Origin of the sequence: Pseudomonas xanthosomatis (genome assembly GCF_019139835.1) — a bacterium.
GTDB classification, from domain to species: Bacteria; Pseudomonadota; Gammaproteobacteria; order Pseudomonadales; family Pseudomonadaceae; genus Aquipseudomonas; species Aquipseudomonas fakonensis.
On record NZ_CP077075.1, the window covers coordinates 1,625,001 to 1,680,509 of the forward strand.

49 protein-coding genes, 4 tRNA genes, 2 rRNA genes and 1 pseudogene (1 of these 56 cut by a window edge) are annotated in these 55,509 nt (G+C 61.7%); 34 read left to right on the forward strand and 22 right to left on the reverse strand.

Annotated elements, in window-relative coordinates; genetic code table 11:
• From KSS93_RS07180 to KSS93_RS07200, 5 genes are all read left to right on the forward strand, one after another.
• Positions 1-1,742 (forward strand): 23S ribosomal RNA (locus KSS93_RS07180); it begins 1,151 nt to the left of the window's first position.
• 144 nt (positions 1,743-1,886) lie between these two features.
• Positions 1,887-2,002 (forward strand): 5S ribosomal RNA (rrf, locus tag KSS93_RS07185).
• Positions 2,003-2,220: 218 nt separating this feature from the next.
• Complete coding sequence (locus KSS93_RS07190; protein WP_217887710.1) at positions 2,221-2,880, forward strand: paraquat-inducible protein A; 660 nt, start codon at positions 2,221-2,223, stop codon at positions 2,878-2,880.
• On the forward strand, positions 2,867-3,490 hold the full coding sequence (locus KSS93_RS07195) for a paraquat-inducible protein A (protein ID WP_217887711.1): 624 nt from the start codon (positions 2,867-2,869) through the stop codon (positions 3,488-3,490). The genes KSS93_RS07190 and KSS93_RS07195 overlap by 14 nt, the downstream gene beginning before the upstream one ends.
• Complete coding sequence (locus tag KSS93_RS07200) at positions 3,483-5,786, forward strand: PqiB family protein (protein WP_217887712.1); 2,304 nt, start codon at positions 3,483-3,485, stop codon at positions 5,784-5,786. The genes KSS93_RS07195 and KSS93_RS07200 overlap by 8 nt, the downstream gene beginning before the upstream one ends.
• A gap of 158 nt (positions 5,787-5,944) precedes the next feature.
• Here KSS93_RS07200 and rpsT read toward each other — a convergent pair whose 3' ends face one another.
• Positions 5,945-6,223: a 30S ribosomal protein S20 gene (gene rpsT, locus KSS93_RS07205; protein WP_003247625.1), complete on the reverse strand. Its 279-nt coding sequence runs from the start codon at positions 6,221-6,223 to the stop codon at positions 5,945-5,947.
• A gap of 250 nt (positions 6,224-6,473) precedes the next feature.
• On the opposite strand from rpsT, the gene murJ reads away from it, so the two are divergent.
• From murJ to ispH, 6 genes are all read left to right on the forward strand, one after another.
• Positions 6,474-8,012: a murein biosynthesis integral membrane protein MurJ gene (gene murJ / locus KSS93_RS07210; protein WP_217887713.1), complete on the forward strand. Its 1,539-nt coding sequence runs from the start codon at positions 6,474-6,476 to the stop codon at positions 8,010-8,012.
• A 118-nt stretch (positions 8,013-8,130) separates the two neighbouring features.
• On the forward strand, positions 8,131-9,081 hold the full coding sequence (gene ribF, locus KSS93_RS07215; protein WP_217887714.1) for a bifunctional riboflavin kinase/FAD synthetase: 951 nt from the start codon (positions 8,131-8,133) through the stop codon (positions 9,079-9,081).
• Positions 9,078-11,909 carry an isoleucine--tRNA ligase gene (ileS, locus tag KSS93_RS07220; protein ID WP_217887715.1) on the forward strand — a complete coding sequence of 944 codons (2,832 nt, stop codon included), beginning with the start codon at positions 9,078-9,080 and terminating at the stop codon, positions 11,907-11,909. Before ribF ends, ileS begins: the two co-directional genes overlap by 4 nt.
• A complete protein-coding gene (gene lspA, locus KSS93_RS07225) occupies positions 11,902-12,414 on the forward strand; it encodes a signal peptidase II (RefSeq protein WP_217841763.1) in 513 nt (170 codons plus the stop codon). The genes ileS and lspA overlap by 8 nt, the downstream gene beginning before the upstream one ends.
• Entirely contained in the window at positions 12,407-12,844 is a 438-nt protein-coding gene (gene fkpB / locus KSS93_RS07230) for an FKBP-type peptidyl-prolyl cis-trans isomerase (RefSeq protein WP_217887716.1), read from the forward strand. Before lspA ends, fkpB begins: the two co-directional genes overlap by 8 nt.
• 14 nt (positions 12,845-12,858) lie before the next feature.
• Entirely contained in the window at positions 12,859-13,806 is a 948-nt protein-coding gene (gene ispH, locus KSS93_RS07235) for a 4-hydroxy-3-methylbut-2-enyl diphosphate reductase (protein WP_217887717.1), read from the forward strand.
• Here the strand turns inward: ispH and KSS93_RS07240 are convergent, their stop codons facing one another.
• The gene (locus tag KSS93_RS07240; protein ID WP_437182112.1) at positions 13,807-14,193 is read right to left on the reverse strand and encodes a GspH/FimT family protein; all 387 of its coding nucleotides are present in this window, start codon (positions 14,191-14,193) and stop codon (positions 13,807-13,809) included. It abuts the gene before it with no gap.
• A 201-nt stretch (positions 14,194-14,394) separates the two neighbouring features.
• On the opposite strand from KSS93_RS07240, the gene pilV reads away from it, so the two are divergent.
• Genes pilV through thiO form a run of 5 tightly spaced genes read left to right on the forward strand, consistent with a single transcriptional unit; the run spans position 14,395 to position 17,404 of the window.
• Entirely contained in the window at positions 14,395-14,742 is a 348-nt protein-coding gene (gene pilV, locus KSS93_RS26465; protein ID WP_225917306.1) for a type IV pilus modification protein PilV, read from the forward strand.
• Entirely contained in the window at positions 14,739-15,386 is a 648-nt protein-coding gene (locus KSS93_RS07250; protein WP_217887719.1) for a PilW family protein, read from the forward strand. Before pilV ends, KSS93_RS07250 begins: the two co-directional genes overlap by 4 nt.
• Positions 15,383-15,853 carry a hypothetical protein gene (locus KSS93_RS07255; protein ID WP_217887720.1) on the forward strand — a complete coding sequence of 157 codons (471 nt, stop codon included), beginning with the start codon at positions 15,383-15,385 and terminating at the stop codon, positions 15,851-15,853. Before KSS93_RS07250 ends, KSS93_RS07255 begins: the two co-directional genes overlap by 4 nt.
• Before the next feature lies 1 nt (position 15,854).
• Positions 15,855-16,253, forward strand: coding sequence for a type IV pilin protein (locus tag KSS93_RS07260; protein WP_217887721.1), 399 nt, complete (start codon positions 15,855-15,857; stop codon positions 16,251-16,253).
• 53 nt (positions 16,254-16,306) lie between these two features.
• Complete coding sequence (gene thiO / locus KSS93_RS07265; protein WP_217887722.1) at positions 16,307-17,404, forward strand: glycine oxidase ThiO; 1,098 nt, start codon at positions 16,307-16,309, stop codon at positions 17,402-17,404.
• Between the two features lie 208 nt (positions 17,405-17,612).
• Here the strand turns inward: thiO and KSS93_RS07270 are convergent, their stop codons facing one another.
• Together KSS93_RS07270 and KSS93_RS07275 are read right to left on the reverse strand one after the other, a co-directional pair.
• Positions 17,613-17,837 (reverse strand): PP0621 family protein, encoded by a 225-nt coding sequence (locus KSS93_RS07270; protein ID WP_217841771.1) that lies wholly within the window; start codon positions 17,835-17,837, stop codon positions 17,613-17,615.
• Between the two features lie 94 nt (positions 17,838-17,931).
• Positions 17,932-18,951 carry an outer membrane protein assembly factor BamD gene (locus tag KSS93_RS07275; protein ID WP_217841772.1) on the reverse strand — a complete coding sequence of 340 codons (1,020 nt, stop codon included), beginning with the start codon at positions 18,949-18,951 and terminating at the stop codon, positions 17,932-17,934.
• A 149-nt stretch (positions 18,952-19,100) separates the two neighbouring features.
• On the opposite strand from KSS93_RS07275, the gene rluD reads away from it, so the two are divergent.
• The 6 genes from rluD to KSS93_RS07305 all read left to right on the forward strand — a co-directional run bounded on the left by rluD (position 19,101) and on the right by KSS93_RS07305 (position 24,220).
• Positions 19,101-20,063: a 23S rRNA pseudouridine(1911/1915/1917) synthase RluD gene (gene rluD, locus KSS93_RS07280; protein ID WP_217841773.1), complete on the forward strand. Its 963-nt coding sequence runs from the start codon at positions 19,101-19,103 to the stop codon at positions 20,061-20,063.
• Complete coding sequence (gene pgeF / locus KSS93_RS07285) at positions 20,060-20,806, forward strand: peptidoglycan editing factor PgeF (RefSeq protein ID WP_217887723.1); 747 nt, start codon at positions 20,060-20,062, stop codon at positions 20,804-20,806. The genes rluD and pgeF overlap by 4 nt, the downstream gene beginning before the upstream one ends.
• Positions 20,807-21,026: 220 nt before the next feature.
• Positions 21,027-23,591 carry an ATP-dependent chaperone ClpB gene (gene clpB / locus KSS93_RS07290; RefSeq protein WP_217887724.1) on the forward strand — a complete coding sequence of 855 codons (2,565 nt, stop codon included), beginning with the start codon at positions 21,027-21,029 and terminating at the stop codon, positions 23,589-23,591.
• A gap of 390 nt (positions 23,592-23,981) precedes the next feature.
• A tRNA-Asn gene (locus KSS93_RS07295) sits at positions 23,982-24,057 on the forward strand.
• Positions 24,058-24,061: 4 nt separating this feature from the next.
• Positions 24,062-24,138 (forward strand) — tRNA-Pro (locus tag KSS93_RS07300).
• Positions 24,139-24,144: 6 nt separating this feature from the next.
• Positions 24,145-24,220, forward strand: a tRNA-Lys gene (locus KSS93_RS07305).
• 240 nt (positions 24,221-24,460) lie between these two features.
• Here KSS93_RS07305 and KSS93_RS07310 read toward each other — a convergent pair.
• The 3 genes from KSS93_RS07310 to KSS93_RS07320 all read right to left on the reverse strand — a co-directional run bounded on the left by KSS93_RS07310 (position 24,461) and on the right by KSS93_RS07320 (position 26,776).
• Positions 24,461-25,756, reverse strand: coding sequence for an NAD(P)/FAD-dependent oxidoreductase (locus KSS93_RS07310; protein ID WP_217887725.1), 1,296 nt, complete (start codon positions 25,754-25,756; stop codon positions 24,461-24,463).
• Positions 25,757-25,840: 84 nt separating this feature from the next.
• On the reverse strand, positions 25,841-26,014 hold the full coding sequence (locus KSS93_RS07315; RefSeq protein WP_217841777.1) for a DUF3094 family protein: 174 nt from the start codon (positions 26,012-26,014) through the stop codon (positions 25,841-25,843).
• A 132-nt stretch (positions 26,015-26,146) separates the two neighbouring features.
• Positions 26,147-26,776 (reverse strand): DUF1780 domain-containing protein, encoded by a 630-nt coding sequence (locus KSS93_RS07320; RefSeq protein WP_217841778.1) that lies wholly within the window; start codon positions 26,774-26,776, stop codon positions 26,147-26,149.
• A 118-nt stretch (positions 26,777-26,894) separates the two neighbouring features.
• Here KSS93_RS07320 and KSS93_RS07325 point away from each other — a divergent pair, with 118 nt between their 5' ends.
• On the forward strand, positions 26,895-27,578 hold the full coding sequence (locus KSS93_RS07325) for an energy-coupling factor ABC transporter permease (protein WP_217887726.1): 684 nt from the start codon (positions 26,895-26,897) through the stop codon (positions 27,576-27,578).
• Positions 27,579-27,832: 254 nt separating this feature from the next.
• Here KSS93_RS07325 and yacG read toward each other — a convergent pair whose 3' ends face one another.
• The 4 genes from yacG to KSS93_RS07345 are packed head-to-tail and all read right to left on the reverse strand — an operon-like array spanning position 27,833 to position 30,730.
• The gene (gene yacG / locus KSS93_RS07330) at positions 27,833-28,033 is read right to left on the reverse strand and encodes a DNA gyrase inhibitor YacG (RefSeq protein ID WP_217841780.1); all 201 of its coding nucleotides are present in this window, start codon (positions 28,031-28,033) and stop codon (positions 27,833-27,835) included.
• Positions 28,030-28,653, reverse strand: a complete 624-nt coding sequence (coaE, locus tag KSS93_RS07335; protein ID WP_217887727.1) for a dephospho-CoA kinase — start codon at positions 28,651-28,653, stop codon at positions 28,030-28,032. The genes yacG and coaE overlap by 4 nt, the downstream gene beginning before the upstream one ends.
• Positions 28,653-29,519, reverse strand: coding sequence for a prepilin peptidase (locus KSS93_RS07340; RefSeq protein WP_217887728.1), 867 nt, complete (start codon positions 29,517-29,519; stop codon positions 28,653-28,655). The genes coaE and KSS93_RS07340 overlap by 1 nt, the downstream gene beginning before the upstream one ends.
• A 2-nt stretch (positions 29,520-29,521) precedes the next feature.
• A complete protein-coding gene (locus KSS93_RS07345; RefSeq protein ID WP_217887729.1) occupies positions 29,522-30,730 on the reverse strand; it encodes a type II secretion system F family protein in 1,209 nt (402 codons plus the stop codon).
• A gap of 217 nt (positions 30,731-30,947) precedes the next feature.
• Here KSS93_RS07345 and KSS93_RS07350 point away from each other — a divergent pair, with 217 nt between their 5' ends.
• The 3 genes from KSS93_RS07350 (at position 30,948) to KSS93_RS07360 (ending at position 31,785) form a co-directional block, all read left to right on the forward strand.
• A complete protein-coding gene (locus KSS93_RS07350; protein ID WP_217887730.1) occupies positions 30,948-31,358 on the forward strand; it encodes a pilin in 411 nt (136 codons plus the stop codon).
• 58 nt (positions 31,359-31,416) lie between these two features.
• Positions 31,417-31,492: transfer RNA gene (locus KSS93_RS07355), tRNA-Thr, on the forward strand.
• Between the two features lie 128 nt (positions 31,493-31,620).
• A complete protein-coding gene (locus KSS93_RS07360; protein ID WP_217887731.1) occupies positions 31,621-31,785 on the forward strand; it encodes a hypothetical protein in 165 nt (54 codons plus the stop codon).
• Between the two features lie 63 nt (positions 31,786-31,848).
• Here KSS93_RS07360 and KSS93_RS07365 read toward each other — a convergent pair whose 3' ends face one another.
• From KSS93_RS07365 to KSS93_RS07395, 7 genes are all read right to left on the reverse strand, one after another.
• Positions 31,849-32,109, reverse strand: a complete 261-nt coding sequence (locus tag KSS93_RS07365) for a DUF6429 family protein (protein WP_217887732.1) — start codon at positions 32,107-32,109, stop codon at positions 31,849-31,851.
• A gap of 67 nt (positions 32,110-32,176) precedes the next feature.
• A complete protein-coding gene (tnpC, locus tag KSS93_RS07370; RefSeq protein ID WP_217887733.1) occupies positions 32,177-33,709 on the reverse strand; it encodes an IS66 family transposase in 1,533 nt (510 codons plus the stop codon).
• A 174-nt stretch (positions 33,710-33,883) separates the two neighbouring features.
• Entirely contained in the window at positions 33,884-34,087 is a 204-nt protein-coding gene (gene tnpB / locus KSS93_RS07375; protein ID WP_015372023.1) for an IS66 family insertion sequence element accessory protein TnpB, read from the reverse strand.
• A 281-nt stretch (positions 34,088-34,368) separates the two neighbouring features.
• Positions 34,369-35,541 (reverse strand): 5'-methylthioadenosine/S-adenosylhomocysteine nucleosidase family protein, encoded by a 1,173-nt coding sequence (locus KSS93_RS07380; protein ID WP_225917307.1) that lies wholly within the window; start codon positions 35,539-35,541, stop codon positions 34,369-34,371.
• 8 nt (positions 35,542-35,549) lie between these two features.
• A complete protein-coding gene (locus KSS93_RS07385) occupies positions 35,550-35,996 on the reverse strand; it encodes a response regulator (protein ID WP_225917309.1) in 447 nt (148 codons plus the stop codon).
• Positions 35,996-38,914 (reverse strand): hypothetical protein, encoded by a 2,919-nt coding sequence (locus tag KSS93_RS07390; protein ID WP_217887735.1) that lies wholly within the window; start codon positions 38,912-38,914, stop codon positions 35,996-35,998. The genes KSS93_RS07385 and KSS93_RS07390 overlap by 1 nt, the downstream gene beginning before the upstream one ends.
• Positions 38,907-39,215, reverse strand: a complete 309-nt coding sequence (locus KSS93_RS07395; RefSeq protein ID WP_217887736.1) for a hypothetical protein — start codon at positions 39,213-39,215, stop codon at positions 38,907-38,909. Before KSS93_RS07395 ends, KSS93_RS07390 begins: the two co-directional genes overlap by 8 nt.
• Positions 39,216-39,884: 669 nt before the next feature.
• Between KSS93_RS07395 and KSS93_RS07400 the strand changes: the two genes are divergently transcribed.
• Both KSS93_RS07400 and KSS93_RS07405 read left to right on the forward strand, forming a co-directional pair.
• Positions 39,885-40,589: an AbiV family abortive infection protein gene (locus tag KSS93_RS07400; protein ID WP_225917311.1), complete on the forward strand. Its 705-nt coding sequence runs from the start codon at positions 39,885-39,887 to the stop codon at positions 40,587-40,589.
• A gap of 1,107 nt (positions 40,590-41,696) precedes the next feature.
• On the forward strand, positions 41,697-41,912 hold the full coding sequence (locus KSS93_RS07405) for a hypothetical protein (protein WP_217887737.1): 216 nt from the start codon (positions 41,697-41,699) through the stop codon (positions 41,910-41,912).
• Between the two features lie 117 nt (positions 41,913-42,029).
• On the opposite strand, the gene KSS93_RS07410 is transcribed toward KSS93_RS07405, so the two are convergent.
• Positions 42,030-43,307 carry a peptidase MATCAP family protein gene (locus KSS93_RS07410; protein WP_217887738.1) on the reverse strand — a complete coding sequence of 426 codons (1,278 nt, stop codon included), beginning with the start codon at positions 43,305-43,307 and terminating at the stop codon, positions 42,030-42,032.
• A gap of 364 nt (positions 43,308-43,671) precedes the next feature.
• Between KSS93_RS07410 and KSS93_RS07415 the strand changes: the two genes are divergently transcribed.
• Together KSS93_RS07415 and KSS93_RS07420 are read left to right on the forward strand one after the other, a co-directional pair.
• The gene (locus KSS93_RS07415; protein ID WP_217887739.1) at positions 43,672-45,285 is read left to right on the forward strand and encodes a hypothetical protein; all 1,614 of its coding nucleotides are present in this window, start codon (positions 43,672-43,674) and stop codon (positions 45,283-45,285) included.
• Between the two features lie 14 nt (positions 45,286-45,299).
• Positions 45,300-48,794: a hypothetical protein gene (locus KSS93_RS07420; RefSeq protein ID WP_217887740.1), complete on the forward strand. Its 3,495-nt coding sequence runs from the start codon at positions 45,300-45,302 to the stop codon at positions 48,792-48,794.
• Here the strand turns inward: KSS93_RS07420 and KSS93_RS07425 are convergent.
• Together KSS93_RS07425 and KSS93_RS07430 are read right to left on the reverse strand one after the other, a co-directional pair.
• Entirely contained in the window at positions 48,791-49,558 is a 768-nt protein-coding gene (locus KSS93_RS07425) for a S8/S53 family peptidase (protein WP_217887741.1), read from the reverse strand. The two genes, KSS93_RS07420 and KSS93_RS07425, sit on opposite strands and share 4 nt — an antisense overlap.
• 52 nt (positions 49,559-49,610) lie before the next feature.
• Positions 49,611-51,098, reverse strand: coding sequence for a methylenetetrahydrofolate reductase C-terminal domain-containing protein (locus KSS93_RS07430; RefSeq protein ID WP_217887742.1), 1,488 nt, complete (start codon positions 51,096-51,098; stop codon positions 49,611-49,613).
• Positions 51,099-51,405: 307 nt separating this feature from the next.
• Between KSS93_RS07430 and KSS93_RS07435 the strand changes: the two are divergent.
• The 3 genes and pseudogenes from KSS93_RS07435 to KSS93_RS26775 form a co-directional block, all read left to right on the forward strand.
• Positions 51,406-52,401: pseudogene (locus tag KSS93_RS07435) on the forward strand (5-methyltetrahydropteroyltriglutamate--homocysteine S-methyltransferase); the annotation flags it as partial.
• A gap of 392 nt (positions 52,402-52,793) precedes the next feature.
• Complete coding sequence (locus KSS93_RS07440; protein WP_367616825.1) at positions 52,794-53,195, forward strand: histidine phosphatase family protein; 402 nt, start codon at positions 52,794-52,796, stop codon at positions 53,193-53,195.
• On the forward strand, positions 53,192-53,320 hold the full coding sequence (locus tag KSS93_RS26775) for a hypothetical protein (protein WP_367616826.1): 129 nt from the start codon (positions 53,192-53,194) through the stop codon (positions 53,318-53,320). Before KSS93_RS07440 ends, KSS93_RS26775 begins: the two co-directional genes overlap by 4 nt.
• Positions 53,321-53,685: 365 nt before the next feature.
• On the opposite strand, the gene KSS93_RS07445 is transcribed toward KSS93_RS26775, so the two are convergent.
• Entirely contained in the window at positions 53,686-54,642 is a 957-nt protein-coding gene (locus KSS93_RS07445; protein ID WP_217887743.1) for an arsenic resistance protein, read from the reverse strand.
• 76 nt (positions 54,643-54,718) lie between these two features.
• Between KSS93_RS07445 and KSS93_RS07450 the strand changes: the two genes are divergently transcribed.
• Entirely contained in the window at positions 54,719-55,426 is a 708-nt protein-coding gene (locus KSS93_RS07450) for an SDR family NAD(P)-dependent oxidoreductase (protein WP_217887744.1), read from the forward strand.
• Positions 55,427-55,509: the final 83 nt, after the last annotated feature.

The following is a 55,509-nucleotide window of genomic DNA, read 5'->3' on the forward strand; positions in this document are numbered from 1 at the left end:
TACGGGTATCACCTTTGGTGATGCGGTAGAGGAGCGTTCTGTAAGCCTGTGAAGGTGAGTTGAGAAGCTTGCTGGAGGTATCAGAAGTGCGAATGCTGACATGAGTAACGACAATGCGAGTGAAAAACTCGCACGCCGAAAGACCAAGGTTTCCTGCGCAACGTTAATCGACGCAGGGTTAGTCGGTCCCTAAGGCGAGGCTGAAAAGCGTAGTCGATGGAAAACAGGTTAATATTCCTGTACTTCTAGTTATTGCGATGGAGGGACGGAGAAGGCTAGGCCAGCTTGGCGTTGGTTGTCCAAGTTTAAGGTGGTAGGCTGAAATCTTAGGCAAATCCGGGATTTCAAGGCCGAGAGCTGATGACGAGTGCTCATTAGAGCGCGAAGTGGTTGATGCCATGCTTCCAAGAAAAGCTCCTAAGCTTCAGATAACTAGGAACCGTACCCCAAACCGACACAGGTGGTTAGGTAGAGAATACCAAGGCGCTTGAGAGAACTCGGGTGAAGGAACTAGGCAAAATGGCACCGTAACTTCGGGAGAAGGTGCGCCGGCGAGGGTTAAGGACTTGCTCCGTAAGCCCATGCCGGTCGAAGATACCAGGCCGCTGCGACTGTTTATTAAAAACACAGCACTCTGCAAACACGAAAGTGGACGTATAGGGTGTGACGCCTGCCCGGTGCCGGAAGGTTAATTGATGGGGTTAGCGCAAGCGAAGCTCTTGATCGAAGCCCCGGTAAACGGCGGCCGTAACTATAACGGTCCTAAGGTAGCGAAATTCCTTGTCGGGTAAGTTCCGACCTGCACGAATGGCGTAACGATGGCGGCGCTGTCTCCACCCGAGACTCAGTGAAATTGAAATCGCTGTGAAGATGCAGTGTATCCGCGGCTAGACGGAAAGACCCCGTGAACCTTTACTATAGCTTTGCACTGGACTTTGAGCTTGCTTGTGTAGGATAGGTGGGAGGCTTTGAAGTGGGGACGCCAGTTCTCATGGAGCCATCCTTGAAATACCACCCTGGCAACCTTGAGGTTCTAACTCAGGTCCGTTATCCGGATCGAGGACAGTGTATGGTGGGTAGTTTGACTGGGGCGGTCTCCTCCCAAAGAGTAACGGAGGAGTACGAAGGTGCGCTCAGACCGGTCGGAAATCGGTCGTAGAGTATAAAGGCAAAAGCGCGCTTGACTGCGAGACACACACGTCGAGCAGGTACGAAAGTAGGTCTTAGTGATCCGGTGGTTCTGTATGGAAGGGCCATCGCTCAACGGATAAAAGGTACTCCGGGGATAACAGGCTGATACCGCCCAAGAGTTCATATCGACGGCGGTGTTTGGCACCTCGATGTCGGCTCATCACATCCTGGGGCTGAAGCCGGTCCCAAGGGTATGGCTGTTCGCCATTTAAAGTGGTACGCGAGCTGGGTTTAGAACGTCGTGAGACAGTTCGGTCCCTATCTGCCGTGGACGTTTGAGATTTGAGAGGGGCTGCTCCTAGTACGAGAGGACCGGAGTGGACGAACCTCTGGTGTTCCGGTTGTCACGCCAGTGGCATTGCCGGGTAGCTATGTTCGGAAGAGATAACCGCTGAAAGCATCTAAGCGGGAAACTTGCCTCAAGATGAGATCTCACTGGGATCTTGAATCCCCTAAAGGGCCGTCGAAGACTACGACGTTGATAGGTTGGGTGTGTAAGCGCTGTGAGGCGTTGAGCTAACCAATACTAATTGCCCGTGAGGCTTGACCATATAACACCCAAGCAATTTGCGCGTAAGCCGAATTGTGGTGGTGAAGACGAAAGAACCGAAAGTTCACAACGTCAGCAAGAACCACAAATATCACATATCCGAATTCGCTGGGCTGTTCATCTGAACGGACTGGCTACCGAATTTCTTGACGACCATAGAGCATTGGAACCACCTGATCCCATCCCGAACTCAGCAGTGAAACGATGCATCGCCGATGGTAGTGTGGGGTTTCCCCATGTGAGAGTAGGTCATCGTCAAGATTCATTTCACAAAACCCCTATCTGCGCATGCAGGTAGGGGTTTTGTCTTTGTGCGGCGGAAAACCAGAGCCCTGCGTGGTAGTGGGTTTGCCCCGCGATGCGGCCCGCCCAGGCAATCACAGCCCAACCGGAGCCCCGTCGCCGGCAAGCCACACCACCTCCCACATTTCGAGCTGGAACACTAGAATAGAGCCCACGCTTTCTTTCAGAACTTTCCTATGCCCAACCCAGCCGACCCCGAAGCACTGGCACAGCTGCCGCTGGACGAACTCATTGCCTGCCATGAATGCGACCTGCTGATGCGCAAGGCCACCCTGCAAAACGACGAGAAGGCCCTGTGCCCGCGCTGCGGCTACGAGCTTTACGCCCACCGCCACAACCTCGTCAACCGCAGTCTGGCCCTGGTGCTGACCGCGCTGTTGCTTTACGTGCCAGCCAACTTCCTGCCGATCATGCGGTTGCACCTGCTCGGCCAGACCTCCGACGACACGGTCTGGAGCGGCGTGCTCGGCCTGTACGACTCCGAAATGCGCGGCATCGCCGTGGTGGTGTTCCTGTGCAGCATGGCCATCCCCCTGCTCAAGCTGCTCTGCCAGCTTGCCGTGCTGCTGAGCATCCGCCTGGACATCGGCCGCAGCTACGGCTTGCTGATCTATCGTATCTACCACCACCTGCGTGAGTGGGGCATGCTCGAGGTCTACTTCATGGGCGTGCTGGTGGCCATGGTCAAGCTGGTCGACCTGGCCGAGCTGAGCATTGGCCTAGGCCTGTTCTGCTTCATCAGCCTGTTGCTGGTCCAGGTTTGGCTGGAGGTGGTGATGTCGCCCCACCAGATCTGGGTGGCGTTGTCCGGGGAGGATATCCATGCGGGCGATTGATGCAGGCATTCTGGTCTGTGGCGAATGCCATGAACTCAACCGCCGTGAGCAAGACAGTGATTCGCAGACCTGCACCCGCTGTGGCGCTGTGGTTCACGAGCGCCGCCCCAACAGCATCGTGCGCACCTGGGCCTTGCTGCTCACGGCAATGGTCCTGTATATCCCGGCCAACGTCCTGCCGATCATGACGGTCAGCGCGCTGGGCCAGGGTAGCCCGGACACCATCATGTCGGGTGTCATCACCCTGATGAAGCACGGCATGCTGCCCATCGCCGCAGTGGTGTTCATCGCCAGTATCCTGGTGCCCACCTTCAAGCTGGTGGGTATCGGCCTGTTGCTCTACTCGGTGCAGCGCCGCCAGCCGCTGTCGGCTCGCCAACGCATCTGGATGTACCGCTTCATCGAGTTCATCGGGCGCTGGTCGATGCTCGACATCTTCGTCATTGCCATATTGGTGGCAGTGGTGAATTTCGGCCGTATCGCCAGTGTCGAAGCCAATCTGGGCGCCGTCGCCTTCGCCACCGTGGTGATCCTGACGATGCTCGCAGCCTTAACTTTCGATCCCCGACTGATCTGGGACAACACGGAGTCGGATGACGACCATGAGTGACCTGCCTACGGCTAAAACCCGCCCCGCTTCCAACTGGTCGGCCATCTGGATCCTGCCGCTGATCGCCTTGGCGATCGGTGGCTGGCTGGCGTGGCAGGCCTACCGTGATGCCGGTGTCGAGATCCAGGTGCGCTTCGAGACCGGTGAGGGCATCGTCGCCAACAAGACCGAGGTCATCTTCAAGGGCATGTCGGTAGGCAAGGTGACCGGCTTGGTGCTGGACAACAAGGGTGACACCCGCGGCGTCATTGCCACCATCGAGATGCGCAAGGAAGCCGAGCCGCACCTGACCAAGGGCACGCGTTTCTGGCTGGTCAAGCCCAGTGTCAGCCTGGCGGGTATCACCGGGCTCGAGACACTGGTGTCGGGCAACTACATTGCCGTGGACCCAGGGGAGGGCGAGCCCACCAAGCGCTTCACCGCGTTGAAGGAGGCCCCGCCGTTATCCGATACCGAGCCAGGCCTGCACTTGACCCTCAAGGCCGAGCGCCTGGGCTCGCTGAACCGCGATAGCCCGGTGTTCTACAAGCAGATCCAGGTCGGCCGGGTGAAAAGCTACCGCCTCTCCGATGACCAGAGCACCGTAGAGGTGAAGGTGTTCATCGCGCCGGCCTATGCAAGCCTTGTGCGCAAGCACACGCGTTTCTGGAATGCCAGCGGGGTGAGCATCGATGCCGACCTGTCCGGCGTCAAGGTGCGCACCGAATCGCTGTCGAGCATCGTCGCCGGCGGTATCGCTTTCGCCACCCCCGAAAACCGCAAGGACAGCCCGCCGACCGACCCGAGCCTGCCGTTCCGCCTGTACGAAGATTTCGACGCCGCCCAGGCCGGTATCCGCGTCAAGGTCAGGTTCAGCGACTTCGACGGCCTGCAGAAGGGGCGCACGCCGGTGCTCTATAAAGGTATCCAGGTCGGTACGCTCAAGGACCTCAAGGTCGAAGGCGACCTCTCCAGCGCAACCGGTGAACTGACCCTGGACCCGCTGGCCGAGGACTACCTGGTCGAAGGCACCCAGTTCTGGGTGGTCAAGCCGTCCATCTCGCTGGCCGGCATCACCGGCCTGGAGGCGCTGGTCAAGGGCAACTACATTGCCATCCGGCCGGGTGAGCGCAATGCCAAGCCACAACGTGAGTTCGAGGCACGAGCCAAGGCGCCGCCACTGGACCTCAAGGCGCCCGGCCTGCACATGGTACTGTTTGCCGACACCCTGGGTTCGCTCGAGGTCGGCAGCCCGGTCATGTACCGCCAGGTGCGTGTGGGCAGCGTGCAGAGCTACCAGTTCGCCCGCAACAGCAGCAAGCGCATCCTCATCGGCGTGCACATAGAGAAGGAATACGCCAACCTGGTCAACGGCTCGACGCGCTTCTGGAATGCCAGCGGTATCACCTTGAGTGGTGGGCTGTCGGGTATCCAGGTCAAGAGCGAGTCGCTGCAGACGCTGATGAACGGCGGCATCGCCTTCGATACCCCAAGGCCCGACGTGCCACTCAAGCGGCGCATTCCGCGCTTCCGCCTGCACGAAAGCCAGGAGGCCGCCAACCGCGCCGGCACTCTGGTGACCATCCGCGTCGACCGCGCCGACGGCCTCAAACCCGGCACGCCGATCCGTTTCCGTGGCCTGGATGTCGGCAGTGTCGAAAGCGTCGATCTGACCGCCGACCTGCAGGCCGTACTGCTCAAGGCCCGTATCAACCAGGCAGAAAGTCGTATCGCCCGCGCCGGCACGCAGTTCTGGGTGGTCAAGCCGGCGTTCGGCCTGGTGCGCACCGAAAACCTCGACACCCTGGTCGGCGGCCAGTACCTGGAGGTGCTGCCGGCACTCAAGGATAAGGGCCCGCAGCGCGATTTCATCGCCCTGGCCGATGCGCCGGAGGTTAAGGGCGAGGAGGTCGGCCTGCCACTGACCCTCAGCGCGCCGCGGCGCGGTTCGATCAAGCCGGGGGTACCAGTCACCTACCGTGAGGTGGCAGTGGGCAAAGTCACAGGTTTCGAGTTGGGGCAAACTGCCGACCGGGTACTTATCCACATTCTTATCGAGCCACGCTACGCAGGTTTGGTACGTGGCGGCAGCCGATTCTGGAACAGCAGCGGCTTCGGTTTCGATTGGGGCCTGTTCAAGGGCGCCACGGTGCGCACCGAGTCGCTGGAAACGCTGATCGACGGCGGTATCGCCTTCGCCACGCCCGATGGCGAGCAGATGGGCAACCCGGCGCGCCCGCAGCAGACCTTTGCCCTGTTCGACAAGCCCGAAGAAGCCTGGCTGCAGTGGGCGCCGAAGATCCAGATCGGCAAATGAGTTGAAGGTGTGGGGCGGGCCTGCGTGGGAGCGGGCTTGCCCCGCGATCTGTTCGGCCCTCATAACGGGGCAAGCCCGCTCCCGCGAACCTCAACAGACATTTCTGTCAGGCATAAAAAAACCGGCCCTAGGGCCGGTTTTTTCGACTAAAGCGTCGCTTAGGCAGCTGCAGCTTCTTTCAGCGCCTTGATGTGGCCATTCAGACGGCCTTTGTGGCGAGCAGCTTTGTTCTTGTGGATGATACCTTTGTCGGCCATACGGTCGATTACTGGTACAGCCAGAACGTAAGCGGCTTGCGCTTTTTCGGCGTCTTTTGCGTCGATGGCTTTGACTACATTCTTGATGTAGGTGCGGACCATGGAACGCAGGCTGGCGTTGTGGCTGCGACGCTTCTCAGCCTGTTTTGCACGTTTCTTGGCGGAAGGTGTGTTGGCCACCGTCGAGCTCCTCGAAAGACTTTAGGTAAATAGCAAACAAAATAGGCCGCGAATCATGCCGATGAGTCGAACGGATGTCAAGGCCACCTGCAGGGTTCCGCCGAGTGGTGGTGTCAAACAGCTGAAAGATTCCTTTCTGCCACGTGACCTGTAAACTCGGGAATTTTTGGCTCCCCTGCGAAGGCGCGGGAGTATCGCACATTCGGGCGCCGACTGGCAGCGCCCTCTGCCCCTGGCGTGAAACTTTTCGATGAACCTGCTCAAATCCCTGGCTGCAGTCAGCTCCATCACCATGGTTTCCCGGGTGCTCGGCTTCGTCCGCGACACCATCCTGGCCCGGGTTTTCGGCGCCGGCGTCGCCACCGACGCCTTCTTCATCGCCTTCAAACTGCCCAACCTGCTGCGTCGCATCTTCGCCGAAGGGGCCTTCTCCCAGGCCTTCGTGCCGATTCTCGCCGAGTACAAGACCCAGCAGGGCGAAGAGGCCACCCGCACCTTCATTGCCTACATCAGCGGCCTGCTGACCCTGGTGCTGGCCCTGGTGACGGTCATCGGCATACTCGCTGCGCCATGGGTGGTGTGGGCCACCGCGCCAGGTTTTGTCGACAGCGCCGAAAAATACGAGCTGACCACCTCGCTGCTGCGGGTGACCTTTCCATATATATTGCTGATCTCGCTGTCTTCGCTGGCCGGTGCCATCCTCAACACCTGGAACCGCTTCACCGTACCGGCCTTCACCCCCACGCTGCTCAACGTGGCGATGATCGCCTTCGCCGTGCTGCTGACCCCGTACTTCAACCCGCCGATCATGGCCTTGGGCTGGGGCGTGCTGGCCGGTGGCCTGGCGCAGTTGCTCTACCAACTGCCGGCACTGAAAAAGATCGGCATGCTGGTGCTGCCGCGCCTGAACCTGCACGACACCGGCGTGTGGCGCGTACTCAAACAGATGCTGCCGGCCATCCTCGGCGTGTCGGTGAGCCAGATCTCGCTGATCATCAACACCATCTTCGCCTCGTTCCTGGTGGCAGGCTCGGTATCCTGGATGTACTACGCCGACCGCCTGATGGAGCTGCCCTCCGGCGTGCTGGGCGTGGCACTGGGCACCATCCTGCTGCCGACCTTGGCCAAGACCTACGCCAACAAGGACCGCGAAGAGTATTCGCGCATCCTCGACTGGGGCCTGCGCCTGTGCTTCCTGCTGGTGCTGCCCTGCACCCTGGCCATGGCGATTCTGGCCGAGCCCCTGACCGTGGCGCTGTTCCAGTACGGCAAGTTCACCGCCCTCGACGCCGCCATGACCCAGCGCGCATTGATTGCCTATTCGGTGGGCCTGCTGGCGATCATTCTGGTCAAGGTGTTGGCCCCAGGCTTCTATGCCCAGCAGAACATCCGCACGCCGGTGAAGATCGCCGTGTTCACCCTGGTCTGCACGCAACTGCTCAACCTGGCCCTGATCGGCCCGCTGGCCCATGCCGGCCTGGCCCTGGCCATCAGCCTGGGCGCCTGCCTGAACGCCGGCCTTCTGTACTGGAAGCTGCGCAGCCAGCAGTTGTTCCAGCCGCAGCCAGGCTGGCTGTTGTTTCTGCTAAAACTGCTACTGGCCGTGGGCTTGATGTCCGGTGTGCTGCTGTTGGGCATGCATTACATGCCGGCCTGGGAGCAGGGCAACATGCTCGCGCGCTTCCTGCGCCTGGGCGCCTTGATCGGTGCCGGCGTGGTCACCTATTTCGGCTGCCTGTACCTGTGCGGTTTCCGCCCGCGGCATTTCGCCCGCAACGCGTTGCACTGAGGCCAGCCTTGGGCCAGGCGTCGGTTTTTCAGCTTCCACGCCCGCCGGTGGCTCTGCTGCCTGTCGCCAGCGCCCGGGTGTGGTTATAATCGGCCACTTTATGAGCAAGAAGCGCGTTATGCAGCTGGTTCGAGGTCTTCACAACCTGCGCCCCGAGCACCGGGGCTGTGTCGCCACCATTGGCAACTTCGACGGGGTCCACCGTGGCCACCAGGCGATACTCGCGCGCCTGCGTGAACGTGGCCAGGAACTCGGCCTGCCCACCTGCGTGGTGGTCTTCGAGCCACAGCCGCGCGAATACTTCGCCCCCGATACCGCCCCGGCCCGCCTGGCGCGCCTGCGCGACAAGGTCGAGCTGCTGGCTGGTGAGGGCATCGACCGGGTGCTGTGCCTGTCGTTCAACCAGCGCCTGAGCACCCTCAGCGCCGAACAGTTCGTCAAGGCGGTACTGGTCGACGGCCTGGGCGTACGCCACCTCGAAGTCGGCGACGACTTCCGCTTTGGCTGCGACCGCGCCGGCGACTTCGACTACCTGGTCCAAGCCGGCAAGCAGTTCGGCTTCAGCGTCGAGGCCGCCAACACGGTGATCCAGGACGGCCTGCGGGTCAGCAGCACCGAAGTGCGCAAGGCCTTGAGCGAAGGCAACTTCGAGCTCGCCGAACACCTGCTGGGCCGCCCGTACCGCATCAGCGGCCGCGTGCTGCACGGCCAGAAGCTGGCCCGCCAGCTCGGCACCCCTACCGCCAACATCCAGCTCAAGCGCCGCCGCGTGCCGCTGTCCGGGGTCTACCTGGCCAGCATCGAGATCGACGGCAAGCACTGGCCGGGTGTCGGCAATATCGGCGTGCGTCCCACCGTTGCCGGTGATGGCCGCCCGCACCTGGAGATTCACTTGCTGGACTTTGCCGGCGACCTTTACGGCCGGCGCCTCACGGTGGAGTTCCACCACAAGCTGCGTGAAGAGCAGCGATTCGCCTCCCTGGAGGCGCTGAAGTCGGCGATCGATGCGGATATCGCCGCCGCACGTGCACATTGGCACGCTCAACCGCTAACCAAGAGCCTGAAATGACCGACTACAAAGCCACGCTAAACCTTCCGGACACCGCCTTCCCCATGAAGGCCGGCCTGCCTCAGCGCGAACCGCAGATCCTGCAGCGCTGGGACAGCATTGGCCTGTACCAGAAGCTGCGCGAAATTGGCAAGGACCGTCCGAAGTTCGTCCTGCACGACGGCCCGCCCTATGCCAACGGCAAGATCCACATCGGTCATGCGCTGAACAAGATTCTCAAGGACATGATCGTCCGCTCGAAGACCCTGTCCGGCTTCGACGCGCCGTACGTCCCGGGCTGGGACTGCCACGGCCTGCCGATCGAGCACAAGGTCGAGGTCACCCACGGCAAGCACCTCACCGCCGACCGCACCCGCGAGCTGTGCCGCGAGTACGCCGCCGAGCAGATCGAAGGGCAGAAGACCGAGTTCATCCGCCTGGGTGTGCTGGGTGACTGGGCCAACCCGTACAAGACCATGGACTTCGCCAACGAGGCTGGTGAAATCCGAGCCCTGGCCGAAATGGTCAAGCAAGGCTTCGTGTTCAAGGGTCTCAAGCCTGTGAACTGGTGCTTCGATTGCGGCTCGGCCCTGGCCGAAGCCGAAGTCGAATACGCCGACAAGAAATCCCAGACCATCGACGTCGCCTTCCCGGTCGCCGATGAAGCCAAACTCGCAGCTGCCTTCGGCCTCACCGCACTGGCCAAGCCCGCCGCCATCGTGATCTGGACCACCACCCCGTGGACCATCCCGGCCAACCAGGCGCTGAACATCCACCCGGAGTTCACCTACGCCCTGGTCGACACCGGCGAGCGCCTGCTGGTGCTGGCCCAGGAGCTGGTCGAGTCGTGCCTGAAGCGCTACGCGCTGGAAGGCACCGTCATCGCCACCGCCCAGGGTTCGGCCCTGGAGCTGGTCAACTTCCGCCACCCGTTCTACGACCGCCTGTCGCCGGTGTACCTGGCCGACTACGTCGAGCTGGGCGCCGGTACCGGCGTGGTGCACTCGGCGCCTGCCTACGGTGAAGACGACTTCGTTACCTGCAAGCGCTACGGCATGGTCAACGACGACATCCTCACCCCGGTGCAGAGCAACGGCGTGTATGTCGAGTCGCTGCCGTTCTTCGGCGGCCAGTTCATCTGGAAGGCCAACCCGGCTATCGTCGACAAGCTCAGCGAAGTCGGCGCGCTGATGCACAGCGAAACCATCAGCCACAGCTACATGCACTGCTGGCGCCACAAGACCCCGCTGATCTACCGCGCCACCGCGCAGTGGTTCGTCGGCATGGACAAGCAGCCGAGCACCGGCGAGCCGCTGCGCGAGCGCGCGCTCAAAGCCATCGAAGACACCAAGTTCGTCCCGGCCTGGGGCCAGGCACGCCTGCACTCGATGATCGCCAACCGCCCGGACTGGTGCATTTCGCGTCAGCGCAACTGGGGCGTACCTATCCCGTTCTTCCTCGACAAGCAAACCGGCGAGCTGCACCCGCGCACCGTCGAGCTGATGGAAGAAGTGGCCAAGCGCGTCGAAAAAGAGGGCATCGAAGCCTGGTTCAAGCTCGACGCCGCCGAACTGCTGGGCGCTGAAGCCGGCCAGTACGACAAGATCAGCGACACCCTAGACGTGTGGTTCGACTCCGGCACTACCCACTGGCACGTGCTGCGCGGCTCCCACAACATCGGCCACGCCACCGGCCCGCGCGCCGACCTGTACCTGGAAGGTTCCGACCAGCACCGCGGCTGGTTCCACTCCTCGCTTCTGACCGGTTGCGCCATCGACGGCCACGCCCCGTACCGCGAGCTGCTCACCCACGGCTTCACCGTGGACGAGAACGGCCGCAAGATGTCCAAGTCGCTGGGTAACACCATCGAACCCGAGAAAGTGAACAACACCCTGGGCGCCGACATCCTGCGCCTGTGGGTCGCGGCCACCGACTACTCCGGCGAAATGGCGGTTTCCGAGCAGATCCTGCAGCGCAGCGCCGACGCCTACCGGCGTATCCGCAACACCGCGCGCTTCCTGCTCTCCAACCTGTCCGGCTTCGACCCGGCGCGCGACCTGCTGGCACCAGAAGACATGATCGCCCTGGACCGCTGGGCGGTAGACCGCGCCCTGCTGCTGCAGCGCGAGCTTGAAGAGCACTACGGCGAATACCGCTTCTGGAACGTCTACTCCAAGGTGCACAACTTCTGCGTGCAAGAGCTGGGCGGCTTCTACCTCGACATCATCAAGGACCGCCAGTACACCACCGGCGCCAACAGTGTCGCGCGTCGCTCCTGTCAGACCGCGCTGTACCACATCAGCGAGGCTCTGGTGCGCTGGGTCGCGCCAATCCTGGCGTTCACCGCCGATGAAATCTGGCAGTACCTGCCAGGCGAGCGCAACGAGTCGGTGATGCTCAACGGCTGGTACCAGGGCCTGAGCGAGCTGCCCGAAGGCACCGAGCTCGGCCGCGCCTACTGGGACCGCGTCATGGCCGTCAAGGCCGCGGTCAACAAGGAGCTGGAAAACCAGCGCAGCGCCAAGGTGATTGGCGGCAACCTGCAGGCCGAAGTCACCCTGTTCGCCGAGGACGGCCTGACCGCCGACCTGAACAAGCTCGGCGACGAGCTGCGCTTCGTGCTGATCACCTCGGCTGCAAGCGTGGTGCCGTTCGCCCAGGCGCCGGCCGATGCCGTTGCCACCGAAGTCGAAGGCCTGAAGCTGAAGATCGTCAAGTCCGGCCACGCCAAGTGCGGCCGTTGCTGGCACTTCCGCGCCGACGTCGGCAGCCACCCGGAGCACCCGGAAATCTGCAGCCGTTGCGTCGACAACCTGAGCGGCAGCGGCGAGGTGCGCCACTATGCCTAACGCAGCTGGGCGCTTCGGGCGCCTTGCCTGGCTCTGGCTGAGCCTGGTGGTGCTGGTCCTCGACCAGGCCACCAAGGTCTACTTCGAGGGCGCGCTGAGCCTGTACCAGCAGATCGTGGTCATCCCCGACTACTTCAGCTGGACCCTGGCCTACAACACCGGGGCCGCGTTCAGCTTCCTCGCCGAAAGCTCCGGCTGGCAGCGCTGGCTGTTCGCCCTGATCGCCATCGTGGTCAGTGCCGTGCTGGTGGTCTGGCTCAAGCGCCTGGGCCGCAACGAAACCTGGCTGGCCGTGGCGCTGGCCCTGGTGCTGGGCGGCGCGCTGGGCAACCTGTACGACCGTGTCGTGCTGGGCCACGTGGTCGACTTCATCCTGGTGCACTGGCAAAACCGCCATTATTTCCCGGCCTTCAACGTGGCCGACAGTGCCATCACCGTCGGTGCGGTGATGCTGGCGCTGGATATGTTCAAGAGCAAGAAGTCCGAGGAGCCTGTCCATGACTGAGACCCGTATCGGCCAGAACACCGAAGTCACCCTGCACTTCGCGCTGCACCTGGAAAACGGCGACACCGTCGACAGCACCTTCGACAAGGCCCCGGCCGTGTTCAAGGTTGGCGACGGCAACCTGCTGCCCGGCTTCGAGGCCGCGCTGTTCGGCTTCAAGGCCGGTGACAAGCGCACACTGAGCCTGGCCCCGGAAAGCGCCTTCGGCCAGCACAACCCGCAGAACGTGCAGGTAATGCCGCGCTCGCAGTTCGAAGGCATGGAGCTGTCCGACGGGCTGCTGGTGATTTTCAACGATGCCGCCAACACCGAACTGCCCGGTGTGGTCAAAGCCTTCGATGACCACCAGGTGACCATCGACTTCAACCATCCGCTGGCTGGCAAGACCTTGAGCTTCGAGGTGGAAATCCTCGACGTGAAGGCTGTGTGAGCCTGGAGCCGAGCATGCAAATCAAACTCGCCAACCCGCGCGGCTTCTGCGCCGGGGTCGACCGGGCGATCGAGATCGTCAACCGTGCGCTCGAGGTTTTCGGCCCGCCGATCTATGTGCGCCACGAAGTGGTGCACAACAAGTTCGTGGTTGAAGACCTGCGCAACCGCGGCGCGATCTTCGTCGAAGAGCTGGACCAGGTGCCGGATGACGTCATCGTCATCTTCAGTGCCCACGGTGTATCCCAAGCCGTGCGCCAGGAAGCCGCCGGCCGCGGCCTGAAGGTGTTCGACGCCACCTGCCCGCTGGTGACCAAGGTGCACATCGAGGTTGCCAAATACAGCCGCGACGGCCGTGAGACCATCCTCATCGGCCATGAAGGGCACCCGGAAGTCGAAGGCACCATGGGCCAGTACGACGCCAGCAACGGTGGCGCCATCTACCTCGTCGAAGACGAGGAAGACGTTGCCCAGTTGCAGGTGAGCGACCCGGACCACCTGGCTTTCGTCACCCAGACCACGCTGTCGATGGACGATACCAGCCGGGTCATCGATGCCCTGCGCGCACGTTTCCCCAACATCGGCGGCCCGCGCAAGGACGACATCTGCTACGCCACGCAAAACCGCCAGGATGCGGTCAAGCAACTGGCCGACGAGTGCGACGTGGTACTGGTGGTCGGCAGCCCCAACAGCTCCAACTCCAACCGCCTGCGTGAGCTGGCCGAGCGCATGAGCACCCCGGCTTACCTGATCGACGGCGCCGAAGACCTGCAACGCGCGTGGTTCGATGGCGTCCAGCGCATCGGCATCACCGCCGGCGCCTCGGCCCCCGAGGTGCTGGTGCGTGGCGTGATCGAGCAGCTCAAGGCCTGGGGCGCCACCGGCGCCGAAGAGCTGGACGGGCGTGAGGAGAACATCACCTTCTCCATGCCCAAAGAGCTGCGGGTACGCTCGCTGATCTGATCAGCCCCCTGCGCAACGGGCATCTTCCTCGTTGCGCAGGCTCACCCGCCCGCTCGGGCTCAGCACCACCTGCTGCAGGCTGAGCGGCGGTACGCGCTGGCAGATGAGCAGCGTGATGCCACCAAACCCCATCCCCAGCGGCGCCCCCCGTGCGCTGAACCTCACCACCCTGGTGCCACTGGCCACGATCCGCGTCGGCCTTGGCGGCTGATACTCCCCAAGCAACTGGCCGTTGTGCTCCAGCGTCGTTTGCCAACCCTTGCCCCAATCCCCCTGTAGCGGCTGCACCAACACCGCCCGGTGGCGCAGCGCCGCCTGGTTGCGCGCCTCGCGCAGGGTCTGGGCCAGCGCCCGGGTCACGGCTGCCTGGCGCAGGTCATCGCTCATCCTGCTGTAGGCCGTTAGCCCCAGTTGCGTCAGAAGGCCGGCTGCGGCCAGCGCGAACATCATTTGTATCAGTGTTACCCCTTGTTGCTTCACCGTGCATTCCTCCCTGGAAGTGCTTCGCTGAAGTGTCGCGGTCGGTGCGCGTGCCGGCCAGTCGGCCAGGTCGGTGAACGGCAGGGGAAATTTCCCAGGAGGGGAACGATGCAGGTAAAGGAAGGTGGTGTGGCGTTGCTGGAAGTACTGGTGGCAATGACGGTGCTGGGGTTGGGGTTGGTGACAGCGGCGGCGTTGCAGATGCGTGGCGTGCAGGGCTTTGACAGCGCCCGGCGCGAAGGCCAGGCGCTGCAACTGGCCCAAGGCATGTTGGAGCAGGTGAGGGCAGCCGGGCGCCTGTCGGAGGCCGACGAGGCGCGCTGGCGTGAGCAGGTGGTCACGGTCTTGGGCACATCGGCCAGCGTGCGTACCAGCCCCGAAGGGCAGACTCTGCAATTGGAATTGCATTGGCCCGAGGCCCAGCAGTTACGCCTGCAAGGCAAGGTGCTGCCATGAAGCGCCGGCAAACCGGGCTCGGCCTGATCGAAACCCTGTTGGCGCTGGCCCTGGCTGCGTTGCTGTTGACCGGTGCCAGCCGTTTGTTTTTGTCCGCGCATCAGGCCTGGACCCAGCAGGGGGCCGCCGCGCGCTTGCAGGATGACGCCCGTCTTGTGCTGCAGCGTATCGCCGAGGATGTGCGCATGGCCGGCATGTTCGGTTGTCTGCAGCTCCAGGGTGCAGACTTCGGCAGCCCCGATACCGCCCGGGCATTCGCCGAGCCAATCACCATCGGCCATGGCAGCCTGACACTGGTCGGCGCGGCGCTGCCGGGGTTGTCCGGCGCCCCGGACTGGACCGTACTCACCGATTGCCACAGTTGGGCCAAGGTGCAGCATGGCCAACATGTGTCGGGGGAGAACCTGCTCGCCCTGCCGGTACGCCGGCTCAGCTACCAACTGCGCGACGGCAGCCTGAGCCTGATCACCCGCAGCCAGAACGCCAGCCTGATCGACAACGTGAAGGCGTTGCAGGTGACCCGGGTCGAAGCCGAGGAGGGCGAGCGCCTTGATATACAGCTCACCCTGTACGACCCAAGGCATCAGCTCGAGCAACAGCACCGCATCAGCGTAGCGCTGCGCAACCTGGCGGCTGAGGCATGAGCCGCCAACGCGGGGTGGCCCTGCTGCTGGCCCTCGGCCTGAGCCTGCTGCTGGGCCTGCTGGCGGCCCAGGTGCTGCACGAGGCGCAGGCCCGGCAGCGGCAGGTGGGCGAGCAGTTGGCGGTTGCCCGGGCGTTCGAGCAGGCCGAGGCCGGGTTGCTCGAAGGTGCGGCCTTGTTGCCCGGCGCGCTGCCACCGCCGTGCGTCAGTTGCCTGCCACCGGCAATTCCACCCCAGGCGCCGGTGCAGCCCTGGCAGCAAACCCCCAGTGGGTTTGTCTTGCTGCAACACCTGGGCACCACTACCCGTGCCGCTGGCCTGCCGCCCGGTGAGCCTGTGACCTTGGTGCGGGTGACCGCCATCAGCAGCGAAGCACGCGCGCGCCAGGTGCTGGAGGCGGTATACGCGCTGGACGCCTCCGCCACCCTGCACCGGGTCAGCTGGCGCCAGCGTTTGCAGGAGGGCTGACATGCAGCAAGGGTTTAACCTGATTGAAACATTGATTGTCGTGGCGCTGATCGGCATGCTGGCAGCCATTGCCTACCCCAGTTACAGCGACGCCCTGCGGCGCGCCGCACGCAGCGAAGTGGTCGGCCTGCTGCACGATGCGGCCCTGCGCCTGGAGCGCCACCACGCCCGTGTCGGTAGCTATGCCGACGACGACTCGCTGGTGACACCCCTGCCCACGGGCAGCCGCCATTACCGCTTGCAGGCCCAACGCGATCAGCACAGCTTCACCCTGCTGGCTCAGCGCTTGCCGGGCACGTCCATGGCGCTTGACCCGTGCGGCGACTTCCAGCTCGACCAGGCTGGCGTGCGCGGCAACCTGGGCGCCAGCGAAAGCGCCACGCAGTGCTGGGGGAGCTGAAGATCAAGAGGTGCCGGTGCACCGTGGAATTACTTCAGGTGTTGGATCTAGCGATGAGCAAGCAAGTAGTGATTGTCGGCGGCGGAGTCATCGGCCTGCTGAGCGCCTTCAACCTGGCCGCCGAGGTCGACCAGGTGGTGGTCTGCGACCAGGGCGAAGTGGGGCGCGAATCGTCCTGGGCCGGCGGTGGTATCGTCTCGCCGCTGTACCCGTGGCGTTACAGCCCGGCCGTGACCGCCCTGGCGCACTGGTCCCAGGATTTCTACCCGCAGTTGGGCGAGCGCCTGTTCGCCAGCACCGGGCTGGACCCAGAGGTGCACACTACCGGGTTGTACTGGCTGGACCTGGACGATGAGGCCGAAGCTCTGGCCTGGGCCGCCCGCGAGCAGCGCCCGCTGAGCGCCGTGGATATCTCGGCCGCCTATGACGCGGTGCCGGTGCTTGGCCCAGGCTACCGGCATGCGGTGTACATGGCCGGGGTGGCCAATGTGCGCAACCCGCGCCTGGTCAAGTCGCTCAAGGCCGCGCTGCTGGCGCTGCCCAACGTTACCCTGCGCGAGCATTGCCAGATCAGTGGTTTCGTTCAGGAGGGCGGGCGCATTACCGGCGTGCAGACCGAAACCGGCTTATTGGCTGCCGACCAGGTGGTGCTCAGCGCCGGCGCCTGGAGTGGCGACCTGCTGCAGACCCTTGGCTTGCATGTGCCGGTGGAGCCGGTGAAGGGCCAGATGATCCTGTTCAAGTGTGCCGAGGACTTCTTGCCAAGCATGGTGCTGGCCAAGGGGCGCTATGCGATTCCACGGCGCGACGGGCATATTCTGGTGGGCAGCACGCTGGAGCACGCCGGCTACGACAAGACCCCGACCGAGGATGCGCTGGCCAGCCTCAAGGCCTCGGCCATCGAGCTGCTGCCGGCGCTGGCAGGCGCCGAAGTGGTGGGGCACTGGGCCGGTTTGCGCCCAGGTTCACCCGAAGGCATCCCGTATATCGGCGAAGTACCGGGCCACCCGGGCCTGTGGTTGAACTGCGGCCATTACCGCAACGGCCTGGTGCTGGCGCCGGCCTCGTGCCAGTTGCTCGCCGACCTGCTGCTGGCGCGCCCGCCGATCATCGACCCTGCGCCCTACGCCCCGGCCGGGCGGCTGGGCTGACCGGCCTCTTCGCCGGCAAGCCGGCTCCTACAGGTACAATGCAGGCCTGAAGGCCGTGCGATCTCTGTGGGAGCGGGTCTACCCGCGAACACCGGCAGAGCCGGTGCCATCCACCGCGGTGCCTGCTTCGCGGCTGAAGCCCCACATGTACGGTGCTTGCTACAGGTTGTGCGTGATCCTGTGGGAACAGGTGCGTCGATGGGCTGCCTCAGCGCCCCGGCCCCTGCTCCAGATGCTGCTGGCTGCAATACCACTCGCTGCCACGCTGCAACGCACGGTCATTGGGCAGGTGCACCCCGCAATGGGCGCAGCGCACCATGCGCAGCGGGTCTTCGAGCCGCGGCTCGGCAGGCGATTGCTGGCTGGTCTTGAACTTGCGCCACAGCCAGAAGGCGGCAGCGATCAGGGCGATCCAGAAGAGTAGGCGAACCATGGTGTCCAGCTTGTCGATAAAAGAAGCCGACAGTCTAGGACGCAGGCATAAAAAAAGGGAGGCCCGAGACCTCCCTTTCTCATGTACCGGCGTGTCAGTCGAACAGACCAAAGGTCATGTAGCTGAACCACGAACGGTCTTTCTCGGCTTCTTTCGGGCCTTCCGGCAGGATCGGGTCGCCGTTCTCGTCCTTGGGCAGCAGCTCCTGCGGCATCTCGGCGCGGGCGTCCTGGAACTGGCGCACCACGTCCTGGTTGGCGCGGGTTTCACCCGGCGGCAGCGGGGTGTCGGTTTCGATCAGGCCCAGGGTGGCCTTGGACAGCCACGAGCGGTTGCCGTTTTCGTCTTCCTTGGCGACGAACTGGCCGTCGACCAGGCTCGGATGGTCCGGGTAGTTGAGCTTGAGGGTCTCAAGGCTGGTGGCCGCCAGCTCGTCCAGGTGCATGCGCTGGTACGCCTCCACCATCACCGCCAGGCCGTCACCCACCGACGGGGTTTCCTGGAAGTTTTCCACCACGTAGCGGCCACGGTTGGCGGCAGCCACATAAGCCTCGCGGCTGAGGTAGTAGTTGGCCACGTGGATTTCGTAGGAGGCCAGCAGGTTGCGCAGGTAGATCATGCGCTGCTTGGCGTCCGGGGCGTAGCGGCTGTTGGGGAAGCGGCTGGTCAGCTGGGCGAACTCGTTGTACGAGTCGCGGGCGGCACCCGGGTCACGCTTGGTCATGTCCAGCGGCAGGAAGCGCGCCACCAGGCCACGGTCCTGGTCGAACGAGGTCAGGCCTTTCAGGTAGTAGGCGTAGTCGACGTTCGGGTGCTGCGGGTGCAGGCGGATGAAGCGTTCGGCGGCCGACTTGGCAGCTTCTGGCTCGGTGTTCTTGTAGTTGGCGTAAATCAGCTCGAGCTGGGCCTGGTCGGCGTAACGGCCGAACGGGTAGCGCGACTCCAGGGCCTTGAGCTTGTTCACGGCGCTGGTGTAGCTGTGGCTGTCCAGGTCGGCCTGCGCCTGCTGGTACAGCTCAGCCTCACTGAGGTTCTCGTCAATGACTTCCTTGTTCGAGGAACAGGCAGCGGTGAGCCCGAGGATGGCGATCAGCAGCAGGTGTTTCACTTGCATGGCGGCTTGCGTCCCTTTGACGGCCGCTGTCTTGGGCGGTGCCGTCCTGTTATGATGAGCGCCCCCGGCCAAACCGCGGGGCAAAAGAAGCCGTATTTAACCACAAGCGCGCAGCCGAAACCAAAGGCTGAACGCCCGTCGATTCGAGCATGTCCGAGATCATTCAACTTAGCGCAGAGGTCCCGTCCGAACTGGGCGGCCAACGCCTCGACCAAGTCGCCGCCCAACTGTTCGACGAGTACTCGCGTTCGCGCCTGTCCTCGTGGATCAAAGATGGCCGCCTGACCGTCGATGGCGCGGTACTGCGGCCGCGCGATATCGTCCACAGCGGCTCTGTTTTGGCCCTTGAAGCCGAGCAGGAAGCCCAGGGCGAATGGGTGGCTCAGGACATCGAGCTGGACATCGTCTACGAGGACGACCAGATCCTGGTGATCAACAAGCCTGCAGGGCTTGTGGTGCACCCGGCCGCCGGTCACCCCGACGGCACCCTGCTCAACGCCCTGCTGCACCACGTGCCGGACATCGTCAACGTGCCGCGCGCAGGCATTGTGCACCGCCTCGACAAGGACACCACCGGCCTGATGGTGGTGGCCAAGACCCTGCAGGCGCAGACCAACCTGGTCGACCAGCTGCAAAAACGTTCGGTCAGCCGCATCTATGAATGCATCGTGGTCGGTGTGGTGATCGCCGGCGGCAAGATCGACGCCCCGATCGGCCGCCACGGCGGTGAGCGCCAGCGCATGGCCGTTACCGACGGCGGCAAGCCTGCGGTCAGTCACTACCGCGTGCTCAAGCGCTTCCGTTCGCACACCCATGTGCGGGTCAAGCTGGAAACCGGCCGCACCCACCAGATCCGCGTGCACATGGCCCATGTCGGCTACCCGCTGGTCGGCGACCAAACCTACGGCACCCGCTTCCGCATCCCGCCGGCCGCCAGCGTGGCCATGGTCGAGGCGGTGAAAAACTTCCCGCGTCAGGCCCTGCACGCACGCTTCCTGGCACTGGACCACCCGACCACCGGCGAGCGCATGGAATGGAAATCCGAACTGCCGGATGACTTCCAGTGGCTGCTGTCGCTGCTCGACCAGGACCGCGAGAGCTTCATCGGATGAGTGAGCTGGCGCCGGCGCTGCTGTTCCCCGACTGGCCCGCCCCGGCCTCGGTCCGCGCCTGCGTCACCACCCGCGCCGGCGGCGTCAGCCTGGCGCCCTTTGATACCTTCAACCTCGGTGACCATGTGGGCGACGACCCGCTGGCGGTCGCCGAGAACCGCCGCCGCCTGAGCGCCGAATTCGACATCCAGCCCGCCTGGCTCAAGCAGGTGCACGGCGTGGTAGTGGCCGACGCCAACCCCGCCGTGGTCGTCGAAGCCGACGCCAGCTGGACTGACCAGCCCGGCATCGCCTGCACCGCCATGACCGCCGACTGCCTGCCCGCGCTGTTCTGCGACCGCGCCGGCACCCGTGTGGCCGCCGCCCACGCCGGCTGGCGCGGGCTGGCCGGTGGCGTGCTGGAAGCCACCCTCGAGCGTTTGGCCCTGCCGCCCGAAGAGGTGCTGGTGTGGCTGGGCCCGGCCATCGGCCCGCAGGCGTTCGAAGTGGGCATGGAAGTGCGCGATGCCTTCACCGCCCAGCACCCCGAGGCTTTCGCGGCCTTTATACCGGGCGAGCGCCCGGGCAAACTGCTGGCCGACATCTACCAGCTGGCGCGCATCCGTCTGGCTGCCCGTGGCGTCACCGCCGTTTACGGCGGTGGCCTGTGCACCGTCAGCGACCCGCGCTTCTTCTCCTACCGCCGCACGCCCCAGGGCGGGCGTTTCGCTTCGCTGGTTTGGCTGAATACCCCTAGCCTGTAGCGGCCTCTTCGCGGGTAAACCCGCTCCCACAGGGCCGTGAGCATCTTGTGGGAGCGGGTTTACCCGCGAATGCCCCTATGCCGATCCACCAGGCTGACCCTCGTCAACCCCGCTACGCTTGAATCTTCCAGAATCAGCCTTATCTATTTGTCATCTCAGGCAGGTTCTTCACAAAGGTGCTGTCCATCGCTCCGCCTGCCCTTTAAAGGAAGGTATCCCCATGCGAATAGACCGACTGACCAGCAAGCTGCAACTGGCGTTATCCGACTCCCAATCCCTTGCCGTTGGCATGGACCACCCGGCCATCGAGCCCCTGCACCTGCTGCAGGCGCTCATCGAGCAGCAGGGCGGTTCGATCAAGCCACTGCTGATGCAGGTGGGCTTCGACATCAACAGCCTGCGCAAGGCGTTGAGCAAAGAGCTCGACCAGTTGCCGAAAATCCAGAACCCTACCGGCGACGTCAACATGTCCCAGGACCTGGCGCGCCTGCTCAACCAGGCCGACCGCCTGGCCCAGCAGAAGGGCGACCAGTTCATCTCCAGCGAACTGGTGCTGCTCGCCGCCATGGACGAGAACAGCAAGGTCGGCAAGCTGCTGCTTGGCCAGGGCGTGAGCAAGAAGGCCCTGGAAAACGCCATCAACAACCTGCGTGGCGGCGCGGCGGTGAATGATGCCAACGCCGAAGAGTCGCGCCAGGCCCTGGACAAGTACACCGTCGACCTGACCAAGCGCGCCGAAGAAGGCAAGCTGGACCCGGTGATCGGCCGTGACGACGAAATCCGCCGCACCGTGCAGGTGCTGCAGCGCCGTACCAAGAACAACCCGGTACTGATCGGTGAGCCCGGCGTCGGTAAAACCGCCATCGCCGAAGGCCTGGCCCAGCGCATCATCAACGGCGAAGTGCCCGACGGCCTCAAAGGCAAGCGCCTGCTGGCGCTGGACATGGGCGCGCTGATTGCCGGTGCCAAGTACCGCGGCGAGTTCGAAGAGCGCCTCAAAGGCCTGCTTAACGAGCTGTCCAAGCAGGAAGGCCAGATCATCCTGTTCATCGACGAGCTGCACACCATGGTCGGCGCCGGCAAAGGCGAGGGCGCCATGGACGCCGGCAACATGCTCAAGCCGGCCCTGGCCCGTGGCGAGCTGCACTGCGTCGGCGCCACCACGTTGAACGAATACCGCCAGTTCATCGAAAAGGACGCAGCTCTGGAGCGCCGCTTCCAGAAGGTACTGGTAGAAGAGCCGAGCGAGGAAGACACCATCGCCATCCTGCGCGGCCTGAAAGAGCGCTATGAAGTGCACCACAAGGTGGCCATCACCGACGGCGCCATCATTGCCGCGGCCAAGCTCAGCCACCGCTACATCACCGACCGTCAGCTGCCGGACAAGGCCATCGACCTGATCGACGAAGCGGCCAGCCGCATCCGCATGGAGATCGACTCCAAGCCCGAAGTGCTCGACCGCCTCGACCGTCGCCTGATCCAGCTGAAGGTGGAATCCCAGGCGCTGAAGAAAGAAGAAGACGAAGCGGCCAAAAAGCGCCTGGAGAAGCTGACCGAAGAAATCGAGCGCCTCGAGCGCGAATACGCCGACCTCGAAGAAATCTGGGCCTCTGAAAAGGCCGAGGTACAAGGTTCGGCGCAGATCCAGCAAAAAATCGAGCAAGCCCGCCAAGAGCTTGAAGCCGCCCGCCGCAAAGGCGACCTCAGCCGCATGGCCGAGCTGCAGTACGGGGTCATCCCGGACCTGGAGCGCAGCCTGCAGATGGTCGACCAGCACGGCAAGAGCGAGAACCAGCTGCTGCGCAACAAGGTCACCGAGGAAGAAATCGCCGAAGTGGTGTCCAAGTGGACGGGCATCCCGGTGTCGAAAATGCTCGAAGGCGAGCGCGAGAAGCTGTTGAAGATGGAAGGCCTGCTGCACCAGCGCGTGATCGGCCAGGACGAGGCAGTCACCGCCGTGGCCAACGCCGTGCGCCGCTCCCGCGCCGGGCTGTCCGACCCCAACCGCCCGAGCGGCTCGTTCCTGTTCCTCGGCCCGACCGGCGTGGGCAAGACCGAGCTGTGCAAGGCGCTGGCCGAGTTCCTTTTCGACACCGAAGAGGCCATGGTGCGCATCGACATGTCCGAGTTCATGGAGAAACACTCCGTGGCCCGGCTGATCGGCGCCCCGCCAGGCTATGTCGGCTATGAAGAGGGCGGCTACCTGACCGAAGCCGTGCGCCGCAAGCCGTACTCGGTGGTGCTGCTGGACGAGGTGGAGAAGGCCCACCCGGATGTGTTCAACGTGCTGCTGCAAGTGCTTGAAGATGGCCGCCTGACCGACAGCCACGGCCGCACCGTCGACTTCCGCAATACGGTCATCGTGATGACCTCCAACCTGGGCTCGGCACAAATCCAGGAACTGGTCGGTGACCGCGAGGCGCAGCGTGCGGCGGTGATGGACGCCGTGGGCTCGCACTTCCGCCCCGAGTTCATCAACCGTATCGACGAGGTGGTGGTGTTCGAGCCCCTGGGCCGCGAGCAGATTGCCGGCATCACCGAGATCCAGCTTGGCCGCCTGCGCAGCCGTCTGGCCGAGCGCGAGCTGTCGCTGAGCCTGAGCCCGGAGGCCTTGGACAAGCTGATCGCCGTCGGTTACGACCCGGTGTATGGCGCACGGCCTTTGAAGCGTGCGATCCAGCGCTGGATCGAGAACCCGCTGGCGCAACTGATTCTTGGCGGTCAGTTCGTGCCTGGCGCGGCGATCACTGCACAAGTGGACGGGGACGAGATCGTCTTCGGCTGACCACAGCAGTAACAGAAAGCCCCGCAAAAGCGGGGCTTTTTCATGGGCGAAGGGGCCGTGCGTGGGAGCGGGCTTGCCCCGCGATGGCATCGGCACTGTCAACGCAAACCCCTGATTTTCCGGCTTCCAGCTAACTCGCTGAAAATTTTGAAAAAAATGCTTGCACAAAAATCAGAGTGCCCCTAATATTCGCCCCGCTGTCAGGCACTAAGCGAATCACCAGCAACACCGGTGACCGCAAAACAACTTACAAATCAGTAAGTTGAGTGAAAAAAAGTGGTTGACAAGCAAAACGAAGAATGTAGAATAGCCGGCCTCAGCAGCGACAACGCTAAAGAGTTCGAAGCTAACACAGGCTTCGAAGCTGTAAAGGTTGTACCGAAGTTCAGTTCCGCGATAGCTCAGTCGGTAGAGCAAATGACTGTTAATCATTGGGTCCCTGGTTCGAGTCCAGGTCGCGGAGCCAATCTCGGGGTGTAGCGCAGTCCGGTAGCGCGCCTGCTTTGGGAGCAGGATGTCAGGAGTTCGAATCCCCTCACCCCGACCATTTTCCGGGTCGTTAGCTCAGTTGGTAGAGCAGTTGGCTTTTAACCAATTGGTCGTAGGTTCGAATCCTACACGACCCACCATGTAAAAAGGGCATCTCGAATGAGATGCCCTTTTTCTTTTGCCTGAGTTTTATCCTCGCCCTATTCGCGGCCCATCCATGCCCGCTGTAGGAGCCGGCTTGCCGGCGACAGGGCCCGCCCAGGCAGCCCACAACAAAAAAGGGCACCCCAACCGGAATGCCCTTTTTCATTTGCCCTGCAGGTATGTGCTGGCGCTTATGGCCCCATCGCCGGCCGGCTCCTACAGGGTGTGCGTAAGCCTCAGTGCAGCTTCAGGCGCGGCTCGGTGCCGCGGCCGATCTTGCTGCCCAGCATCAGCATCGCCGTGCGGAACACGCCATACAGCGCCATCTGGTGCATGCGGTACAGCGACACATAGAACATCCGCGCCAGCCAGCCTTCCAGCTTCACGCTGCCCATCAGGTTACCCATCAGGTTGCCCACCGCCGAGAACCGCGACAGCGACACCAGCGAGCCATAATCCTTGTACTCGAAGCTCGGCAGCGGCTTGCCTTCCAGGCGCGCCTTGAGCCCCTTCACCAACAGCGAAGCCTGCTGGTGCGCGGCCTGGGCGCGTGGTGGCACGTTGCGGTCGCTACCCGGCTGCGGGCAGGCGGCGCAGTCGCCAAAGGCGAAGATATTGTCGTCCAGGGTGGTCTGCAGGGTAGGGCGTACCACCAGCTGGTTGATGCGGTTGGTCTCCAGCCCGTCGATGTCCTTCAAGAAGCCCGGCGCACGAATGCCCGCCGCCCACACCTTCAGGCTCGCCTGGATCACTTCGCCGCCGGCGGTTTTCAGGCCGTCCTCGGTCACTTCGCTGACCGCAGCGTTGGTCATCACCGTCACGCCGAGTTTTTCCAGGGTTTTGTGCACCGGCACGCTGATGCGCTCCGGCAGCGCCGGCAGTACCCGCGGGCCCGCCTCGATCAGGGTGATGTGCATGTCTTTCGGCTGGATGCGGTCCAGGCCATAGGCCGCCAGCTCATGGGCCGCGTTGTGCAACTCGGCTGCCAGCTCCACGCCAGTGGCGCCGGCACCGACGATGGCCACGCTGATCTTGCCGCTTTCCGGCGCACCGGCGTGGGCGCGCAGGTAGTGGTTGAGCAACTGCTGGTGGAAGCGCTCGGCCTGCTTGCGGCTGTCGAGGAAGATACAGTGCTGCGCCGCCCCCAGGGTGCCGAAGTCGTTGGTGTTGCTGCCCACCGCAATCACCAGGCTGTCATAGCCCAGGGTGCGCGCAGGCAGCAGCTCGCGGTCCTCTTCATCGAGGGTGGCGGCCAGCTGGATCTGCTTGCCTTCACGGTCCAGGCCACTCATGCGGCCCAGTTGGAAGTTGAAGTGGTTCCACTTGGCCTGGGCCACGTAGTTCAGTTCGTCTTCCGAGGAGTTCAGCGAGCCGGCGGCCACTTCGTGCAGCAGCGGCTTCCAGATGTGCGTCAGGTTGGCGTCGACCAGGGTGATCTCGGCCTGCTTGCGCTTGCCCAGGGTTTTACCCAGGCGGGTCGCCAGTTCCAGGCCGCCGGCGCCGCCGCCGACAATCACGATGCGATGAGTCATGGGGATATCTCACAAGTTTTACGGAATTCGTGGGCACAAGGCCCGACCGCGCACGGCACGAGGGGAGGGCGAGCGCAAGGCAGCTCATAGCACCAACCCACTCAGCAAGCGGCTCAACAGGCCCAACCCGATGGTCACGGCCACCACCAGCAACAGGAGCAGCCAAGGCCGGAAGGGCCTGCGCTCGACACGATGCTGGGGGGCACTCAGGTACTCATCGACGCGACGCTGATCTTCAGGGCTCAGGCGGCTGGTCATGGTGGGCCTCGTCAGGTAGACGTATGAGACTGCGTGCACGCCACAGCGTTCACGCAAGCACTTGAAACAAATGATAATGCTTTCTATCCCTGGCGCCGAGTGTACGCCATTGCAAACACACTCGGCAGTGGATCAAAGACTGATGCCCACATCGAACACGATGCTGCGCCCCAGGTTGCCGCGCAGAAAGTCCGGCGCATCCGGGTGGGCGAACAGCACCCGGGCGAAGGTCGGCCCCACCAGCGACAGCGAGCGCCAGCCCTGGCGCAGGTATTCGGTGGGCGGCGGGAAGTGGCTGTTGAGGTCGAGCACCTCACGCTTGAGGCTGGCGAAGGCGATGATGTCCAGCTCGCCCAGGTCCAGCCCGCGCTCGCGGTAGTTGTGCGCCTTCTTGCGCAAGGTCGGCGCCAGGCGCCCCAACAATTCCTGGGCGCTGATCCGCCGCGGCCGCGCTTCGCGGCGTACCAGCTGGCTCAGCGAGAACGCGCTGCGCCGACGCTGCAACTCTTCGCGCCATTCATCGTTGAGCCGGCGGCCCTCGTCCAGCACAAAAAACACCTCGAACGCCGCATCGCGAAACAGCACATCCGGCGGCTCTTGCCCGGCCGGGGTGAAGTCGTCGCTGCGGTACGGAATGTTCAGCCCTTGCAGCAGGCGCTGGCAGACCCAACGCTCGCGCTCCCATTTGCGCGCATTGGACAGGAATGCATTGGCTTGTTCGGCCTGGATGGTAAGCAGGCGCAAGTAGTCTGAGTCGTCCATGGGTTCAAGCTTAGTCGCTAATCCATGACGGTAAGATGCTGTTTGTGCGTAGGAATCAGCGACAGGGAATGGGTGTAGACTCAGGTTTGTCCACAAGGCAGCCAGGGGTATTCACCAGGTGATCAGCGCACAGGTATTGTCCAGCACCAGCCTCACCCTCGGCTGGCTCGGTTACCTGCCCTTGCTGGCCTGGGCCGCCAGCCGCACCCGCTGGGTCGAGCTGGTCAGCGACAGCCGCCGCCAGCACCTGCTGTTCGGCACCGTGTTCGGCCTGTTCGCGCTGTGGCTGGTGCGCCGCGACTTCGACACCGGGGTGTCCTACCACTTTCTCGGCATGACTGCCGTCACCCTGTTGCTGGACTGGCCGCTGGCCATTCTCGGTGGCTTTCTCGCCCAGCTCGGGCTGTTGCTGCTCGGCCGCCAGGACCTTGCCGCGCTGGGCGTCAACGGCCTGCTGATCGTCGGCCTGCCGGTGCTGATCACCGAAGTTTGCGCGCTGCTGGTGGAGCGTGCCCAGCCACGCAACCTGTTCGTGTACATCTTCTGCTGCGGCTTCTTCCCCGCCGCACTCACCGTGGTGCTCTGCGTGCTGGCAGCCCTCGGCCTGCTGTGGCTGGACGGCCTGTTCGCCCTGCCCGAGTGGCTGAGCGACTTCATCGGTTACCTGTGGCTGATGATGTTCCCCGAGGCGTTCATCAACGGCACGGTGATCAGCGCCCTGGTGGTGTTCTGCCCCGAATGGCTGGAAACCTTCAACCGCACCCGCTACCTGCAGGCGCCGTGGAAGGGCGACGAGCGCTGAGTCGGGATCGTAAATAGGTGGGAGCAACTGTCTTGCTCAATTTCTAAAAGCTGGTGCGGTCCCTGTGGGAGCGGGCTTGCCCGCGAACACCGGCGAAGCCGGTGCCAGACACCGCGTCGCCTGCTTCGCGGGCAAGCCCGCTCCCACAGGTACTGCGCTGCACCCTTGGTCTTCAAAACCCACGCCCCAGCTCAACAACACCAGGCAGCGTGGGAGCGGGCTTGCCCCGCGATGGCATTCAACCAGGCAAACCCTCAGTGTCGAGGCTCAAGCTCCCCCGAATACAGCTCATCCTCAGACTCCTGCGACCCTGCGATCTTGTGCTCCTCCGCAGCCCAGGCCCCCAGGTCGATCAGCTTGCAGCGGTCTGAGCAAAACGGCCGAAACGGGCTTTTGTCCCCCCATTCCACAGGCGCCCCGCAGGTCGGGCATTCAACGGTCATTGGCTGGCTCATGGCTGGCCTCCTCGCAAAGTCAGGTAAAAGTGGTGCAGGCGGTCAATCTGGTCATGCAAGGCTTGCAGGTCCCGGTCATTGACCACCACGTCATCGGCATGGCGCAGGCGCTCTTCCCGGGCCAGCTGGGCCTTGAGAATCGCCTGTACCTGTTCGGGGCTGGTGTTGTCGCGCGCCAGGGTGCGCTGCACCTGCAACTCGGCCGGCGCATCGATCACCAGAATGCGCTGGGTCTTGCGGTATTGCCCCGACTCGATCAGCAGCGGCGACACATACACCGCATAGGGCGTCTCGGCCTTGGCCAGGTAGCTGAAAATCTCCTGGCCGATCAGCGGGTGCAGCAATTGCTCCAGCCACTGGCGCTGGCCAGGGTCGGCAAATATCAGCTGGCGCAGGGCCGCGCGGTCCAGTTGCCCGTCCGCCTGCAGCACGCCGAGCCCGAAGCGCTCGACGATGCTGGCCAGGGCAGGGCGGCCCGGCTCGACGACCCAGCGCGCCGCCTGGTCGGCATCGACCAGGTGCACGCCCAGCTCGACGAAACGCTCGGCGGCGGCGCTTTTGCCGCTGCCGATGCCGCCGGTCAGGCCAAGAATCCAGGGGGTGAAGGGCGCTGTGCTCATCAGGGGCCAAGTAGTTGCAGGTAAGAGGCGACTATTTCATCACCCCAGAGCAATGCGATCCACCCCGCAATTGCCAGGTAAGGCCCAAAAGGCAGTGGCGTACCCCGCTGCGCGCGTTGCAGGCGCAGCAACACCAGCCCGATCAGCGCCCCGGCAATCGACGCGCCCATCAGCGTTACCGGCAGAATCTGCCAACCACCCCAGGCCCCGAGCATCGCCAGCAACTTGAAGTCGCCAAAGCCCATGCCCTCCTTGCCGGTCAGCAGGCGGAACACCCAGTACACCGACCACAGGCTCAGGTAGCCCGCCACCGCGCCCCACAGCGCATCGCCAAGCGGCACCAGCAGCCCGAAGGCATTCACCACCAGCCCCAGCCACAGCAACGGCAGCACCAGCACATCCGGCAGCAGTTGGTGGTCGGCATCGATCAGGCTAAGCGCCAGCAACCCCCAGGTCAGCAGCATCACCAGCAACGCCGCCAGCCCCGGCCCAAAGTGCCAAGCCACCAGCAACGACAGCAACGCGCTGCCCAGCTCCACCAGCGGGTAGCGCACGCCAATGCGCCCCTCGCACGCCGAGCAACGCCCGCGCAGCGCCAGGTAGCTCACTACCGGAATGTTCTCCCACGCCCGAATACGGTGCTGACAGTGCGGGCAGCGCGAGGCCGGCAGGCACAGGTCGAAACGCTCGTGCACGGTTTCCGGCAGCCCCAGCACCTCTTGCGCCTCGCGCTGCCACTGGCGCTCGAGCATCACCGGCAAGCGGTACGCCAGCACATTGATGAAGCTGCCCACCAGCAACCCCAGCAGCGCAGCCAGGCAATAGAAGAAGGGCGGATGGTCGACGATAACGGTCCAGGCATTCATGTTCAGATCAGGCTACCCAACTGGAAGATCGGCAAGTACATCGCCACCACTAGGCCACCAACCAGCAGCCCGAGGGTCAGCACGATGGCCGGCTCGAGCAGCGCGGTCAACTGCCCCAGCGCCTCGGCCACCTGAGTTTCGTAATGCTGCGCCGCTTTGCTCAGCATCAGGTCCAGGGTGCCGCTGGCTTCGCCCACCGCCACCAGCTGGCACAACAGCGGCGGGAACAACCCGTCCGCCTCCATCGCCTGCTGCAACCCCATTCCGTTCGCCACCCCCTGGCGCAGGCGGCGAATGGCCGCCTCGTGCAGGCTGTTGCCGCTCACCGGCGCCACTGTGCCCAGCGCATCCAGCAACGCCACCCCTGCGCCATAGGCCGTGGCCAGGCTGCGGGCAAACCGCGCTAGCGCCGCCTGCCCCAGCAAGCGCCCCAGTACCGGCACCCGCAAGGCCAGGCGCAGCATCCACAAACGCCCCGGCAGGTGCCGCCGGTACAGCTCGCGCAGCCCCACGCCCAGCAACATCAGCAGCGCCACCAGCCAGCCAAAATGCCGGCCCAGCCCTGCGGACAAGTCGATCACCCATTGGGTAAAGGCCGGCAAAGCCTGCTCGGCATTGGCAAACATCCCCTCAAAACGCGGCACCACCTCCAGCAACAGCAACGCCGCCACCCCAAGCCCGGTACTCAACAGTAGCGCCGGGTACAGCATCGCCTTGCGCACCTTCTGCCGCAGGGCCTGGCGCGTCTCCAGCATCACCGCCATCTGCTCCAGTTGCCGGTCCAGCGTGCCCGACTGCTCACCCACCCGAATCAGGTTGCAGTAAAGCCCATCAAACCACGCCGGGTGGCGCTGCAAGGCGTCGGCAAACCCCAACCCCGCCGCCACATCCTGTTTCAACCTCGCCACCAGCGCCCCCATGGCGGCATTCGCACTGCTGCGCGCCATCACTTCGAACGCCTGCAACAGCGGCACCCCCGCCGTCAAAAGCGTCGCCAGTTGCCGGCTGAACCCCGCCGCATCCGCCTTGCCCGCCCGCTGCGGCCAGCGCCAGCGCACCCCGCCCGCCGGCCGCACCCGGGTGGCGCGAATACCCTGCTGGCGCAACCACGCCTGCACGAACGCCGGGCTGCGCCCGGCCTGTTGGCCCTGTTGATAAGTACCGGATGCATTGACGCCTTCCCAGGCGTACAGGCGGGTAGAGGTGTGCATGTGCGAGTCCTTTGCAGTAGTGCGACAAGTCCCGTAACAGCTTGCCGGGCCCAACCCCGGGCGCGTTGGCGTGACGGTCACTAGAGTAGTCCAGCAACGATGACGCACCGCCGCCCAGGGGTGACAAAAGGTGTCGGTTCAGGCCTACTGCGCCGCTGCCGGCGGAGGCGCCTCGTCAGCCAGTCCGGCCTTAACGCATTGCAAAGGAATACCGTTCATGAAAGGGCAACGCGGCATCACCCTGATCGAACTGATGATCGTCGTGGCGATCATCGGCATCCTGGCGACCATCGCCATCCCGATGTACACCAACCACCAGTCCAGCGCCAAAGCCAGCGCCGCGCTGCTGGAAATCACCGCCCTGAAAACCCCGATGGACGTGCGCCTGAACAGCGGCAAGGATGTCCCCGACGTCGCAAGCCTCGGCGGCCAACCCGCCACCGCCCACTGCGCCATCACCGCCAGCGGCAACGCTGCCGCCGGCACCGCCAGCATCGTCTGCACCCTGGCCGATGCCCCGGTCAACGTACTGGGCAAAACCCTCACGCTCACCCGCACCCAGGCCGGTTGGAGCTGCGCCACCACGGTGGAGCAAGACCTTGCGCCAAACGGCTGCAAGGCACCCTGAAAGTGAGTTGAAACAGGGGTTTGCGTAACCGCCACGGCAGTGGTACGTTGCGCAACACGCCGGTGTAGCTCAGTCGGTAGAGCAGCGCACTCGTAACGCGAAGGTCGCAGGTTCGATTCCTGTCTCCGGCACCAGAATGTCGATAGTGTTCAGTTACTCTATCGGGCTGATAAACCGCCTTCGGGCGGTTTTTTGCTTTTCAGATCGGGCAAGGCGACTCGCCTGCGAGTGGCTGGTCGCTACTATGGGGGAGGAGGTGTCGATGAATCCATTCAAGTCGCATTCTGAGAAGGTCAAAAGCTCCTTCGCTGAGTTCATACGCAATGCGAAAGCTGACGAGAAGAAGCGCGTTTACACCGCCGTCCTAGTTGAAGCCGCTAAGCGACAGAACGAGATCATGGTTGCGGCCCAAGCAAAGGGCGTGTGATCAAAAGTGCTTTACACGGTAAGCGATCCATAAACCCCACCCGTTACATGAAGGACGGGGAAATCAGGTATTCGAGTCGGGCACCTGCCCCGCTTGAGTCTTTAACCCGAACAACTGGTCAGCTAGCTGTCGGCCTCGCTCCAGCCCCTCCGCCGTCAACCAGATGGATTTGTTTCTATTAACTGGATCACTGATGAAACCCCGTCCATGCAGTCGATTCATGATCTCGAAGTCAAATCCTTTCCACGCGTTACCTTTGTCGGAGCTATAGGCTGCCAACAAGGCAAGCACTGCGTCTTCAATCAGTTTTTCGTCGTATTCCATGGTCGTTACCCCGCTCTTGTCCTTCAAGCGCTTCGTAGGCCCCATCTGACCCACGATGGGGGAGCACTTAACTATGTATTTTAGGCGTGCAATTCCACGGCAGCAGCGCTTCGTAATCTTCCACGGAGAACGCCTGCGGCAGGCGTTCCAGTGCGTGGCGCAGCCACGCATAGGGCTCTTGGCCGTTGGCTTTGGCCGTCTCGACCAGGCTGTAAAGTTGCGCACTGGCCGTCGCCCCTCTGGGCGTGTCACTGAACAACCAGTTCTTTCTGCCGATGACAAACGGGCGGATCGCACGCTCGGCTGCGTTGTTGTCGATCGGTAAGCAGCCGTGCTCGATGTAGCGTTCCAACTTGCTCCAGTTGCTGGCCAAGTAGCCGATGGCCTTGCCCAAGGCATTCTGCATCGTGACCTGAGGTTGCGTTTTCTCTACCCAGCTTCTCAGCTGAGCCAGCAATGGCAGGCTGCGCTCCATGCGGGCAGCCTTACGATCTTCATCGCTGCCGTCCTTAAGGTCGCGCTCGATGCCATACAGCTTGTTGATCAAATTCAGGGCGATGTCTGCGAGCCCGGTTTTACCTTTGGGCTGCACTTTCTGCGCTTCGACGAACTTGCGGCGTGCGTGCGCCCAGCAGCCCAACCGCTCCACGCCGTCCTGTGCAGCTAGCGCGTTGTAACCGGCGTAGTCGTCGGTCATGACATAGCCGCGATAGCCATCCAACAGGCGCGTCGGCACCTCCTGCGCTCGGCTGGTGGCGTAGTCGAAAAGGATCACTGGCCGCTCAGGTGGGCCGCCGGTTTGCACCCACATCCAGGATTGGCTGCTGGGCTCACGACCCGGCTCTTTCAACACCTGCACACGCGTTTCATCACAGTGGATGATCCGACTGCTCAACAGGCTTTCGCGCATCAGATTCAGCAGCGGTTGGAAGTGCTCGCTGCATTGAATCACCCAGCGTGCCAGGGTTTGGCGCGAGATATCGATACCGTGGCGCCCCAACACTTTTTCGAAGCGATGAAGCGGTAGGCCGTCTACGTATTTGGTGGTGAGCAGCATGGCCAGCACACTCGGGCTAGCCATGCTCTTCTCGATCACCTGGGCAGGCTTGTCCGCTGTTACGGGCGCTGACTCGCAGTCGCGGCAGCCATACACCTTGCGAACATGTTTGATGACGCGAATCTGCATCGGGACGATTTCAAGCTGTTCGCTGACCTCTTCACCAATGGCATGTTTGCGGCAGCCACAAGCGCACGTCAGCTCATGCTCGGGCAGTTCGTGGACAACCTCGATACGCGGCAAATCAGCCGGCAGTGGTTTGCGTTTACCACGGCGCTTGGTCGGTGCAACGACTTCTTCGTCGCCGGCCTCATCCAAGGGTTCTGCCAGGCTTTCCGCTTCGTCGAAGAGCGGCAACTGTGGCGTCGCCGCATCGCCTGTCTGCTCGGTCTTTCGCCCGAACAGGCGCTGGCGCAACAGCGCAACTTCCTCTTCGAGATGAACGATCTTGCCCTTGTCGGACGCCCGCTCGTTGATCATCTGCTCAAGCAGTTGCTTGAGCAGAACAGGGTCGTCAGGGAGGTCTTCGGGCATGGAAATCATGCCGCGGATTATACCGAATCAGGCGACGTATCGAGGCGTCAAAACCTGATGCGGACGGTTGCGCCAGAGGTCGAAGCCGTCGAGTAGCCAGTTCAGTTCCTGAACGGTCAGTATGATGGCCACGTCAGTCGGATCGGGTGAGGTTTTGAACCGTTCGGAGTCCAGGCGTTTGAGTCAGAGGCAGAAGCCGTTGCGTTCCCAGTACAAGATCTTCACGCGGTTGCGCGGCTTGTTGAGGAAGACGAAAAGCACCGGGTCGAACACCGCCACTTTGATATCGAGTTCGACCAGCGCAGCCAGGCCATCGATGGACTTTCGGAAGTCGACGGGCTTGGGGTAGAGGTACACTTTTTCGACTTTGGCGTCGGGTCGCATCATGCTCGGCGAACTCCAGAAAGAAATCGGGAGCACAACATCGGGGATCAGGTAAGCGCTTTGAATGTGGGATTCATGGAGCGCTTACAGAGATTTGGCTCTGATGAGTCACAATTATACACCGGCCAAGATTCTTGGAGTCGAGGTGATATAAAATGTAACTAGAAAGTGGGTGTCTTAGATTTCTGATTAATAGAGGATAGAAAAATATCTATCCTCTATATTTATTGAGCGAATTTAAATAAATAACAAAATAGGCTGTGAGATAGCCCCGGCATTATTGTCTACTTGCTGTCAAGAGCAAGATAGTTTTCTAAAATCTCCACTGTTGTACGCGCTGAAAGAATGCATGCAACTCTGTGATAGTGGTCGCTCTTGCCTTTGCCTCCATCATCAACAACAGACTTGGCACTGAAAAAAACTGGTTGGCCTTGTGATATTCTCGCTGCCTCGTAGACTGCAAAAGACTCCATTTCGAAAGCTGTTGCTTTTCGGTGCTGTTCTCGTACCTCGGAAGTTTTTTCATCATCAGCAATAACGGCGCTACCGCTTGATGCCGGTGCGATTATGACCCCGAACTCAAATTCGTTTTTATCGGCGGGATATTCGTCGCGTGCTAGATTGATCCCATTTTTTATATTCTCCATAAAGCTCTTGTCGTCAAGAAGTGTTTCGATTTTTAGTCGTAGTGAGTGCGGTATTTGTACAGCATATGGTTCAAGCTCAAACCCATCCGCTCCCCATTTACCATGATCGTGCTGATGGCATGGGTCCGCGACCACTACATCATAAATTTCTGCTTTGCCGTCAATTCCAGCGCATATTCCAGACATGCATATTATTTTTGGTTTGAATCTATCAATCGCTCTGGAGCTGATAATTGCGGCGCTTACCAGGCCCATTCTGGAAAGGGTAATGACAACTCCTTTGTTAGAGCCGATTGCTAGCTCTTGACACCGGAAGCCATCGACAATTTTGATGCCTCCAAGAGTTGCTTTAGTTTCACAGAAGCCTTTGGCTTCCTTTGGAAGGGCACATATAATGACGAAGTCATAGTTTTCAGGTGGCATGCAGGATAATATCTTTTGATGTAAAGCCTCTTTCCATTCGATTCCAGACGGAAAGTAAGTGATCACAGAAACATCTAGTTGGTTTAAATCTTTGAAATTTCCTTCAGCAGCTTGATCGAAGCTCGTTAGGGCAATTGCCGGTGTTCGAGAGTTCACGCAGTCTCTGTCATGCAGAACATCAACAATCTGGACGCCTGCGTCTTGAGGTTCCGAACTCTGATCGAATAATGGGACAAGCAAGTCCAAGATTATTAAGTCGTACTTTTCACGTTGCACAGCAATCATAAAGTCTGAAAATGTAATGCAATGTGTTAGAGCTATTGAAGGAGAAACTGAAATAATTTCAGCTTCAATAGCACTTTTTTTATCTTTATCGTCTTCTAGCATTAATATTTTCATAGTGTGCTAATCACTCGTGCCATTTCTTCTTTCCAATCCTTAGAATCTTCGTTGTACATAATGCATTCTTTTACGTCGCATCCTAAATAAGATCGAATGCGCGCGGCGGCGTCTTTGATAGCAAAGAGTTTTCCACCTATCTGAATTTCAGGGTATTGAGTCACAACGATGCAGGGATCGTCTCTTTCTAAGGAGCTTAGCTCCAAAAGAACGTCTAGCCCACCTGATAGAAATGATAAAGGAGAACCTTCTCCTGATACTGCAGGATGGCTCGGTATTGCCATGTCGACCAAGATTAAGTCGTAAGTAGAATCTGTTACGGCCTCTATTGCATCTACTAAGCTTGGGGCGATTCTTATTGTCGGCTTGCTGTAAGTCGAACTAAGGAAATCCTTCAGGCTTTTCGCTTTAAAGCTGTCGTCCTCCACTATCAAGATATTCATTATACATGCTCCAACCCGTACGTGAACGATACATAAACTTTTCTATTGCGGCAGGAAACTTCACGGACTTTGAATTTTTTATCGCTTCGCTCGATTTGGTGAAGCTTTCTTATACCGCTTCGGCCCTCGCTCAAATGAGCGTTATCAATGTCATCACCCGGCTGGAGCTTAAGTCGCTCGCTTACATATTGTTCTGTTTGGTAATCTTTTATATCTGATGCGATAGTAATTTTTAGCTCCCCGGTCACGCCGTTTAGTGTCCTTGATACTAAAAATTCTTTCTCAACTTCACCCGCAGGTTGACCATGCTTCGCTGCGTTGTAAACTACAACGTAGAAGGCGTCATAAATCACATGATAAGGGCCACCCACTAGTTCTATATCATTCATTTCGTTGTAGTCGGTATTAGGGTCGAATTCAGGAAACGTTTCCTTTACCTCCGCTACAACTGCTTTGTAGAGTAGTGATAGCGAGGCTTTGGGCGAAACGCTCACTGGTCTCTTGAACCAAGTGTTCATGGTGCTAAGCTTTTCTGTAACGTTGTGCGTTATTTCTCTTACAAATTCTTTGACAAGTTCACTCGATATATTTCTCGTATAGTTACCTGCCTTGATTTCTGCAAGAAGGTCAGCGCTAATCAAATTTCCCTTCTGGCCTTTCATGTAAGAAATTATATTTTTCAAATCTACTTCTGCAAGTCTCCAGCAATACTCAGTAAGTGTAGGGATAATCGGTCTGGAGGACCTAGGGTCGAAGTAGTCTTTTATAAGGTTTTTCCCGCACGCAATGGCGATGTCGACCTTAGCTGGCGAAGAGAGTGTGGGTTTTATCAGGCCATCGCGTTTTGTAGATGATTCAATGTGGAGTCGATCTCGAATAATAATATCAATTTTGGATGCGTAAGCTCTCTTCCAGTTTTCCCAGCGGCCCAGGAAAACCGGGTCTTTAAATAGAGTATTATATTTTGGAGATGATTCAATGCCCGATACTACGGAGTACAAGTGCCCTTTAAATGTTCCGTGTCTAATGCGGCGGCCTAAATATGAGGCGACTCCAAAAATACTATTTGAACAAAAATTAGCGTAGGCGATTTCAATGAGCATTAGTAGTTGAGCATTTTCGTTTATTCCTATCGCGAAGTTATGCTCCATGCTAGCTAAAACGCTATTAAATTCCCGTAGCAGTTCGTCGTTGAACCATTCGGCGAATCGTGCGTGATCAACATATATCCTATTGTCGTCAAGTTCGTTTCTGACTCTGTTTATTTGATGGTCGATTAGTAGGGCGCGTGCTCTCCCCAAAAAGTAGTTGTCTTTTGTGTGTTCCCCCATCCATTGGTGTAGAGCGGCACGTGTCTCTGTTATTTGAGCTGACGATTTGATGATGTGAACGAGTTTTGCAATAAAGTCTTCGGTGCATAACTCGTACGTATATATGGCGACTGCGGGTGATCTCTTGGATAGCGATTCTACAAAAGATACCAGTTCAGAATTGAAGTCTTTTTTGACGATTTCCTGAAGTCGCCGCCTGAGCAAGTGATCGTCAGCTTCGTTTTTGCTCTTTCTTGCAATAAGTAAGTGATAGATTATTTTTGAAAGGGGCGTTGAAGCGAAGCTCGCCATTTTCTTTAATATTTCTGTATGATGAGTTCGCACTAGATCGTGAGTTTTTCCCATGATTGTAAATAGTGCATTTTCATCTATTTGTGATTTTCCTTCACTGATGAAGGATAAATAATTGAACATAGCTGACCTTGTAATGAGGCCCTCAAGCTCTAACTGCTGTAGGGTACTACAAGAGTGGCGCGTCATTGGTACAGGTTTGGCGAGATCATTTAAGGTTAGGCATGAGTTTGCCCATTTCGAGATCCGCTCGATAAGGCTGTCGTCTAGTACAAAGTAATCTGAAGTAGGGTCGTCGTAAAAATGGTCAATAAGCAATCGGTAGTCAGAAACTTTTGAGTTTTCTAGAAAAGCGCTTGTTCTTTTATAAAATGTCGACTCGCCGTCTTCTTTTCCAATATATGGGGTTGCTAGGTCACCTATTGATAATAATTGGGAATCCCAGATATCGAAAAGCTCACTTAGCTCGGGGCTTTGGATTATATGTTTGTTTACTTTTAATATGAGTAATGCGTCTATCAGAGAGCTCTGAAGCGAGCTTTGTATGAGGTGTGCAAGATCTTCAGTATTCTTTGCATGAGGGTGGAACGCGATTCGAGCTATGTCTCGTGTATATTTGTTTCTATTCCCCCTGCTAGCGAGGCTCATGATTGAACGTTTCAATCCGCTCCAGTCCTGGTCCTCCTTAAAACACTGAACAATCGAGCTTACAATGACGTTATTGCTGCCGAGCCCAGCACTGTCGAGCATACGCTCCACAATTGTCGTCTCGTTAATGTTTTGATGGAGGGCCTTGAGGAGTGCGGCTTTCCTCAAAAGTATTTGACTGGATCCGAATTCGTTTAAGATTTTTTGGAGAACTATGTGGGCCTGCTCATATTTACATTTAATAATTTCTCGATCAAGCAAGCTAATGCTCGCTATCAAGTCTAAAACTTTTGTTCGGTTCGCGGCGAAAAGAAGCTCTATTTGCTCTATTTGCTTGTTTGCGGGTCTTACTGAAAGCCTGTAATAGTCTTCTTTTGTCAGTGCTTCATTAGGGAATAGCGGGGGTGTGAGTTTTTCCGGGTGAAGTCTTAGTATGTCTTCGATTTTGCAGAGTATTTTCGTTGTTTTGCTTTCTCGTAGCCCGTTCAAAAGCCTAACGGCTTCCAGGCGATCCGCAGTTATAATAGCCCTGACTTGGTGGCGTGTTTTTATATCCAAAGTCTTCATTGGTGCTAAAGCTGCAGCTTGCGGAGCAAATGTTTCGAAGTCAATGCTCCATTTTTCTCTTCTCGCTATCTGATTATTCATCAAGCATACCTGCTTTGTTGTCCCATAATTTTTCGTTGAAAAATTCTCGGTGCAATAAATAATTGCTCCAGATAGTGTTCTCACATGAATTTCTGCGAAGGATATTCCCTTCGCCTACTCGGTGATTTGAGGTAGCGGCTGTTTTAAGCGATTTTTGCAAGAGAGGGTGGCGGAAACCTAGCAGCACCTGAATATGCGTTATTTCTTGGGCTGGCCCTAGCTTCGCGGACCGCTGCTTGACAGGGCGGGTTTTGATAGCGTCGGCGGGTTCTCTGTGGGATGGAGGGATAGAGCGGTCCATTCGTGTTTCCTCCTTGAGTGTCTCGTGGGATTTTCCTGTAACCCTGGCGCTTCAACCTTATGGCTCAATGATATCTATTCTGCAAAAGGAGGCAATCTTCTATACAGCTCTAGACTATGGGCCCTTTGGCCGGTGGGGGGCGAGCGGCGGCACCGTAGGGACCGATCCGCGAGACATAGCGGCTTTCACAAGTCAAGCCTTCGTAGATTGCCCATCCACTGCTTGTTACACCGTCCGCACAGCTACAACTAGTGTTACACCTCCATTGTGAAATAGGGTTTTGTAATTTTATCTATATAAATCAGAGTGTTATGCTCTTGCTAGCACTTGGAACACCTGAAACCCTCGATTTTGCCAAGGCCGGAGCCCCACGCCCTGTGCTAAGAAAAGCCGTCAGCGCGGGGCAATTGGGCCGTTCGAGCTGGGTGAGTATCAAGTATCGCTATCAGGGTGGCTGACTCGGCACAGAGGATGAAGGTGGGGGGACCCTGGCGTATTGGGCTTGATACGGGGCAGGGAACCCGCGGTTCTTTGTTAGCGGGAGGATCGCCAGCTTAGTGAACTGGTAAACAAGGTGAGCCAGGGTGAATTGTGCATTTTTCAGCACACTTGGAAGGATCCTTGCGATTGCTGCAATGATATCGGCTCTTGACTGAAGGGGGGCACCAGATGACTTCAAGGAAATTGGACGGCTACAAAGGGCGATTGGATTGCTCACAGCTCGCCGCAGGCATGACGGCAGCGCGAGCCAATGCCGCCAGACTCGCCAAAGACGCACGCCTTCTTCTGGAGGCAGAGAGCTTTGCCTCTGCAGCTTCACTGGCTGCGCTTTCGATTGAGGAGGCGGGAAAGATATCTATCCTCCGAGGGATGGCTCTGGAGCTGGAAGACGGCGCGATCAAGGCAGAGTGGAAGCGTTACCGCTCTCATACGAGTAAAAACAGCCACTGGATCTTTCCGGCCTTGGTAACTGATGGTGCAAGATCGTTGGAGGATTTTCGTCCCCTTCACGACGAAGCATCAGACCACCCGTATCTCCTAGATCAGGTGAAGCAGTTAGGCTTTTACACCGATTGTCTCGGGCAAAAAGCTAATTGGTCGATCCCTGACCAGGTGATTGACTCGGAGCTGGCTACAAGCCTAGTGGACACAGCAGAGCTTCTCAGCCGGGGTGAGCCAGTGACAGAACGTGAGCTTGAACTGTGGGTTTTATACCTTGGGCCTGTGTGGAAGAAGGATATGGACGCTATGAAAGCAGCGCTTGGAGCCTGGTACCGTGCTATGCAGGAAGAAGGGCTCACTGCGAAGGGCCCCAACAGCATGGCTGCTTTCTTAGCGGGTGGCCTGCACCCGTGTGAAGCTGAGGTGACTTGAGCTTTAGGGATACGTTTAGGGATACGTTCTCTTCTGTGAAAGACCAAAGGTCAATATTTACAGGGTACGGTAGCCATCATTCGATTCCTGTCTCCGCCATGTCTGGATCCTCGAAATGCTTGGCGAGGCGCTGGTGCAACACGACGAACTACTGGAATTCGAACACAACCCGCACCTGAGTTTCGCAATACGTCGGGCATCCATCAGGCGATCCGCGCCATCAGCCGCTTGGCCGGTGAGCAGATCGGCAAGCTGGAAAAGGTGAAGGGGAATTGAGCTGAACCACCTGTGAGGCGAGGGCCGCTTTGCGGCCCATCGCGGGGCTCAATCGCAAAAGTCTGGGTGATGGGGCTTTGTCCTCACAGCCGTTAACGAGTTCTTTACTGGTTGGAGAGTGCTACGTTTTCGAGCTTTCCACTCACTGAGTCCCTTCGCAGTTTCGGGTGTTTCTGCACATTTTTCTGCGCACAAGTTGTCCCGGCGGAGGCCAATTAAATCGGGGCCTGTGCCATCTTGCTGAGTTCGAAAAAAACGCCGCTTTTGCACATTTTTTTTGCAGATGACTCTCGGCACCCGAGGTCCTCGTCCCGGTTATTGCGCAGAGCGACAGCACCGCGGTAGCGTTTATCGCAGCGTCAGCTAGGTAAGTTTTTTCCTTCAAGATTTCGGGAAACTTCCACCCTGTGCAGCTGTTGCATGGCGAACCTACCAGGGATAAATTCAGCCAGTCGCAGCAAAACCCGCGACCAGGTGTAGGAACCTGCTGGTAAACTTGGCGCTCGCACTAGGCGTCCCCAATCACTCTTAGCTCGCGTTTTTTCGCGTGCTGCGGTGTGTCATGGCGGCTGTGTGTGGGCAGGCTTCGGCCTGGCCGGGTTCCAAGTTTCCCGGTATTCCTACCCCATGCACAGCTGCCACCCAATCCCGTAGGAAGGATCGTGGTAGCTCTAAACTCAAAACTTGGAGTCTCATGCATGCTTACTCGCATCCTGAGCCGGATCCTCGCATCCGCTCTCCGCCGCCCATCCCCCGCGGCCCGCAAACCCCATCGCTTCTACCTGATCGACAGCCATTCCCTGGCCACCCGCGCCAACCAGGAGGCCCGTCATGACTGACCAAGACCGCCTGTCCCTGATCCAGAGCCATGTCTGGACCCTCGAACTGCTCGGCGAAGCGCTGGTGCAACACGATGAGCTACTGGAGTGCGAACACAACCCGCACCTGAGTTTCCGCAACACGTCGGGCATCCATCAGGCGATCCGCACCATCAGCCGCTTGGCCGGCGAGCAGATTGGCAAACTCGGAACGGTGAAGGAGGAATGAGCTGAAAAGCCTGTGTGGCGGGGGCCGCTATGCGGCCCATCGCGGGGCAAGCCCGCTCCTACACAGTTGGCGGTCGGCAGTAAATCCATTGGCCCGGTAGCCAGCAAGGCTCAACCCTCACCGCGCACTAGCATTCACCTCATGCTCATCCGCAAACGCCATAAACAATGGCAAATCGAGCCCGTCCAACTTGATCTGCGAAATAAACGCCGAAAACGCAAGGTTGGCCGCCAGCCTGCGCATATCACTGGCCCAGGCCGGCACATAGGTCGGCGCCTTGAGCCAACCGGTTTCAAACAGCGGCGCCAGGCGCAGGGTGTCGGCCAGGCTCAGGCGCCCGGCAAACAAATGGCTCAGCAGCTCCGGGCGGTTGTCGCGCACCGCCACCCGCAGCAGGGTATGCACCCCCAGCAGCCCGGTCAGGTAGGCGGCGTCCTTGGTAAAGGCCGAGCCGCCGCGCAGGTCGGCGCCGCGGAACACCCGCTGGGTCGAGCGGAACGACTCCTCCTGCGACTGGCCGGCCTGCACAAACCCTTCGAACACCTGGATAAAGTCGGCGCCATCCAGCGCCTGCTGCACCGCCAGCACACGCAGGGCGATGCGCCGCAGGCGGTTGATGTCCATGCTGCCGGTGAACATCTCGGCCAGGGTGGCGATGCCTTCCTGGGTCTGGGTGGTGCGCGGCGCGCCCAGGCCCAGGCACTTGAGGTTGGGCTGGCGGGCGCCGTTCTGCGCGGTGGCCACATGCACAAAGGCTTCGTGCTGCAGCAGCTGTTGCTTGTCCAGCTCGCTGAACAGCGCGCTGGCGCGCAGGCGGATGCGGCTGCTGCCGGCAATCGCCTTGGCCGCCAGGGCCGGGTCCAGGGCAATGCTCACCTGGCCTGTGCCGAAAAAGCGGTCCAGCTCGGGCTGCAGCCAGGCGGCGAAGTCTTCGGCGGGGATGTTCGCCTCGCTCGGTGGTATTTGCCCGCCGCCCAGCAGGGCGTCGGTGGTCTTCAAAAAGAACCGCGCGGCATCGAGCATGCTCAGGTTTTGCCGGGGGTAGAGAAAGTCCGGGCGCCGGTACAGCGCCGACGAATAGCGGGCAAAGGCCGGCGTGCCGATGGCCCCGAGCATGCGCCCGGCGGTGGCATAGCTGCGCGCGGTGGCGGCCAGGTAATGCCCGGCCGGGTGGCCTTGGTCGCACTGCCCGATGAAGGTCTCCAGGGCGGCGATGTCGTCGCGGTGATCGCGGGGTTGCTGGGCCACCTTCGGCAACTGCGGTTTGCCGGCGCGCCACTGGGCGAGGAACACCGGCTCGATGTCATCCGGCCAGGCCAGGGCTTCGAGGACACGGACCTTGCGCGCCAGTTTGGGCAGGGCGGCGTCGAGTTCGGCGAGGGTGCTGGCACTCATGGACGGCTTCCTTGAGGGGCTGGTCAGCGTCGCAGAAAGCATAGCGCGAACACCGGCAAAGCCGTTGCCAGGGGCATGCCGGGGTGCACCGTGGCGGTCACCTGTGCAGGCGAGGGTGGCGCCTCTTCGCCGCGGCTTGTGACAGCAATATGAACGAAAACAACGGGTTGTTCAGGCCTGCCGGTTTCATGCAAAACAACTTGTCCGATCGTCATACAAAACCGCTTTCAATTGCGTTACGCTCCGGCGAAGTGGCTATAGGCCATTACTCAGCGAACGCAAGGAACGCGGGCAATGAAAGCAGGCTGCCCGGGGCCCTTGCAGTGCCCACCCAGGAATCGAGGCAGCCAGCTATATGGACAACATGGATAAATCCACCAAGGCGTTGAAAGATTTCGATATCGCATTGTCGCTGAACCAGAGGGCGATCAGCTGCCAGCTCCAGAGTGCCTGGGAAGTCTGGGGCGAGACCGCCCCCGGTGGGCGGCTTGCCCTGAACGTCAACCCGCTCAACTCCAGGGGCCTGCCATCTTCCACGCGCCTTGTCGCCGAGATGGAGCCGCCAACGTTGTCGTTCAGCCGCACCAATACGGCGCCCAACGAGGTGATCACTTCCATCGAATTGCTCGGCGGCACCCTCAATTACCTGAGCGATGGTGATAGCGTCGAAGTGCCCATTCACAAGTACGTATTGTCCCTGCGTTCGTTCCTTGAAAAGCGCACGGTCAGCTGGAAGCAGCTCTACGCGCACGATGAGGAATGCGCCGACGGCGTGCTCGAGCACCTGCAGGCCTACCAGTTGGCCGAAGGGCAGTTCTCCATCGAATGCCTGTTCCTCACCCTCACCAACAAAGGCACCTTGTTGCTCCCCCAGGTGGCGTTGCCGGCCGGCGCCACCCTGTCGCCCGAGGCGCGCGGCAAGCTGGCCGAATGCATCGAAACCTGGGCCACGGTCAGTGGCATCAATGGTGCCAACGGCCTGCTGCTCAGTGCTTCGGTGGTCCCGCGCCATGTAAAGCGCGAGCCAAGCGTGTCCATGGCCGACTACGCCTTCCGGCTCAACAAGGCTGAAGTCCCGGGCGTCGATGAAGATCGCTCCAACACCCTCGACTACCTGGGGGTCGCTGTCGGGGGCCGGGAGCTGCCTGGCGCAGGTGCCGGGCTGGCGGCCCTGTGCGAAAAGCAGGGTATCTGGCCCAGCTACCACAAGGCCGATGCCAAGGGTGGCCTGTTTGCCGGGGTGATGGTGCTGCGCAAGGACTTGTACATCGACCACCTGCGCAACGGCCTGAGCGCCGCGCTGAAGCGTGAAATCGACCGGATGGCAGCCGAAAATGCCGCCAGCCCGAAGGGCCGGCTGGCGCATCCCGAACTGGACTTCCTCGAAGAACTGCGCTTCGTGCGTGACGGTGACTCGTTGTTCCTGCAAGGGAGCAAGACCTACCGCTGGACCGACAACGAACTCAAGCTGGTGCTGGACAAGCAACTGAAGCTTGAGATCAAGCTGGTCCAGGGCAAGGTGGCCGCGATCGACGGCCTGCTCTACAGCCACCTTGACCGCGACCGCACCACGTCATGGGACGTGCACTCGGGCGCCAAGGCCACCCGCAAGTCCAAGATCGGCGGCACCATGACCTTGCACACTGACGGCGAGGCGGCCCGTTGCTCGGTGGCGCCCAAGTTCCAGCTTTCCTTCACCCACCTGGTCGGCAGTAAAGATGACGTCGGCGATATCAGCGGCTTCGTGCAGTTCTTCACCCGCATCAACAACGATTGGGATGTGAAGATCGCCGGCGACTGGCTGGGCGCATCGCGCGACGCGATCATCGCCATGCTCCAGGGCGTGTTCAGCAAGGTCGAGGTAGACATGAACAACTTCGCGTTCGTGCTTCCAGGCGAAGACACCTTTACCTTCCGCCACCCGGAGCTGAACCAGTTCCTGGACCTGACCGTCGACGTGAACTACCGGGAAGCCTGAGCCAGGAGACTGCCATGGAACGCAAACCGAATATCGTGCAGGTCGATGCGCTCGACCACAAACAGGCGCTACACAGCAGCTTCACCGTCGGCAACGACGTCATCGACTACATCGAACCGGCCCGCACCTTCGGCCGCGATGACCTGATCGACCCACAGGCCAAAGGCCGCTTCCAGCAGCGCATGAGTGCCTTGCCCGACCGCCGCGGCCCTATGGTACAGCCCATGGTCCTGAGCCTGGGCAAGCAGCACCAGCTGTCGCTGGTACGCCGTGACGCCGACAGCTCGGCGGGCTGGCAGCGTGTTGCAGTACACGACAAGGTCGTGGCTTTCGCCACGGCCTGGGCAAGCGTCGGCGGCAAGGAGCTGACCACCCTCGCCGTTGCCCTGGACGAAGGCGGCGGCGCCTCGCGGCTGCTGGTGGCCTACGACTTCGATGCCCAGCGTGCCGACTGGAGCCAGCTGCCGTGGCGCGACTACGGCACCCGCCAGGGCTTGGTGATCGATGCCATCCGCCTGCTGCGCGGTGATGACGGCATCTGGACGGTGCTGCTCAGTGCCGCTGGCGATGGCGAGCAGGACGCCTACCTGGTGCGCAGCGATACACCGGCCTCGTTGAGCCAGCACAGCCTGGTGTTCAGCGTTGCCCGCGACATGAGCGAAATCTTCGACTTCAACATTGGCATGCTGTCGCGCAAGCCGGTGCTGCATGTCATTGGCACCGGTAGCGTGAAGAGCACCCGGTTGCTCAACGCACGGGTGGTACCGACCTTCGAGAACGGCCCGTCCATCACCGGGGTACTGCCCTTCGAATGCCCGGCGGGCGGCAAGGTCCTGGCCATGGGCCAGACGCGCAAGGCGGGCACCGACCTGTACGTGGGCGGCAAAGGGGTCTGGCGGCTGCCTGCCGAGCAGCTGCGCAAACAGGACGACGCGGTGTTCGAAGCGGTCATCCCGGCCAGCCTGGCCGAGGATGTGCTGCAACTGAGTGTCTGCGAAACGCCAGAAGGCGCCACCAGTGCCTGGGCCCTGCGCAGTGACGGCGTGGTGCTGATGTGTCACCGCCCGAGCCTGGCCGAGCGCTGGAGCGAAGCGACCGCCATCCGCAACAAGGTTATCGACCTGGCCCCGGTGGTGGGGGACGACAAGCTCACCAGCGGCGTGTTGGTGGTCTACGAAAGCGGCGTGGCGGGCCATCTTTGGCGTGACGCCGGCGGGCTTTGGCAAGAAACCGAAATCCGTGTGTCCGACCCGCAGTCCTCGGCCAGCATCACCTGTTTCTCCACCAACATCAGTGTGCTCGACCACGGCGGTATTCCCCGCAGCGATGCGGCTGTGCTGCTGCGCAGCTCGGTGCTGTCCACCCTGGTGGTCAATGGCCGCAGCGTGTTCGTCGGCCCGCAAGACCCGGTACGGGTGCGGACCGACCTCAGCGGCAACCTGCGCATCTTCAACCGCGCGCTGTCGTTCACTCCAGCTTCCTACGAACTGGCCTTCGAAGGCCTGGAGCAGGTGCTGGAAATCAACCCGGCCGTCTCGCTGTACCAGCGCTTTACCCGCATGAGTACCCAGGAGCTGCAAAAAGCCGAGCTGCTGCCGGAGGAGTATCGCGGAAAAAGTGGCGCGCAATCGGTCGATGCGCTGCTCAGTGCCTTGCGCCAGGTAGCGGCGCTGGCCGGCGGTGACCAGGCCAGCGGCGTTCGCCTGCGTGCCCCGGCCCATGCATTTGCCTCAGCCCTCGATACCCGTCACGTCGCCGATGATTTCTGCCTGGCGGTGTCCGGCTCCGGCGATGGTCAGTTGCGTACCGCATCTTCCTCGCCCCAGGTTCAGGCATCGGCGGCGGCTGTCGCCTTGCCAGGCCTTGGCCAGTCGCTGTCCGACCTGCTCGAAGGGCTCTGGCAGCATGCCCGCTCGGCGGTGTCGTTCGTTATTCGCAAGGTGCAGGGCGCGGTGGAGTTCGTCTGCGAAATCGCCGGCAAGGTGAAGCGCTTCGTGGTCGACACCCTGGAAAAAATCGGCGGCTTCTTCAGCTGGTTGTGGCAGCAGGTGCGCACGGCGGCCGAAAAGGTCTGGAGCTACGCCAAGTTCCTCTTCGACTGGGGCGACATCACGGCGGTGCGCAACACCATGGCCGAGTTCGTCGAAGAAGAGCTGACCTTGCTGGTCAAGCGGGTCAGTAGCTTGAGCGGCAAGGTTACCCCGGCGTTCGACCACGCCATTGCCTCCATCGAGGCACAGTGCGTGGCTTTGGGCGTGAGCCCGGAAAAAAGCCAGGTATTGCTCGAGCCTGGTTCTGGCGAGGTGACCCAGGCCCAGCGCAAGGCCCCGAGCAAGCAGGATGCCTCGCGCAGCGGCCCGGGCGGCGGCATGACCGACCTGCTCGGCAGCATCCTCGAACTGGTGGTCAAGGTTGAGGTGCCGTCGCCAAGCGGCGAGTTCGAAAGCCTGTTCGACCTGCTGGGCAAACAGATGGACGCACTTTCCGGCTACGGCACCGACATCAAGGAAAGCTTCAAGCATATATTCGGCCCCGACGGCTTCACCCTGGCCGACCTGGACCTCGACAAGATCCAGCGCATTCTGTACTCGCTGGTGCTGAACCTGGCCAAGCGCGCAACCGAGATGACCCGCAACGTGGTCACGCACCTGATCAACTCGGTGGCGGGCCTGGTCGACCTGATGCGCCGGATCCTGTTCACAACCATCCGCTTCCCGTTCATCGAGAAGACCTTCGCCCTGCTGACCGGCAAGCCGGTGGACACCGGCGTACGGCTGATCGACATCGTGCTGTTCGTGCCGTCGGTGCTCGGCACCATCACCTACAAACTGTTCATGGGTAACAGCCCGCTGCAGCCGGTGCTGGCCAGCCGGCCACCGATCAACGGTGCGCTGGCTGCGCAGTCCAGCGCCAACCCGTCGGCCTTCGAGTACCTCAAGGATGTGGTCACCACTTACATCGGCATGGGCATGATGTCCAAGGGCATGGCCTCGGCCTCGACCGGGGTCAAGGCGCAGACGGCGACCAAAGGGGTCGATTGCCTGCTGCTGACCGCCAAGACCGTGCTGCTCCTGTTCAAGACGCCCTGGCGCTCCGACGGTGCTCCGCTGGAGGCGGCCGACCGCTGCCGGTACACCACGTTCTACATCGGTGTGGCAGGTATCGCCTACCAGGGCTGGCACCTGTACAAGGGGCGCAAGAGCGAGCTGTCGCAGTTCGAGGATGACAACCTCTACTCGACATTGCTGGCGGCGGCTGTGGAGATGCTCCTGACCACCTTGCAGTCGATCACCAAGGTGGTGACTCTGGGCTACGACAAGCAGGCCAACGGCTGGGAGACGTTGCAGGTCGTCGCCCGCAACAGTGCCCAGACCGCCTACAAGGCGTGCCTGTTCCTGCCTGATCCGGTCAGCCGCACCAAGGTCATGGTGGCGGCCACGGCGGGGGGCTTCACCTTCGACTACCTGGTGGGCATGGTACGCCACGGCGTCCAGACCCCCAGGGTCTAGCCCGGCGTCATTGCATCGGCCAGCACGGGCCAGGTTTGCCCGTGCGGGTCGGTCCAGGGGCGGCTGGCCTGCTGCACGCAGGCCTGCACGCTGATGCCCGGCTGCATCTGTTGCAGGCAGGCCATCTGCCCGGCGGCCCGGGCGGTGGCGCCACTGGTCTGGCCCGGCGCGCCGGGGCGGGCCAACAGCCGTGTCGCGCAAGCCGAGCCTGCGCGCGCTGCCAGCCGCTTGCTCACCGGGTGCAACCCCGGGGGGCCGTCTGCTGCCAGAGCCCCTACGCTGACCACATCCCTCAAGATTGCTGGCCAGGCCATGCCTTGCTGGTGTTCGTCGCTGGCAAGGTGGTTGCGGTTGCCTGCCGGCATCAAGGTCGGCACCCTGGCCTGGCGCAGGCTTGCCACATGCCTGGCCAGCAACGAGAGGTGATAGGCGTCGTCATCCAGATGCAGGGCGTTATCTGCCAGGGGCGCGCAGATCAGCGTGATGCCCAGCGCTTGGCGCTGCTCGCTCAGCCAGCCGAAGACCCAATCCAGCCGGTCGATATCGTTCAGGTGACCATACTGGTCCAGCAGCCTGACGACGAACAGTTGCCCCTGCGGGCAGCTTTCGTGGAGAGTGCGCGCCATGGCCGTGCCATGGCTGTGTTCATCAGCCTGGAAGGTGTGCCGTGCGCCTTCGCCGCTGAAGTTGATACCGCCTGCCACAAAGCCTGGCGGCAGTGCAGAACCGGCTATCCCATCGTCGATCAGGCAAATCATGGCCATGTGCCCTTGCCGCAAAAGCGCAGGCTAGCACGGCCGCCAACGGTGCGGCCTATCAGTCATTACACTCGGTGGCCGCTGCCGGCTGCGTGCCTGGCCGCTCGGTAGCGCCTGGCGCAAACCACCCCGGCCACGAACTACGCTGGCGCCCCTCCACCTGCACGCAGGGTATCAGCCGCTCCACCAGCACCTCGGTGCGTCCGACGCCCACTGCCAGCCGGTACTTGGCGCTGTGCACGCATTCGCGGTCGCCAAACTCGCAACGGTCCAGGCGCGTTCCGCCACAGGGCCCGTTGGCCAGGCCCTTGGGGCAGGTCTCGGGGCAGATGTACAGGGTGTCTTCCAGCCGGCAACTGCCGCAGGTATCGCAGCCCACCATTGGCCGTTTGATGCGCCGCTCCAGCTGGTGCAGCCACTGCGCGGCCGTGGAGTTGGCCCACAGCGGCCGGGTCACCGCCCAGCCGAACGCCTTGCTCAGCGCGGTGCTGCGGCTGAACAGCTGGTGGTGCATGGCCGACAGCAGGTGGTAGCGGGCTTTTTCTTTGGTTGATTCGCTGATCTGCCGTTGCCCCAGGCGCCAGTCCTGCCCGGGCGGGTGGAAGGTGACCGGCGCGGTGCCCGGCTGTTGCCAGGCGTCCAGCCAGGCCTGGGCCCAGCTGTCCAGGTCCTGGTACAGCGGCTGCAGCGCGGTGATGGCCTGCTCCAGCGCCTCGAACTGCTCCACGTCGTGAATGCCCGACAGGTGCACCCCGGCATAGCCCATCAACCGCAGGCCGATCACCTGCAACGCCAACCGGTGGTTGCCGCGCTCCTTGGCGTACTGCTTGGACACCGCGGCCTCGGCCGCCAGCAGCGCGCGCATCGACGGGGTCACGGTGACCCCGGCCACCTGCTCGAGCATCGCCGCGCGGCCGTCGGTCAACGCCATGATGCAGGCCATCAAGGGTTTCGGCTGTGGCTGGCGTTGCATCCAGTCCAGGGCTTCCTGGTGCTTGGCCATGTCAAAGCCCAGTTGCAGGATCAGCAGGTCGGCGCCGGCGGCAAGTTTCTTTTGCGCCTTGAAGTACTGCGCGCCGCCTTCGGCCTCGCGGTACTTGAACGGGTTCAAGGCTGCTGCCAGCAGCCAGTGCGGGCGGGCCTGGCGGGCGATCTGCAGCGCCGCCACCGACTCCAGGTAGCGCACCGGGCGCTGGCCCGGTGTGTGCCCGGGCAGGCGGTCGCCGGTCAGCAGCAACAGCTGGTCCAGCCCGGCGGCGTCCATGCGTTGCAGCTGCGCCAGCAGGTCGCGGCGCTCGCGGTCTTTACCTGAAAAGTGCAGCAGCGCGGGCACCGGTTGCTGCAGGCTGGTGAAGGCGTCCAGCGGCGACAGGTCCAGCGCGCTGCCAACCCGGTCGCCGATCGCCACGGTCATCGGCCAGCCGCACAGCTGCTGGCGCGCCATCAAGGTTTCCAGGGTGGCGAAGCGCGCGGCAGAAGGTTTGGGCACGAACTCCAGGATGCAGGCGAAAGCGTTGGCGTCCAGGGTCGATTTCAGCAGGCTCATGGTGGGGCTACCGGGTTGGGGCAGGGTGGCAGTGTGGAGCATGGGCGGGCAGGGTGGCATGTCTGGATGCGCGGCGCAGTGTGCTGGTTGAGACATTCGGCTGGCCTGTTACGGCCCTATCGCCGGCAAGCCGGCTCCTACAGGTGATCGCGCTCGCCTGTAGGAGCCGGCTTGCCGGCGATAGGGCCCTTGAATTCAATCCATCATGAACAACTCTTATGTTCATCTCAAATTTTATGAGTTTGTCTCACTCAATCCACACCGCCAAAATCACCTCATTCATTTTCAGGATTCAAGGAACACGCACATGGCACTGGCACACACCCTGGGTTTCCCGCACTCCGGCCGCGAGCGTGAGCTGGAAAACGCCCGGGAAGCCTTCTGCAAGGGTGAGCTCGACGAAGCCGGCCTGCGTGCCGTGGGCCGCAACCTGCGCGCCGCCCACTGGCAGCTGCAGAAGGCCGCCGGTATCGACCTGCTGCCGGTGGGCGACTTCGCCTGGCACGACCTGTTGCTCGAGCATTCGTTGACCTTCGGCGTCATCGCGCCCCAGCCCGGCCTGCACACCCTGTTCGCCCTGGCCGACGCCCAGCAGAGCGCCCCCGAGTTCACCCTCGACCAGCCCTTCACCCTCAGCTGCGAGCAACTGTTCGAGGAGGTCGACGAAGCCCTGGCCCTGGGCCATGCGGTCAAACCGGTGATCATCGGCCCGCTCAGCTACCTGTGGCAGGGCAGCGCCAAGGGCGAAGGCTTCGACAAGCTCGAACTGCTCGAGCGCCTGCTGCCGGTGTACGACCAGGTCCTCAACCGCCTGGCCAGCCAAGGTGTGGAGTGGGTGCAGATCGACGAGCCGATCCTCGCCCTAGACCTGCCACAGGACTGGAAGAACGCCTACGAGCGGGTTTACAACATCCTCCAGCGCGCGCCGCTGAAAAAGCTCATCGCCATCTGCTTCGGCGGTCTTGACGCTAACCTGGGCCTGGCTGCCAACCTGCCGGTGGACGGCTTGCACATCGACCTGGTGAGCGCCCCGGAGCAGTTCCCGACCATCCTCGACCGCCTGCCGGCCTACAAGGTGCTGTCGCTGGGCGTGGTTGACGGCCGCAACGGCGGGCGTTGCGACCTGGGCCAGGCACTGGACGTGCTGCGCCACGCCCACGAACGCCTGGGCGAGCGCCTGTGGGTGGCGCCGTCGTGTTCGCTGTTGGTCGGCGAGCTGAAAGAGGCCGTACACAAATGCCAGGAAGTAGCCCAGCTGGCCAAGCAAGCCGAGCAGCCCGAACCCGCCCGCGCCCTGTGCGCCTGAGCCATTCAGGCCTGCGCTGTATCTGTAGCCGGCTTGCCGGCGATGAGGCCTGCCCAGGCAACAGATCACCTGAGCCTGGCCCCGGCGGCGCCGGTGATCGCCGGCAAGCCGGCTCTCATAGAACTGCACACAACTCATTGATTTAGCAAGGACCTGTGGGAGCGGGCTTGTCGGGGTGCCGAACCACCGCGAAGCAGGCGACGCGGTGTCTGGCACCGGCTTCGCCGGTGTTCGCGGGCAAGCCCGCTCCCACAGGGGCCGCGGCGGGCTCGTGCCCAGTTCTCTGCGCGACAGCGCAGCCCAAAGGGCTGGGTGATCTCCTACAAGGGCCCGACAATCACGGCGACTTCGACTAAAGTGCCCGGACCCTGCCGCCGAAGGCCGCCCGCATGCCGCCAATCCACCTCACCCTCATCTGCCACGCCCAAACCGACGCCCAGCGCCTGGGCCGCTTCGCCCAGGCCGACGACCCGCTGCGCGAGCCGCCACCCCCGCTGGCGGGGTTATCCACAACCGCCCGCACCCTCACCGCACCGGAGCTACGCACCCGGCAAACCGCCGAAGGCCTGGGCGCCAGCGTGGATCAAGCCCTGCACGACTACGACCTGGGCACCTGGCAGGGCCTGGCGCTCAAGCACCTCGACCCGGCCCTGTTGCAAGCCCGGCTGGCCGACCCCCACGCCGCGCCCCACGGTGGCGAAACCATCGCTGCCTTGTGCCAGCGCGTGGCGCACTGGATGGACAGCGCTTTGACACCGGGCGAATGGAGCGCGATCACCAACCGTTCGTGATCCGCGCAGCGATGCTGCACGCGCTGGGCGCGCCGCTGGATTGCTTCCACAAGATCGACGTGCTGCCGCTGGCGCGGGTGTGTTTCAGCCACTACGGGCAATGGCGGTTGCAGCTGCCTGGCTGACCCTCAGAATGCCAGCACCTGCACCGGCCCCATCGCCGGCACGAAGGCCATGCGATCCCTGAAGGAGATCACCCAGCCCTTCGGGCTGCGCTGTCGCGCAGAGAACTGGTCTCGCCGATGCACCGCGCGCCCTGTGGGAAGCGGCCTTGTGTCGCGATGGGACGCGAAGCGGCCCCAAGGCCCCGGCCCCATGCAAAATTGCCGGGGCTGCTGCGCAGCCCATCGCGACACAAGGCCGCTTCCCACAGAATCTTCGTTAAATCAAAGAGTTGTGATTTGTTCCATAGGAGCCGGCTTGCCGGCGATGAGGCCAGAACAGGCAACACAAGGCAGAAGCGTCCCCAGCGACCCAGGCAGACAAGCAATCAACCCTTGATCACCCTAGGCACCACCCGCACGTACACCAGCTCACTCACCAGCTCCACCAGGGTCTGGCAAATCACCGCCGCCGCCGCCAGCGCGCGGATCGGCTCCGGCAGCGCCAGGGCCAGGGGCAGCACCACCAGCGAATTGCGCGTCGCCGCACTGAAGGTCACCGCCCGCGCCTCACCCGCCGGCAAGCGCAGCAGCCGCGCCGCCGCCAGCCCCAGCAGCGGCGCCAGCACGGCAAACCCTGCATACACCGGCAACACCGGCAGCAGCTCGCCCAGCCGGCTGGCCACCACGCCCACCTGCGAGCCGATCACCGCCACCAGCACCAGCGCCATGGCCGGCACCGGCAGCCAGGCCCAGGCGTCGTTCCACCTGGCCACCAACGCCGAACGCCGGGCCCCGGCGCTAGTCATCACTGCCAGCAGCAGCGGTAGCGCAATCAACAGCACAAATGCCTCGAAAAACGGTGCCAACTGGATCTCGACCTCGCCCGTACCTGCAAGCATCAACGCCAGGTACAACGGCAGCAGCGCCAGTTGCAGCAGCAACAGCACCGGCGTTGCCGCAAGTGTAAGGCGCGACTCGCCCTTGCCGATGTGGGTGAACACCACCACGTAGTCGATGCACGGCGTCAGCAGCACCAAAAGCGCCCCGGCCAGCAGCGCCGGGTGGGCGGCAAGCCCGCGGGTGCCGGCCCACACCAGCAGCGGCACCAGCACGAAGTTGGCCAGCAGCAGCGCGGCCATGAAGCGCCGGTTGCCCAGCCCTGCGCGCAGGTCGAGGAAGGGAATCTGCAAGAACATCGCGTACATCAGCACGGCGATGGCCGGGGTCACCAGCAGCTCCAACGACCGGGCGGCGCTGGGGGCCAGCAGGCCGACGGCGGCGGCAATCGCCACGGCGATGAAGTAGACGGGTATCTGGTTGCGTTCGAGCTGCTCTCTGTCCACGGGCGTCCTGGCAATGGCGGGTGGCGGGGTAGGCCGGGCAGGGTACTATCTGGCGCAGTCCATAGGGAGTGGCAGCATGCGAATACTGGTAGTAGGTGCAAGCAAAGGATTGGGCCGGGCGCTGGTCGAGGGCCTTGGCGGAGCGGGCGATACGCTGATCGGCGTGGCCCGCACCCGGCCTGCGCAGGGGGCGAGGCAGGTGCAGTGGGTAGAGGCTGACCTTGCCCGGCCGCGTGAGGCGGCAGCGGCCATCTTCGAGGCGGTGGCCGCAGGCGGGTTGGACGTACTGGTGTACAACGTCGGCCTGTGGGAGGCGCGGGCCTTCGAGGACGATTACTGCTTTGTCGATGATGACGACCAACACATCGAGCACATGGTCGGCTGCAACCTCACCGCGCCGTTGCTGCTGATCAAGCGCCTGCTGCCGGTGCTGCTCGACAGCCCGCGCCCGCGCATCATTCTCACCGGTTCCACCTCGGGCTTGCCCGGTAGCGGCCGGCCCGAGGTGGCCTTCGGGGTCAGCAAGTTCGGTTTGCGCGGTATCGCCGAAGCACTGCGCGAAGGCTACCGCCAACAGGGGCTGGGGGTCAGTTGCCTGAACCTCGGCTACCTCAACACCGAGGACGGCCTGGATGTGCCGTTGGCCGATGCCGAGCGCAAAGGGCAGGGTGCGTTGATTCCGCTGCACGACGTGGTGCAGGTGTGCCGGATGATGCTCAGCCTGTCATCGGCCAGCTACGTGCGCGACATCACCCTGCCGGCCATTCGCGACGAGCGGTTCTGAGCCCACTGGCCCCATCGCCGGCTACAGAGGTACACGCCCCCTGTAGGAGCCGGCTTGCCGGCGATAGGGCCATCAAACACACC

Excerpts from the sequence above, each read along its gene's own strand:
- KSS93_RS07190 (WP_217887710.1), top strand. The coding sequence starts at position 2,221 with ATGCCCAACCCAGCCGACCCCGAAGCACTGGCACAGCTGCCGCTGGAC.
- KSS93_RS07195 (WP_217887711.1), top strand. The coding sequence starts at position 2,867 with ATGCGGGCGATTGATGCAGGCATTCTGGTCTGTGGCGAATGCCATGAA.
- KSS93_RS07200 (WP_217887712.1), top strand. The coding sequence starts at position 3,483 with ATGAGTGACCTGCCTACGGCTAAAACCCGCCCCGCTTCCAACTGGTCG.
- murJ (WP_217887713.1), top strand. The coding sequence starts at position 6,474 with ATGAACCTGCTCAAATCCCTGGCTGCAGTCAGCTCCATCACCATGGTT.
- ribF (WP_217887714.1), top strand. The coding sequence starts at position 8,131 with ATGCAGCTGGTTCGAGGTCTTCACAACCTGCGCCCCGAGCACCGGGGC.
- ileS (WP_217887715.1), top strand. The coding sequence starts at position 9,078 with ATGACCGACTACAAAGCCACGCTAAACCTTCCGGACACCGCCTTCCCC.
- lspA (WP_217841763.1), top strand. The coding sequence starts at position 11,902 with ATGCCTAACGCAGCTGGGCGCTTCGGGCGCCTTGCCTGGCTCTGGCTG.
- fkpB (WP_217887716.1), top strand. The coding sequence starts at position 12,407 with ATGACTGAGACCCGTATCGGCCAGAACACCGAAGTCACCCTGCACTTC.
- ispH (WP_217887717.1), top strand. The coding sequence starts at position 12,859 with ATGCAAATCAAACTCGCCAACCCGCGCGGCTTCTGCGCCGGGGTCGAC.
- KSS93_RS07240 (WP_437182112.1), bottom strand. The coding sequence starts at position 14,193 with ATGAGCGATGACCTGCGCCAGGCAGCCGTGACCCGGGCGCTGGCCCAG.
- pilV (WP_225917306.1), top strand. The coding sequence starts at position 14,395 with ATGCAGGTAAAGGAAGGTGGTGTGGCGTTGCTGGAAGTACTGGTGGCA.
- KSS93_RS07250 (WP_217887719.1), top strand. The coding sequence starts at position 14,739 with ATGAAGCGCCGGCAAACCGGGCTCGGCCTGATCGAAACCCTGTTGGCG.
- KSS93_RS07255 (WP_217887720.1), top strand. The coding sequence starts at position 15,383 with ATGAGCCGCCAACGCGGGGTGGCCCTGCTGCTGGCCCTCGGCCTGAGC.
- KSS93_RS07260 (WP_217887721.1), top strand. The coding sequence starts at position 15,855 with ATGCAGCAAGGGTTTAACCTGATTGAAACATTGATTGTCGTGGCGCTG.
- thiO (WP_217887722.1), top strand. The coding sequence starts at position 16,307 with ATGAGCAAGCAAGTAGTGATTGTCGGCGGCGGAGTCATCGGCCTGCTG.
- KSS93_RS07270 (WP_217841771.1), bottom strand. The coding sequence starts at position 17,837 with ATGGTTCGCCTACTCTTCTGGATCGCCCTGATCGCTGCCGCCTTCTGG.
- KSS93_RS07275 (WP_217841772.1), bottom strand. The coding sequence starts at position 18,951 with ATGCAAGTGAAACACCTGCTGCTGATCGCCATCCTCGGGCTCACCGCT.
- rluD (WP_217841773.1), top strand. The coding sequence starts at position 19,101 with ATGTCCGAGATCATTCAACTTAGCGCAGAGGTCCCGTCCGAACTGGGC.
- pgeF (WP_217887723.1), top strand. The coding sequence starts at position 20,060 with ATGAGTGAGCTGGCGCCGGCGCTGCTGTTCCCCGACTGGCCCGCCCCG.
- clpB (WP_217887724.1), top strand. The coding sequence starts at position 21,027 with ATGCGAATAGACCGACTGACCAGCAAGCTGCAACTGGCGTTATCCGAC.
- KSS93_RS07310 (WP_217887725.1), bottom strand. The coding sequence starts at position 25,756 with ATGACTCATCGCATCGTGATTGTCGGCGGCGGCGCCGGCGGCCTGGAA.
- KSS93_RS07315 (WP_217841777.1), bottom strand. The coding sequence starts at position 26,014 with ATGACCAGCCGCCTGAGCCCTGAAGATCAGCGTCGCGTCGATGAGTAC.
- KSS93_RS07320 (WP_217841778.1), bottom strand. The coding sequence starts at position 26,776 with ATGGACGACTCAGACTACTTGCGCCTGCTTACCATCCAGGCCGAACAA.
- yacG (WP_217841780.1), bottom strand. The coding sequence starts at position 28,033 with ATGAGCCAGCCAATGACCGTTGAATGCCCGACCTGCGGGGCGCCTGTG.
- coaE (WP_217887727.1), bottom strand. The coding sequence starts at position 28,653 with ATGAGCACAGCGCCCTTCACCCCCTGGATTCTTGGCCTGACCGGCGGC.
- KSS93_RS07340 (WP_217887728.1), bottom strand. The coding sequence starts at position 29,519 with ATGAATGCCTGGACCGTTATCGTCGACCATCCGCCCTTCTTCTATTGC.
- KSS93_RS07345 (WP_217887729.1), bottom strand. The coding sequence starts at position 30,730 with ATGCACACCTCTACCCGCCTGTACGCCTGGGAAGGCGTCAATGCATCC.
- KSS93_RS07350 (WP_217887730.1), top strand. The coding sequence starts at position 30,948 with ATGAAAGGGCAACGCGGCATCACCCTGATCGAACTGATGATCGTCGTG.
- KSS93_RS07360 (WP_217887731.1), top strand. The coding sequence starts at position 31,621 with ATGAATCCATTCAAGTCGCATTCTGAGAAGGTCAAAAGCTCCTTCGCT.
- KSS93_RS07365 (WP_217887732.1), bottom strand. The coding sequence starts at position 32,109 with ATGGAATACGACGAAAAACTGATTGAAGACGCAGTGCTTGCCTTGTTG.
- tnpC (WP_217887733.1), bottom strand. The coding sequence starts at position 33,709 with ATGATTTCCATGCCCGAAGACCTCCCTGACGACCCTGTTCTGCTCAAG.
- tnpB (WP_015372023.1), bottom strand. The coding sequence starts at position 34,087 with ATGATGCGACCCGACGCCAAAGTCGAAAAAGTGTACCTCTACCCCAAG.
- KSS93_RS07380 (WP_225917307.1), bottom strand. The coding sequence starts at position 35,541 with ATGCTAGAAGACGATAAAGATAAAAAAAGTGCTATTGAAGCTGAAATT.
- KSS93_RS07385 (WP_225917309.1), bottom strand. The coding sequence starts at position 35,996 with ATGAATATCTTGATAGTGGAGGACGACAGCTTTAAAGCGAAAAGCCTG.
- KSS93_RS07390 (WP_217887735.1), bottom strand. The coding sequence starts at position 38,914 with ATGAATAATCAGATAGCGAGAAGAGAAAAATGGAGCATTGACTTCGAA.
- KSS93_RS07395 (WP_217887736.1), bottom strand. The coding sequence starts at position 39,215 with ATGGACCGCTCTATCCCTCCATCCCACAGAGAACCCGCCGACGCTATC.
- KSS93_RS07400 (WP_225917311.1), top strand. The coding sequence starts at position 39,885 with ATGACTTCAAGGAAATTGGACGGCTACAAAGGGCGATTGGATTGCTCA.
- KSS93_RS07405 (WP_217887737.1), top strand. The coding sequence starts at position 41,697 with ATGACTGACCAAGACCGCCTGTCCCTGATCCAGAGCCATGTCTGGACC.
- KSS93_RS07410 (WP_217887738.1), bottom strand. The coding sequence starts at position 43,307 with ATGAGTGCCAGCACCCTCGCCGAACTCGACGCCGCCCTGCCCAAACTG.
- KSS93_RS07415 (WP_217887739.1), top strand. The coding sequence starts at position 43,672 with ATGGATAAATCCACCAAGGCGTTGAAAGATTTCGATATCGCATTGTCG.
- KSS93_RS07420 (WP_217887740.1), top strand. The coding sequence starts at position 45,300 with ATGGAACGCAAACCGAATATCGTGCAGGTCGATGCGCTCGACCACAAA.
- KSS93_RS07425 (WP_217887741.1), bottom strand. The coding sequence starts at position 49,558 with ATGGCCATGATTTGCCTGATCGACGATGGGATAGCCGGTTCTGCACTG.
- KSS93_RS07430 (WP_217887742.1), bottom strand. The coding sequence starts at position 51,098 with ATGAGCCTGCTGAAATCGACCCTGGACGCCAACGCTTTCGCCTGCATC.
- KSS93_RS07440 (WP_367616825.1), top strand. The coding sequence starts at position 52,794 with ATGCCGCCAATCCACCTCACCCTCATCTGCCACGCCCAAACCGACGCC.
- KSS93_RS07450 (WP_217887744.1), top strand. The coding sequence starts at position 54,719 with ATGCGAATACTGGTAGTAGGTGCAAGCAAAGGATTGGGCCGGGCGCTG.